The organism is Enterococcus sp. AMC1086 (assembly GCF_058216575.1).
Genome location: NZ_CM177100.1, coordinates 692057 through 749727, shown reverse-complemented (window position 1 = coordinate 749727; position 57671 = coordinate 692057). Strand labels below are relative to the sequence as shown.

Here is a 57671-nt window from a genome sequence, read left to right as displayed (position 1 = left end):
AAGGAGAATCTTGATTAGGTGTTGAAGTAATTTCTAATTTTCCTTTATTCAAAACTAACCATGCCCAGCCTGAACCAAAACGTCCAGTTGCAGCTGTTTTAAATTCTTCCTTTAATTTATCAAAACTGCCAAATGCTGCATCAATGGCTTCTTTGATATCACCTGTCGGTGCGCCGCCTGCATTAGGAGCCATAATTTCCCAGAAGAATGAATGGTTTGCATGTCCGCCACCATTATTGCGTACAGCCGTACGAATATCTTCAGGAATACTATCCATATCAGCGATCAATTCTTCCACTGATTTAGTTCCAAGTTCAGGATGTTTCTCGATTGCTGCATTTAAATTCGTCACATAAGTGTTGTGGTGTTTGTCGTGGTGTAAATGCATTGTTTCTACATCAATATAAGGTTCTAATGCATCATAAGCATAAGGTAAATCTGGTAAAGTGTAAGTCATAAAAAATCCCTCCATTAATTAAGTATAACGTTTCATACATTTATAGCATAACAGATTTTATGACAACCTTCAAAGTAATTGCTTACAAAATTTAGACTAAACTTGTTTTTCCCTTGTATCTCCTTTAGAATGACGTGTATACTCAATTTCAAGTCAGGAGAGAATTTATGAACTCATTTACACTTTTTAAACACTCTTTATTTCAAGTAACTGATCTCCATCAGGCTAAAAAAATGCCATTTTGGAAAGTCATTCTATATGTTGTTTTTCTAAGCACCATCCTTGCCCTTCCAATAACAAAACAAATCTTTTCTATAATGCAAGATATTAGAAGCGACGGGCAAGAAATTGCCGCAAAATTACCAGATTTTAACATTACCGATGGAAAATTAGAAACAGGAGATGGCGCTAAAGGATTTATTTATCAAACAAACTCGATCATCTTCACGTTTGATCCTGATGGAAAACGTTCCCTTAGCGACATAGCTGCTGATTCAGTCGGTACTGCTGTTGGTTTGGGCTTTTTAAAGGATGAATTTGTGGTTGCGTTACCAAGTTCAAGCGCTGCAAACACCTTATTAGGTACCAATCATTTTGAAATTCCTTATTCTAAAGGCACTTTAGATGGTTTGAATAGCAACAACTTAAAAAAAGCTTTAGATGAGGCCAGTATTCCTTTTTGGATTAAATTAGTTGTGTTTATTTTTACTCTATATCCAACCTTTATCAACTTGATCATCAATTTACTTATGATCGCAATCGGTGCAACTCTTTATAGTAAGATTCGTTTGTACAAACTACGTTTTTTAGATTGTCTAAAAATCTCGACCTATTGCGCAACTCTTCCTGTGATCGTCAGTAGTATTCTCCATTTTACTACTCGATCTTTCGATGATAGTTTTTTAATTGTTTTTATTTCATTGTTGCTCTTTTTTTGGGCTACGCGTACTGAAATACGACAAGAACCACCTTTGATTTAAGTTTAAACCTAAAGCACTTGTTTGAGTCTTAAACTTTTCTTACATTCTCTGAGGTATGATTATGTGATAAAATAGAATATGAATTATACTTGTTGAGATACAGTCAACAAAATAATAGTACCGCAATAAGGAGAGAGCTATCATGGGAGAATTGACCCATCGTAAAAATACACGTCAAGTAGCAGTTGGGGATTTAACAATCGGCGGAAGTGATGAATTATTTATTCAAAGTATGTGTACAACAAAAACGCATGATGTTGAAAGTACTGTTGCGCAGATCAAACGCTTGGAAGATGCTGGTTGCCAAATTATTCGTGTAGCTGTTCCAGACGAAGCGGCTGCTGAAGCAATAGGTGCTATCAAAAGTCAAATTTCAATTCCTTTGGTTGCGGATATTCATTTTGACTATCGTTTGGCTTTAAAAGCGATTGAACAAGGTGTCGATAAAATAAGAATCAATCCTGGTAATATAGGACGCAAAGACCGTGTCGAAAAAGTTGTTACCGCGTGTAAAGCGAAAGGGATTCCGATTAGAATCGGTGTTAATGCAGGTTCTTTAGAAAAAAAATTCTTGCAACAATATGGTTATCCTACAGCAGAGGCTATGGTTGCCAGTGCTATGGAACATATTAATATACTCGAAGATTTAGAATTTTACGATATTATTGTTTCATTAAAAGCCAGCGATGTTACTTTGGCCATTGAAGCCTATAATTTAGCTGCTCAAACGTTTGATTACCCATTACATCTTGGGATTACTGAAGCTGGGACAAAATTTTCCGGCGGTATGAAATCTGCTGCAGGACTTGGTGCATTATTGTCTCTGGGTATCGGAAATACTTGTCGTGTCTCCTTATCTGCCGATCCTGTAGAAGAAATCAAAGTCGCTAAAGAAGTCTTGAAAGCTTTTGGTTTATCAAGTAATGCTGCCACATTGATTTCTTGTCCTACTTGTGGACGGATCGAAATTGATTTGATCCCGATCGCAAATGAAATTGAAGAGTATATCGAGAAGATCAAAGCCCCAATCAAAGTTGCTGTTTTAGGGTGTGCAGTTAATGGACCTGGTGAAGCACGGGAAGCTGATATTGGCATTGCAGGTGGAAATGGCAAAGGAATGCTTTTCAAAAAAGGGAAGATTATTCGTACAGTTCCAGAAGAAATCATGGTTGACGAGTTAAAAAAAGAAGTCGATAGCCTTGCTGCGGCCTATTTACGTGGTGAAAAATTATAATTTATAGGACACTCAAAAAAGATTGAAATGCGCAATAGTTCAATCTTTTTTCGTTTGAGATACTTTTTTGTTACAATGAACTAGCAAGGAGGAATCAGCATGGGACAACCACTAATTTATCTTTACGAACAAATGAAAGAAGAACAAGTTGAAACGATCAGGCAAAGTGCTCCTGATTATATGGTTATTGATGCTACAAGAGAATCATCACAAGTAATTGAGGATGATATCGTGATTATGTTAGGTTGGGACAAAAAATTAGGACAGCGCTTATTGAACTCTGAAACAAGCCGCTTAAAATGGGTTCAATCTATTTCTGCTGGTGTTGACACATACGATTTAGACTGCTTTGCTGAAAAAGGAATCTTACTTTCTAACGCTAGCGGTATCCACAGTATTTCAATTTCTGAACACGTTTTGGGTGTTTTACTGGCTGAATTTAGAGGTATTCGCACCAGTATCACTCATCAAGAAAACAAAGAATGGACCCGAGAGGATATTTCCTATAAGCAACTGTCTACACAAAAAATGTTGGTCGTCGGAACTGGACAGATTGGACAACAACTTGCTACCTTTTCGAAAGGTTTAGGTATCCAAACATATGGAGTAAACACTTCTGGTCATGTAACGAATGGCTTTATCGAATGCTATTCTCACAAAAATATGAGTCGCATCGTAAAGGAAATGGATATTGTCGTGAATATCCTTCCTCTAACTGGAGATACTTATCAACTGTATGATGAGCGAATGTTTTTTTCCATGAAGCCTGGAACTGTCTTTGTGAATGTCGGTCGCGGTCCTTCCGTTCAAACAGAAGATTTAATTCATGCGTTAAACGAAGGTCAATTAAGTTTTGCTGCTTTAGATGTGTTTGAAGAGGAGCCTTTACCTAAAGACAGTCCTTTATGGGAAATGGAGAATGTTTTAATCACTCCTCATATTTCTGGTTTGACACCTGGGTTCAAAGCAAAACTATTGGCGATTTTCTTGCAAAACCTTAAACAATTTATGCAAGACAATACGTTATCAAAAAATGAAATAGCCTTGCACCAAGGGTATTAAACTAAAAAAATACTGACTCAAATCATTTAAAAAAGATTCGAGTCAGTATTTTTAATGTTGTTGATCTTTTTCTGTTTCCTTCACGAGGTAAATCGGACGTTTTTTCGTTTCCAAGAAAATCTTTCCGATATATTTGCCAATGATCCCTAGACAAAGCAATTGCATTCCACCGACAAATAAAATAATACAAACCATTGAGGGCCATCCGCTAGTAGGATCTCCTTTAAAGATTGTTCTAAAGAAAATAACAAACATTGCTATGACAGATCCAACACATGAAAAAGCGCCAACATAAGAAGCTAAATTCAGTGGTACTTCAGAAAAATTAACAATTCCATCAATCGAATAACTTAATAAATTCCAAAATGACCATGAAGTAGAGCCTGCTACACGTTCACGATTTTCATAAGAAAGATACTCCGTATTAAAGCCAACCCAACTAAAAATTCCTTTCGAAAAGCGATTATATTCCGTTAATTCTAAAATAGCGTCCACCATTTGACGTGTCATCATACGAAAATCTCTGGCACCATCAACCATCTCAGTTTCTCCGATTTTGTTGACCAATCGATAAAACATTCGAGCAAAGAAACTGCGAATAGGTGGCTCACCTTCACGGTCCCCTCGTCTTGTCCCCACACAATCCAATTCTTTATTTGTCTCTAAGATTTGAATCATTTTAGGTAGTAATTCAGGGGGGTCTTGTAAATCAACATCCATTACCGTAACTAAGTTACCTCTAGCTTCTTTAAGTCCTGCATAAAGTCCAGCTTCTTTTCCAAAGTTTCTAGAAAAAGAAAGATAACGAACTTTATCCGGATGCTCTTTATATAATTTTCTAAGAACATTTAGTGTTTGATCCTTTGAGCCGTCATTAATAAATATGTATTCTATATTATGTTGAATTTGTGAACTTACTTTCTCCACCTCTTCAAAAAACAATGGAATTGATTCCTCTTCGTTGTAACAAGGAACAATAATTGATAGCATAAAATTTCCTCCAAAAAAGTATTCTTTTCTGATTATAGCATAGATATACATAAGAACTGTAATAAAATTATGAATAGTCTTGTTTAGCATAGTCAGATGTTTATATAGGTAAATGTACGGGCCAAAAGAAAGCCCCCTCAATATAAATAACAAACATTTTTTATTAATTAAAAAATAAAACCATAGAAATACTATTAAATAAAGCATTTAAAAATATATTTCAAGCGTTTAAAAGTTTTTAAATAATTCTTACGTTTTTTATTTATGTTTAATTTCTAATTGAAATATAATAGGTAAATAGGTATTATAGATGAGGCAAATGATTTATATCTATATTATACTATTTTTCATAACATTTATAACTTTAATATTAGAAAAATCATAATTAAATACCTAAAGGAGACTAAATATGCTTGAAGACATTCTATTAGATGATGTTGCTCAACGTAAACTCAGCGTTTTTAATCAATTACTGATCACAGCTAATGGTACATATAGCGTTCATTATTTTGAACAATTCACAGATTTTTCTTATGCTCGCTTAAATTCGTTATTTTCTGAAATACACGAGGATCTTATGGAAAAACAGGGTCTTGCGTTATTAACAGATCAAGGAAAAGTACATATTGATTCATCCACGTTACGTGACATTCCATATTCTCAATACTTGTTTCGTAAAAGTTTGCCTTACAAATTTTTACTTGCAACGATATTAGAAAAAAATTATACAATAGAACATTTTTGTAGAGATCACTTTATTAGCCGGGCATCAATCATCCGAAGACTTCAACCGCTGATCAATTATTTAAAAGATTTCGATATTCAGTTAAATTGTTCAAAGCTCCAACTTACTGGAAAAGAAAACCTAATTCGCATCGTTTATTTAAACTTTTTTTGGATCGCATCATATGGAGAAGATCTTTTTTTAGCTTTAGATGAAACGAAAAGAGGCTTTGATTTATTTGATGCAGAAGATCACCAATGGATGACTTATACGGAGCCTAGAGAATGGTATTTACTTACAACAATCTCTCACTTACGTATTCAAAAAAAACATTTTATCATCGAACCACCTTTTAAACAATTAGCTTTTCCAAAAACAAGTATGTCTTTTATTAAAAAATTAGAAAAAGCAAATGTTCCTCAACATTTCATAGAAAGAGAATCTATTTTTCTGTCATTTATGATGTTTTACTGGAGTATTTATTTTTATGCAGATGATCCTAGAATTGTTTATGTAAAAGCGTATATGGAAAGTGACCAGCAACCGTTAGGAAATTTAATTGAACGTCTTGAAGCATTCTACCTGCCTTTATTTTCAGAAAAACAACTATCTGACGATGAAAAAACAGTTCTGAATACGAACCTCTTTACGACTTGCCTCAATCACTTTGTCATAAAAGATTCATTGCCGATTGCTATTAATTTTATGGAATCTTGCATGAAAGATCAAAACCCTTTATACGAACCTCTTTCGAAGAAAATTCGAGTATTCTTAAATGAAATTATTTTAAATACAGAATTTGCGTGGATAAAAAACTGTTTAGAAGATTTAGTTTATATTTATTCGTTTTTATTACTTCCTTTTTATGAACGAAGTAATCCAAAATATCAATTGAATGTAGGTATAATTTTATCGCCAAATGCTATTTTTCTACAATCTCTATTTGATTTTTTAGAACAAATTTCATTCATCAGCGTCTCATTTGTTTCTTCAACCTCTGAGGACAACTATGATTTTTACATAGCGGCATCAAAACTTTTATTACCAGATAAAATCAGACAGACTACTAATTTCCAAATAATTCCATTATCTCCATCATTGGATTATCAAGTGGGACTTATAGATACTTTACATAAAAGATATAAACTAAAATCTGCTTTTTTAACTGTTTGATTCATTTGTTTTTTTCAGTGTCGTTGTCTCTTCATGCTTGAGGAGAGGATACAAAATCAGCAATCGTTTTGTGCCTCTCCTTATAATATCCTATGCACTTGAAACAGTATTCCAACTATTGTTTCAAGTCTTCTTTGTTTTCAGCGAAGTTATATTTTGGTTCGTCTTTTTCATCATCATAATCCACTAATAAGTCATAACCTTTAAAAAACCAATCATCTGTTTCTTCAATAAAATAAGTAACCCCATCAATCGTTTCTTTGACTAAAGGCTGATCCGGTGCTTCTACAGACATCGCAATAGAAAAACCTTCATGAACATCTGTCTTACCATAAATTTTCCCATAAAAGCGAATACCACTATCCGAAGTAACACCCACTTCATCTTTAAACCATTGTTGCGCATGTGGCGTAATCGTTAATTTCATATTGAATTCCTCCTGATTTAAAAGCTGAAAAAGTTCATTTAGCCTCGATAGGAAAAAAATAAAAATATCGGACTTGTAATTTAGAACGTGTATTTTTTATTTATCCAAAGGCTGACTCTTGAAGCTAAATAATATAAAAGCATAACTGGTTGGCCCAGTTCTGATTGAAAAATAGTGGTACGTTCTCTGGACACAGTCCAGTTTTATCTTTTTATGAGGTATTATCCCTCATAACACAACGAACTTCACCAAGTTAAGAACACCCTATATTATAATTTCCATTTTAGCATAGAGTCTGATTTTCAGAGAATAAACTGCCTGAGTTTACCCATTCATCTTTTCATCCAACAAATCGACATCATCTGTTTCTCCAACAACGAGTAAATTATCATTCTCTCTTACTATTTCTTCAGCAGCAGGTGATGCAATCACTTGTGACTTTGAGCGCCGTATGGCAACAACCGTCAACCCAAAACGCTGACGAAAGTTCAGATCACCTAACGTTTTGCCATAAAATTTTGGATTAGAGACACGAACTTCAGCTAATGATACTTCATTTGATAATTCTATATAGTCTAAAATATTTCTAGAAACTAATTTATGTGCTACCCTGATCCCCATATCACGTTCTGGATGAACAACTAGGTCAGCACCAATCTTGTCTAATACTCTGGCATGGTATTCATTTACAGCTTTTGCTAAAACGTTTGGCACCCCCATTTCTTTGACCATTAGAGTGACCAAAATACTTGCTTGAATATCTTCACCAATCGCAACGACAACATGGTCAAAATTACGGATTCCCAAAGAGCGTAGTGTTGCCTCATCTTGAGCGTTCGCTACAACCGCATGGGTTGCAATGTTCATATATTCATTCACTCGGTCCTCATTACTATCGATTGCTAAAACCTCTTGACCAGATTGGATCAACGTCTGACAGATACTGCCTCCAAATCTTCCAAGACCAATAATTGCAAAATTTTGCTTCATGTTTATTTCTCCTACCGTTAAATTTAAATTAAGTATAACAAACAGACCAACAATTGAACAGAAACAGAAGCCGTATTTTATTTCTTAAAAATATGAAAAAAGCGCGCAATGACTATCATCATCTCCAAATGAACATTGAAAAAAAATATTCTTCGAGTGATTTCAAAAAAACGCACAGTGCATAAAATGCATTGCACGTTTTTTAAGAAGTAACTAAAGGTTAAATGATTAGACTCACACTCTCCATTGACTTTCGATTACTACTGACCATACTTTTATTTTGCTAAACCGTGCTGAAACGCGTAGATCGCTGCTTGTGTTCGATCTTCAACATCTAATTTAGCTAAAATATTCGAGACATGTGTTTTGACCGTTTTCAGCGTAATAAATAGCTCATCAGCTATTTCTTGATTACTACGTCCTTTAGCTATCAACATCAAAATTTCATGTTCGCGATTGGTCAAATCTTCATGTAAAACAGGTTCTTGTTTTTTTGTCAAACGCTCGATCATCTTAGTCGTTACTTCTGGTTCTAAAACACGCTCTCCCCTAGAGATAGCACGGATAGCATCTGCAATCTCATGAGCCGTCGAAGTCTTCAACAGATATCCAGCAGCTCCAGCTTCAATCGCGGGATAAACCTTTTCATCATCGATAAAACTAGTGACAATAATGATTCGTGCTTGTGGCCAATCTTTTAAAATTGCCTTTGTCGATTCAATTCCATCCATCACATCCATGACTAGATCCATTAAAATTACATCAGGTCGTAATTCTAACGCTTTTTCATAACCGATCTGTCCATTTTCAGCTTCGCCAACGACTTCAATATCTTCTTGAATCGATAAATAAGAAGATACACCTAATCGTACCATCTCATGGTCATCCACTAACATTACTTTGATCACTTGTTTCTTCCTCCTTTATTACAGGCACCTTGATTTCAACGCTTGTCCCTTGTCCTTTAAAACTAATAATCTTCACGATACCGCCCATTCCAGCAGCACGTTCTCGTATATTTTTCAGTCCATAACTGCCAGCTTTATTATCATTTTCAGCCATATCAAAACCGACACCATCATCAACTAAACGCAACAAAACATTTTTGTCTACTTGATGAAGATATACTTCAAGTTCTTTTGCTTTGGCATGTCGAAGTGTATTGGATAAAAGTTCTTGAACGATTCTAAATAAATGATCTTCAATACTATTGTTCAGATGAACATCCTCAACGTCCCAAGTCAATTCTATCTTGATTTTAGTTTGTAACTCTTTTAATAATTGCTCGATCCCTTTACGTAAACTCTTTCCTTCTAAACTTACAGGACGCAAATGAAGCAATAAGGCGCGCATCTCAGATTGAGAGGCATTGATAATATCTGTGACTGTAACTAATTGTTTTCGGAATATTTCTGGTGTTTCACTGCGTTGTGCTTGCTCATTTAAAGCAGATAGCATCATCATTGCAGCAAACAATTGTTGACTCACAGAATCATGAAGTTCTCTCGCCAATCGATGGCGCTCTTCTTCCAAAATTTCTTCTTTTGTCTCTCCATCCATTAATAACGGACGACTATTTAATAATTGCAATTCCTTTGACATTTCTAATAATTTCGTTCTGATTTTTAAGATATCTTGATCGACTTCGCCAATATATTGATCATTGCTCGCATGTAAGACACTTTTACTAAGGACAGGATTTTCATAGCTTCCTCTTGCCAACAAACGAAGTTTTTCTTCAATTTTACCATATTGTGATTTTTGTACAATAGATACGAGTAAAAAGGTCGATAGACCCACCAATAGCGAAATCAAAAGCATATGGAAAATCAAAGGAATGTAAAATACTTTCCTTTGAAGTAACTCCAACATCCAATTTTTTTGCTTAATAGAATGAAAGTATGAAAATAATGTAAGTAAAACAACAATAAACGTGCTGCACGCAGCATACAAAGAAACCATCTGTCGAGAAATCTTACCCATCATACACGAATCACCTCAAGATCCCCGACTAATGTATTTGTGATGATTTTTAAGCGGCGATTATTTGTATCAAAATCATTGCTATAAACTTTTAATGATTCATTTTTCAGATGGTATTTCTCTTCTTCAAAGTTTACATTTCCATAGAAAGTTGAATGTTCAAGTGTTACGGCAACACCTAAGGGAACTAAAATTCTTGTGCGTCCAAAACCTTTTCGAATAATAATAATGCTGTCATCTTTAGGTAGTAACGTATTTCCTAAATCGACGATCGTATCCCCGGATAAAACATCTATATTGATGTCATCCCACTCATAAACATTATTGCCGATACGTTCATTGGCAAACCAGGGACGCTTGAAACGTCGACCACTTTTCGGTTCAATGTTCGTCGTTTCCACCATAATCATTTGTTTCTTTCTCCAAGGTGCCCGCTGCGTGATATCAACACCCGCGATTTCTACACCTTTTAAACCGATAAATAAAACGCCGAATACTAACATCAACCAAAATGCAGGGCTATTCATTACTCCGATCAAAATCAAAATAACGCCTAAAACTAATTGAAAATTATTAAAATTACTGCGTGAAACCTTTTTTAATGCATAAACAGCACTCAAGATACCTAGTACTAAGACTACTGCTAGTCCTGGGTTATGTATAATTTGCCATAAGGCTAATATAAAAAGTAATGCTTCTACTACGATAAAAAAACGCCATGGGTTATTCATTATAATCCCCCTTTCAATAAGATTAGTATACCTTGATTCCCCTATTAATGTTAGTTGCTAAAGGCTCATTTTTCTATAGGACTTTAGCCCTAATTTTCCTGAAACGAATAGGGATCTGTTCATTAATTAATCAGGTTTAAAGGGCAAGTCAAAACTAATACTAGCTTTGGCCCGCCCTTTGTTCTTATTAATTGTTTTGTTAACCAACTTTTGTGATTCTTACTTGCATATCGCCACCAGGAGTTGCAATAGCAACTTGATCATTCAATTTTTTACCAATCAATGCTTGTGCAATTGGTGAATCATTTGAAATTTTACCAGAAAATGGATCCGCTTCTGCGCTACCTACAATAGTATATTCTTCTTCATCACCATCAGGTAATTCAATAAAGGAAACTGTTTTTCCAATTGAGACTTCATCAGTATCAACACCATTATTATCAATAATTTCCGCAAAACGAATCATATTTTCTAAAGTAGTGATCTTTCCTTCTACAAATGCTTGTTCATCTTTAGCAGACTCGTACTCAGAGTTCTCTGATAAGTCACCGAAGCTTCTTGCGATTTTTATACGTTCAACGATTTCTTTTCGTTTAACTGTTTTTAGTTCTTCAAGTTCTTGTTCTAATTTTTCTTTGCCTTCAAGGGTCATAGGGAATACTTTTTCTACCATGTTAATTTCTCCTTCTTAACTTACTACAATATTTTTATTTTATTTTTGTTGAAAAATTCCGCTTTCAATCCAGAAAAGAGTACCACGCTTTAAGCAAATTGTAAATAATATTCACTTAATTTTTATAAATCTTCTAGAAATTCTAATAGACATCTCCTTTAGCCTTTCTCTTATGCCTGAACTCGAAAATTCTGAGTAAAGCGAAACGAGCCGCCTAAGGAATAGGTTGGCTCGTAATATATTACGCAAAGAAAAAAGTTATTCACTTTTTTCAGTCTCTGTTTTATTTACATATTGTTCTATAAATTCTTGATGTTGCTCATATGTCTCAGCAAAATAAACGTTTCCTGTTGAAATATCCGCAACAAAATAAAGATAATCGTTTGGTATTGGATTTAAAACGGCATTGATTGCTTGCTCACTAGGACTATCTAAAGGACCTGGTCCATAACCAGTATTTTTATAAAGATTATATGGCGAATCTACTTCTAAATCTTTGTACGTAACTAACTCTTTATGTTCACCTAACGCATATAAAATTGAAATATCTGATTGTAATGGCATATTCGCGGCAATCCGATTAAAGAAAACTTGAGCAATTTTCTTACGGTCTTCTTCTTTTACGCCTTCTTTTTCTACCAATGAAGCAAGTGTCAACACTTGTTGGATCGTCATACCTTTAGCATGGACCATTGGGATAAACGGTTCGATCACGCTATTAGATTTCGCTATCATTTGCTCGACAAAATCTTCTAATTTTGCATCTTTGTAGTAGTCATATGTCGCTGGGAATAGATAACCTTCAAAGTGATAACGAACATCTTTTGCTTCAGCGGCACTTTCTAATAATTCTGGATATTTTTCTTTCATCGTATCAAAGTAGGATTGATTTTTCATCAATTCAATAAATTGATCTTTTTTGAAATCAGTATTTTCTTCGATTGCATCTCCGATTTTATCAATATCAAATCCTTCTGGGATCGTTACTTTTCCATCGGCAAGTTGTGTTGGCTCCGCTGTTCCACCTTCTCTTAAAAGCGCACCGATCTCATCTAGTGACATATCTGGCGCCATTTGATAATAGCCTGCCTGAAAATCAGTCAAATTCTTGAACTTTGCGTAATAATTAAAGACCATCCCGCTTTTGATAATTTTATTTTCTTCTAAAATATTTGCAATTCTCTTATTTGATGAATCTTCTGGAATGTGCACTTGAACCAACTTGTTATCTTTTTTGTCAAGCGGCTGTAGTCCTGCATTAACGTACTTATAAAAAGTAAAGCCAAAAATGGCAATCACTAATAACAAAACAGATGCTACGATCAACACGATTCTACTAACAATACGCTCTTCTTTCTTTCTTGTACGCTTGTTAGAATTATCTTCAGAAATCTGAGTACTCTTAGATTCCAATTGTTCATCCGATAGCTCTGGTTGTTTTGCTTGATGCCCTCTACTGCGAGAGCCGACTGATTCCATTTCATCTTGTTTTATCGCGTCTTCTTGGTTATTTAGTTGAGATTGATGTGTTCTATTATATTCTGCTTCATTCTGCTGTGATACGTTCTGAGCATTGTGTTCAGAAGAAGCTGAATCATCATTTCCTATTTCTTCTCCTCGCAAAGAACGCAAGACCTGATCTTTGAATGAAGAATTGGAATGATCTTGATTATTTTGGTTATCTTCTGCCAAAACAAATCCTCCTTACTTTCTATGTATCTTCCTTAACTTTTACCATTATACATGAAAGCTTTTTAAATTTAAACTTTTTTAGAGAATCGTCACTAACTTGTAAGATTTGTTTTCTTGCTAAAATGAAAAAATAAGGGTGCGGACAAAAGTAAACTCCACTTTTGTTTCACACCTTAGATATAAATAAATGTTAGAAACAAAAGCAGCCACCTTCTGAAACAAGCTGAAATTCACAAAAATTCGAAGAACAATTTTCATGAATTCCTACTTATTTTTCGGGGTTAAATACTTCTATCTCAGCTTTTTTCAAATTGAATAGATAGTCATGTTTTCTTAAATGCCTTTTCTTCAATCTTTTTCCTAATTATTCTGCGCTCAGAGCCGCCATTGTAATATAGTTATAAGGTTGGTTAAAATGCGGTAGGAAGAAAATGTCTAATAATTTTAGTTTGTCGATCGTCACTTTTTCTTCGATTGCTAATGAGAACATGTGAATTCCCATAGAGATATCTTCATAAGATGCCATTTGCGCTCCAATAATGCGGCGGGAATCTTCTTCATAAACGATTCTAATTTTTACTTTGTTATTTTCCTTCATAAATCCTGGTTTTTGTAAGTCTTCAAATTCAGTATATTTTACCTTCAAACCTAATTTTTCTGATTCTTGAACAGTCAAACCTGTAGAAACCATGTGATAACCAAATATTGAAATTCCGTTTGAGCCTTGGACACCGATTGATTCTAACGCTGTTCCGCCAACGTTATGAGCCGCTACAATTCCTGAGCGAACAGCATTTGTTGCTAAAGCAATATAAGTTGTTTGTTGCACTGCATTTGAGAAAATCGTTGAACAATCCCCGACTGCATAGACATTGGGGTCACTCGTTTGTTGATGGAGATCTACAAGGTAGGCACCATTTGTAAATAATTCTAAATGGTCTTTACCCAAATCATTATTTGGTTTAAAACCAATTGCATTGATGACAAGGTCAACCGCATATTCTCCTTTTTCTGTTATGATTGCTTCAACTTTTTCGGTTCCTTTATATTCTTTAGCCAACTCATTGTAATGGAGCTCAATACCGTTATCGGTCAAAACTTTATCCATATCATCTGTAAACCATTTGTCATAATAATTCGGTAAACATCTTGCTTCTGCATCGAATAACAGAACATTTTTACCGCGGCGTTTAGCTGCCTCAGCGATTTCAACACCAATATAACCAGCTCCGATCACGGCAACTGTTCTTACTTCTTCATCAGCCATTGCAGCATCTACTATTTGACCATCTTGGAAAAGTTTTAAGAATTCAACATTTTTCAAGTCTCTACCTGGAATAGTTGGATTAATCGGTGCTGATCCTGTAGCTAGAATCAATTTGTCATAGTTTTCTGTGAATGATTCACCATTTTGTTTTTTACAATAAACAATTTTCTGATCAAAATCAATTCGTTCGACAGTTGTTTCCATAAAAATTTTAGCCCCTTTTGCTTCAAAGGCTTCTTTGTTCGTATAAAATAGATTTTCGTATGATTCGATCTGGCGACCCACCCATAGCGCTGTTCCACATCCTAAATAGCTAAGGTTTGTATTTCGGTCGATCATCACGACTTCTTGATCTGGATAAGTATCTAATAATGTGTTTGCTGCTGCAATCCCTGCATGGTTGGCACCTACAATAACAGTTTTTGTTTTGTTCATAATAATCTCCTTCTTGTGATGTATTGAACTTAATTATACCCGAAGAAAAGGCTTTCTTTTATCAATTTGTTGCTATTTCATTGAAATATTTGAGAATTTCACATTTTCATATTGAAGTACTCTGATGATCCTGACTTTCATAAAAAGTAATTCTAGATATAAATGTCAATTTAAAACACGATCATTTATAATTTTATCATTTGACTCACACTAATCAAACGATCGAAATAGTAAAAAAACGAGCCTCCCAAATCGAAGCTCGTTCTTTATTTGCTTTTAGTAATTATTTCTTTTAGCTCTTCAGTAGTCACAGCAATATAATCTGCACCAGCAGTTTCCAGTTCAACTCGATCACCAAATCCATATAAGACGCCTATACTAGCCAACTTATTTTCCTTTGCTCCTACTATATCATGGCTACGGTCACCAACCATTATTGTTTTTTCTAATTGAGTGAGTTGGGCTTCTTTCAATGCGTAATGAATAACATCTCCTTTTTTTGACCGTATACCATCCAAACTAGCACCATATATCCCAGTAAAATATTGGTCCAGATCAAAATGAGCTAGGATTTGTTTAGCATAAATTTCTGGTTTAGACGTTGCAACATAAAGAGTACAACCCTTTTGTTTTAAGTCAGTTAGTACTGTTGGAATTCCTTCATAGATATGATTTTCATACATTCCTTTAGCTTGGTAATAGTCACGATAATACCCGACTGCCTGATCAGCCGACGTATCATCTAATTGACATATATTTATAAATGAATCTTTTAAGGGAGGACCGATAAAGGACTCTAGCTCATGTTTATCTGGCTTTTTTACGTGCATTTTATTTAACACGTAGAGTACAGAATGGATGATTCCATCCCCCGAATCTGTAATTGTTCCATCTAAATCGAATACTATTGTTTTATACTGCATTTAAAGAGATAACCCTGCCTTTCTGTATGATCGAGTAGAATTTTAGTTTATCTTTCGTGAACATCTCCTGTATTGATCACAGGCTGAGTCCCTTTGTCCGTAATGATCGATACTAAAAGATTATTGATCAATTGAACTTTACGATCATCCGTAAAATTGATTTCCTGACCGTCCTCGATTTGTTCCAATGCCATTTGTGTCATAGATACTGCACCTTCGACAATAATTTGTCTTGCTGATAGAATCGCTTTGGCTTGTTGGCGTTGCAGCATCGCACTTGCAATTTCTGTTGCATAAGCTAAGTGATTCAAACGAGTTTCAATGACCTCCACTCCAGCAACAGCTAAGCGCTCTTGCAATTCTTTTGCCATTTCTTCTGATACCTCAGTTGTATTCCCACGTAGCGTTACATCGTCGTCATTAAATGTATCATAAGGATATTGCGTCGCAATATGGCGAATAGCTGTTTCGCTTTGGATCTCTATAAAATCTTGATAGCGGTCCACATCAAACAAGGCTTTGGCCGTATCGACAACTTTAAAAACAACAACTGCAGAAATTTCCACTGGGTTTCCATCTGAATCATTGACTTTTAATAGCGAACTATTGAAATTACGCACTTTTAATGAAACGTTGATTTTTTGTGTTAAAGGTGTTGTCACAAATAAGCCGTTATCTTTGATTGTACCTAAATATTGTCCAAAAAATAAAATGGCTTTGGCTTGATTTGGACTAACAATCGTTAGTGAACTCAAAAATAAAGCTGATATTCCCCATAAAACCAAGCCAATAGCAATCATAACAAAGCGCTCGTCAGTTAAACCACCATACATAAAATAACCGCCAATAATAATTAAAATAACTAGCACTACTAATGCGATATAGCCATTGATATGAAATGTTTTTTTCTCCTCCATAGCGTTCTCCTACTTTCTTTTTCCATTTACTATTCTTATAGTACTCCTCTTTATTCTTTGCATCAATAGTTAGGAGAAGACAAAAAAGTTGCTTAATGATTAGTTTAGATGTAAACTTACTTTTAGTAAGGAACGGATAATAATTATTAATTTGGAGGGTTTACATTATGGATACACAAATTAGAGGAATTCATCACGTTACAGCTATCACATCAAGTGCAGAGAAAATTTATCGCTTTTTTACTGATACACTAGGCTTGCGCCTAATCAAAAAAACGGTGAATCAAGATGACATCGAAACCTATCATCTATACTTCACTGATGATCTTGGTTCAGCCGGGACTGATATGACTTTTTTCGATTTCCCGGGTATTCCACAAGGTAGTAAAGGAACAAATACTATTTCCCGCACATCATTTCGCGTTAAAAACGATGCTTCTTTGACTTATTGGATTGATCGTTTTAATGAAAATCAAATCGATCATGGAGAAATTCAAGAACGTTTTGGTAAAAAATATATCGAATTTGAAGATTTCGATAAGCAACAATATCAATTGATTTCTGATGAAAAAAATCAAGGTGTAGCTAGTGGAACGCCTTGGAAAAAGACAGATGTTCCAGCTGAACATGCTTTAATAGGGTTAGGACCCGTTTTCGTGACTGTAGCAGATTTTGAACATATGCAACGAGTTTTAGTTGACGTACTGGGATTTAAGTTAGTAGATGCCGAGGGAAGTTTCCATCTATTTGAAGTAGGTGAAGGCGGAAATGGTGGCAGTATCATTGTTGAACATCGAGATGACCTTCCAGACGCACAAGAAGGCTTTGGAAATATTCATCACTTGGCTCTTCGTGTGGCAGATCAAGATGCTTTACGTTTTTGGATTAGTAAAATCAATCAACTTCAATTTCCTAACTCTGGTTTTGTTGAACGTTTTTATTTTGAATCTGAGTATTTCAGAGCGGCTCCTCATATTCTATTTGAATTAGCCACTGATGGTCCTGGCTTTTTAGAAGATGAGACCTATGAAGCAGCAGGAGAAAAATTATCCTTGCCCCCATTTTTAGAAGGTAAAAGAAAAGAAATCGAAGAATTTGTTCGTCCTTTTGATACGTCTGATGCAAATAAACCGCGTTAATAGCGAAGAAATGGAGAAGCCTTATGTTGCATTATCCAACTAAAGATTTATCATCAAAACAAGCCTATAAATTTCTATCGGGCAGCATCATCCCACGTCCAATCGCTTGGGTGACAACGCTAAGTAAAGAGTGCAAAACGGTGAATGCAGCACCGTTCAGTTTTTTTAACGCAGCAGCATCTGAAATCCCATTAGTAACCTTGTCGATTCTTAGGCGGGATGGTGAAATAAAAGATACTGCTAGAAATATTCTAGATACTCAGGAATTGGTGATCCACTTAGTCAATGACCAAGTTGTTCAATCAATGAATCAAACAGCGGCTTCTTTAGCCCATGACCAAAGTGAAATCATCCTCAATAAAATAGATACAACGTCTAGTAAATCAGTGAAGGTCCCTGGGATCACAGCTGCACCTATTCGTATGGAAGCTAGATTGCATCAATATGTTCCCGTCAAAAATCATGATGATCAGATCATTACAGATCTATTTATCGTTGAAATAACTGATTTTTATTTTGATGAAAATCTATTTGATCAAGAAAAAGAATATGTCTTATCAGAAGTATTTAAGCCCATTGCACGTTTAGCAGGGAATACGTACGCTCATATTGATGGACTGTTTGATTTAATTAGACCAGATTAGGAAAAAAGCTAGGACATAAAAAAAGGAAAGACAACCTCACTCGGTGTCTTTCCTTTTTATTATTAATCGTAGTCGCCATCTTCAGCAAATTGGCTGTTATATAGTTTTTCATAAAAACCGCCTTGCTTTAATAACTCATTATGTGTCCCTTTTTCAATGATTTCACCTTGGTTCATGACAAGGATCAGATCCGCTTCACGAATAGTTGACAAGCGGTGCGCGATCACAAAGCTTGTGCGTCCTTGCATGACCCGTTCCATTGCTTTTTGAATCAAGGCTTCTAAACGAGTATCGACTGAACTTGTCGCTTCATCTAGAATTAAAATTCTCGGATCAGAAATCACCGCTCTGGCTATCGTTAATAATTGTTTTTGACCTAGAGAAACGTTGTCCCCTTCAGAATTGATTTCCATCTCATAACCATCAGGCATCGTGCGGATGAAATGATCAACATTGGCTGTCTTGGCCGCGTCAACTACTTCATAATCGGTTGCATCTAATTTACCAAAACGGATATTGTCTGCAATCGTTCCTTCATATAACCAAGCATCTTGCAGAACCATCCCAAATACTGAACGGACATCACTACGATCCATTTTCTTTGTTTCGATACCATCGATCTTGATTGCTCCTTCATTCACATCGTAAAAACGCATCAATAGATTGATTAATGTCGTTTTACCTGCTCCAGTAGGCCCAACGATTGCAACTGTCTGGCCAGCTTCCACTTCAAAGTTCAAGTTTTTGATCAATGGTTTGGCAGGATCGTAACTAAAGCTGACATTATCAAACTGAACCGATCCATGAACTTTTGCTGGTAAAGGAATATCATGTTCGTTTAACTCTTCTTCTGGTTCATCTAAAATTTCAAATACACGCGTTGTTGCAGCTGAAGCACTTTGTATCGCCGCAGATAATTGCGTAATATTTCCCATTGGTTGGCTGACCTGCCAAATATACTGGATGAACGCTTGGAGTTGTCCCACAACGATTACGCCTGTAATAACGTAATAACTACCTAAAACAGCCATGCCGATATAGGCACTATAAGCTGTCATCTGTACAAGCGGGAGCATCAATCCAGAGATAAAGGCAGCTTTGAACCCAAAATTATTTAAGTTATGATTGACTTTTTTAAAGCCTTCCAATGTTTCTTTTTCTCGTCCATATAGTTTCAACACACTAAAGCCGGTCATATTTTCTTGAACATAACCATTTAACGTTCCAAGTGCATTTTGCATCCCTTGAAAGTATTTTTGAGAGATACCAACAATTGTTTTAGATATCAATAATGATAATGGGATCATCACAACAGAAATCAGCGCCATCAGCCAGTTAATATAAAACATCATCGCAACTGCCATTACGATCCCGAGGATAGCCGAAACAATATTAATAAAACTTTGCTGCATTGCATTACTAACCGCATCTACATCGTTTGTTACACGAGACAAGATATTTCCTTGTTGATTTTTATCAAAATAAGAAACAGGTAAACGATTGATTTTCTCATCAATATCGCGACGTAAATCACGCATAGCATGTTGTACGACTGTGGCCATCAAAAAACCAGATAGAAATTGTGCCGCGCAATACCCTAGACCCACAATCAATATCCAAATCAAACACTGAATGATATACGAATAATTCAGCCCGTCACCTGCTGCAACATTATTGCTGATCTCCGTAATAGGCAAACCTGAAACATAAGGCAATGCTGCATTAAATGCAACTGTCAAAATTGTGAAAATAATGACTAGAATAAATGTTCCTTTATACGGTTTGATGTATCTACCTAAACGTCTAATGGAAGAAAGTGCTTTTTTCATGCTAATTCCTCCTCTGACAGTTGAGATGCAGCAATATCATAGTAGATAGGGCAATTCTCAAGTAATTCACGATGGGTACCGATGCCAACGACATCTCCTTCGTTTAAGACAACAATCTTGTCTGCATTCATAATTGTTCCTACTCGTTGAGCGACTATCAAAACAGTTGACTCTGTTGTTTCTTTTTTCAAACGAGCTCTTAAATTCGCGTCCGTTTGGTAATCCAATGCTGAGAAGCTATCATCAAATATATATACTTCAGGACGTCGGATCACTGCTCTAGCAATTGCTAAACGTTGTTTTTGACCACCAGAGAAATTGGTTCCGCCTTCTGAAAGAAGTTCATCGTATCCGTCAGGTTTTTGCGAAATAAATTCTGTCGCTTGTGCAATATCAGCTGCTAATTCCATCTCTTCGATGGTTGCATCCTCTTTACCATAACGCATATTTTCCGCGATCGTCCCAGTAAATAGCAACGCTTTTTGCGGAATATAACCAATCTTGTTGCGTAACGTACTTAATTTATAATCACGTACATCTATGCCATCAAGTAAAACTTCTCCTTCTGAAACATCGTAAAAGCGCGGGATCAATTGGATCAACGTCGATTTTCCACTCCCAGTACTACCGATGAATGCAACAGTTTCACCCGGTGAAGCGGTAAAACTAACATTACGAATTACTGGACTTTCTGAATGTCCAGGGTACGCAAAGGTGACATTTTTAAATTCTAGATAGCCTTTTGTCTTAGTCTCTGTGATTCCCGCTTCATTTTCACGAATTACAGGCTCCATATCAAAAGCTTCTTGAATTCGACGAGCTGAAACGGCCGCACGAGGATACATCATGAAGACACTTGCAAATAACATAAATGAGAATAATGCATGGAAAATATATTCGATAAACGCGATCAAATCTCCGACTAATAAGCTGCCTTGTTCGATCTGTAAGGCACCATTCCAAATAATCAACACCATCACGATATTGAATAAAAAGAAAAAGCCTGGCTGCGCTGCTGCCATCAAACGAAAAAGGCTCTTAGAGCTTTTCGTATAGTCTTCATTTACTTTGCTAAAACGGCTTTCTTCAAATTTTTCATTCACAAAAGCACGAATCACTCGCAAACCAGAAAGATTTTCTCTTAAAATCCCGTTGATTCCATCTAAGTTTTTTTGTTGCTTATTAGATAAAGGTTCAGATATTTTAGCAATCAATATCACAGCTGCCAAAAGAAATGGCAATGCGCCTAAAACGAACCAACCTAATGACGGACTTGTCCGCATGACCATATATAAACTGACAAAAAACATCATCGGCGTCATGAAACCTATCCGTAAAATATTTCCCATAAACAACATAATTTGATAAGCATCATTCGTTGTTCTTGTAATCAGTGAAGAGACACCTATTGTTTCATATTCACGATGGGAAAAAGTCTGTACTTTTTCAAATAAATCATCACGAATATCACGTACAATATTTGTTGTCATTCGGGAACCAAAATATCCTAACATGATATTCATTACCACACCGACGACCGTGATCCCGATCATCAATAGACCTTGCTGTTTTACATAATCATAATCATTATTTTTGATCCCAACGTCAATCATTCGTGCTAAAATCGTTGGTAAACCTAGTTCTATCAATATAAATCCAAATACACAGATGAAATCTAAAAATAATAATTTCTTGTATCTCATCGTGTAACGCCACATTAATTTCAACCAATCATCTCCTATTCCAATTTTTGACTCAGTACTCCCACTATAGCATAAAACTAATAGCTAGGTAAATTATATTTAAAGGAAAATATCACACTTTTATCATGAATAATAAACGGGGCCTTTTTTACTATGGTATAATAGTGATTACTTTAATTTTCGTACTAAAATTCAGCTGGAAAGTGATGGATCGAATCAATGAAAAAACTACTTTATATTTCTTTAGGTTGTCTCACATTTGGATTGGGAACGATTGGGATTTTCTTGCCGATTTTACCCACAACGATTTTTTATATTTTAACCGCTTTTTTCTGGATGCGTAGCTCTGAATATTTATATACAAAATTTATTGAATCGGCCTATTACCAAAAATATATCCAAAAATCTATTATAGAAAGAAAAATCACCCCTCTTGGCCGAGTTAAGTTATTTTCGATGTTGTTCGTAATCTTTGCGCTTCCATGTATCCTGGTCCGTAACCCGTTCATGACAGCTACATTAGCAATCGTCTTTTTGCTGCACTTCGTTGGTCTAAATTTGTATTTTAATAAAAAGAACCTTACATCTTTAAAGGAAGCAAATGAAGAATAAGGTTTTGTTTAAACTCGCAAGTCTGTTTCTATACTTATCCATTATTTTGTGATAAAATACCATTAATTGTTATACAACACAGTGGACGGTTGAAAGAAAGTACGGATTCCATAAAACAAGTAAAATGAAGCAAAGTCGAGGCTTCATTTCATCATCAACAGATGTTTTTGATGCCAATTGTTTTTAAGGTGGACAACCACCTCGTTTTGTTGTGTTCAAAAATTACAGTAAGAAAATATAAAAATAAATAATTAACTGCTTTGGCAGATAAAGGAGAAAAAACTATGATTTATAAAGTTTATTATCAAGAAACGAAAACAAGAAATCCCAAAAGGGAAGATACAAAATCTATTTATGTTGAGGAGCAAAGCGATGTTATCGTGCGTCAGCAAGTTGAAGAAAATACCCCGTACAACATCGAATACATTCAAGAACTTGATGAAAATCATCTTGCTTACGAACAAGAGCACGCGGAATTCTCTTTAACGGAGTTTTAATATGAAAGTAAATATAAAAAACAATGAGACCGGCGTTTTTGCGATAGGTGGTTTGGGCGAAATCGGGAAGAACACTTATGGGGTTCAATTTCAAGATGAAATAATCATTATTGATGCTGGTATTAAGTTTCCAGAAGATGATTTACTTGGGATCGATTATGTTATTCCAGATTACAGCTACATCGTCCAAAATCTGCACAAAGTCAAAGCCTTGATCATCACGCACGGTCATGAAGATCATATCGGTGGTGTCCCTTATTTATTACGTCAGGCAAATATACCGATTTATGCTGGACCATTAGCTTTAGCTTTGATTACCAATAAATTGGATGAACATGGTTTATTACGAGACGCTGACCTTCATGAAATCAATGAAGATACTGTGATCCGCTTCCGCAAAACAGCGATCAGCTTCTTTAGAACAACACATAGTATACCAGACGCTTTAGGTGTCGTTGTTAAGACACCCTCAGGAAATATCGTTGCAACAGGCGATTTCAAGTTCGACTTTACGCCTGTTGGTGAACCAGCTAACTTGCACCGCATGGCAAAATTAGGAGAAGAAGGGGTCTTGTGTCTACTTTCAGACAGTACCAATGCTGAGATTCCAACTTTTACTAAATCAGAAAAGACCATTGGCTCTTCTATTTTAAAGATTTTTGAAAAAATTGAAGGCAGAATTATCTTTGCCAGTTTTGCTTCAAATATTTTTCGTCTCCAACAGGCTGCTGATGCAGCCGTCGCAACAGGACGTAAAATCGCAGTGTTTGGCCGTAGCATGGAGAATGCTATTGTAAATGGTGAACATTTAGGTTATATCAATGTCCCAAAAGGAACATTTGTTGATGCTAGTGAATTGAATCAACTTCCTGCTGGGGAAACAATGATTTTATGTACAGGTTCTCAAGGTGAACCTATGGCTGCTTTAAGTCGTATTGCCAACGGAACGCACCGCCAGATTTCAGTTCAACCTGGTGATACAGTGATTTTTTCAAGCTCACCAATTCCAGGAAACACAACAAGTGTCAATCGTCTGATTAATCTACTTTCAGAAGCTGGTGCTGAAGTTATCCATGGCAAGATTAATAATATCCATACTTCAGGTCATGGTGGCCAAGAAGAACAAAAATTAATGTTGAGCTTAATGAAGCCTAAATATTTTGTGCCTGTTCATGGTGAATTTAGAATGTTAAAAATCCATGCATCGCTAGCACAAGATGTCGGTGTACCTGCGTCCAATTGTTTCATCATGGAAAATGGTGATGTGTTAGCTTTAACTGCTGATGATGCACGTTTAGCTGGACACTTTAATGCCAATGATGTTTATGTAGATGGTAACGGCGTAGGAGATATCGGTAATGTTGTCTTGCGTGACCGCCGAATTCTTTCTGAAGAAGGTTTAGTTTTGGCTGTTGCTACCGTAGACATTAAAAATAAGGAAATTTTAGCTGGTCCAGATATTCTATCTCGCGGATTTGTTTATATGAGAGAATCCGGTGAAATGATCCATGAAGGACAGCGTTTATTGTTCAATGCAATCCGTGAAGCATTACGTGATGAAAATTGTACGGAAGCGAAAATATGTGATGCAATTTCAGCTGCATTACAACCATTCCTATTTGAAAAAACAGAACGTCATCCAATGATTTTACCAATGATCATGACTTCGTGAGTTTTAAAAAAAACAACTGACTTCTTTAAACAGTCAGTTGTTTTTTTGATTTCTATACTTCATTATTCACAACTAAAACATTGGCTTTCGTATGATTAACAACGTAGGAAGTTGTTGATCCGACCATCAATCTTTCAAATCCATTTAGACCTGTTCGACCAATTACAATCAAGTCAATAGAATCTTTTGACTCTGTAAAATCAGCAATCAATGTTTTGGGGTAACCATACATGACGTATGTGAAAACTTGTAATACTCCTTGTTCAAGGACTTTTGACTCTCGTTCTTTCATCTCTTCTTCTTCTCTGGCGCGAAGATCTTCCATCAGCGTTCCCATTGACATCGTCAGCTCACCAAAATAATTGCCCATTTCTTCAATCACAGATAAAATGTGTAACGTTGCACCATTTCGTTTAGCAATTTTTATCGCTTCTTGAAATGCTTTTTCTGACTGATCTGAACCATCAACAGCTACTAAAATATTTTTATAGAATTCTCCCATGCTAAAAACCTCCTTCTTATTCCTTTTATTATACTACTTGAAAGGGATTTCAACAAAAATACTGCTGAATAAGAAATTTCTACTTTACACTTCGAACTAGCCATGTTATAGTAATCATGGAATTTCGTTATCAGATATCGTCGCCTTTCATAAGATATAAGAGAGGAGAATCAATATGACATTTGGTAATAAAGTATTAAAATACCGTGTAGCACTTGATACAAAGAGAAATTTGTTTATGGCTATCGATGCAAATAACCAAGCAAATATCGCTTATGGTATCACGATTACACAAGCAGTAAAAGAATTGAAAAAATCTATTTAAGGAGTTATCAACCTAAATGAACGATTCAAGTTCTAATACGATTTAAAGGCGTCCAGTGAATGTTACATCACTTGGATGCCTTTTTTGTTTCCTTAACTTTTAATCGTATGTTGTATCTGTGTTTCTATGTGAGCCATTATTTTGAATACTTGAGATCATAAACCGAATATAGCTAACGATCCTAACATACCCTTGTAGCCTTTTTATTAGTATATGCTCTAGTTAAAAATTTCTAAGTTTTTCTCAACGAGTACAGTCATTAGGCTCAAAAAAACACCTAGCAAATTTGCTAGGTGTTTTGGAATGGATGAATTAGTTTTTTACAACATTAACTGCTTGAGGTCCACGATCTGAATCTTCAACGTCGAAGCTTACTGATTGACCTTCTTCGATCGTTTTGAATCCTTCACCTTGAATCGCTGAGAAATGTACGAATACATCGCTACCGTCTTCACGAGAGATAAATCCAAATCCTTTTTCTGCGTTAAACCATTTTACTGTTCCTTGTTCCATTCTTTTGTTCCTCCTCGTGCTTAAGCACTAAATATTGTAACATTGCCCGTGTACGATAGAGGGTTTTAAAATTAAAACTTCTATATTGTCCCAAACAAGATTACACTAACATTGTACATGTGAACCCTTATTTTTGCAAGAAATCTAGTTAGTCTGAAGCAAAAAAATTCTCTTCTCTCATACTGATGTATACTTGTTCACCTATGATGATATGATCCAATACTTCGATTCCCATCATTTTTCCGCATTCCTGCATTCTTTTCGTAAATAGAATATCACTTTCTGATGGCGTCGGATTGCCGGATGGATGATTATGGGCAAGGATCAAGCTCGCGGCAGAACACTTAACAGCACTGCGGAAGACTTCTCTTGGATGAGCAACAGATTGATTCAGCGATCCTTTAAAAACTGTCTCTTGCTTGATCACTTCATTTTTAGTATTTAAATATAAACAGATTAAATGTTCTTGTTGAAAATCCTGTAATTCATAGATCAAATGTTGGGCAATTTGATAACTGGAAGAAACTTTTCCTAACTTGAGTTGAGTACTTTGTTGGATTCGATAACCAAATTCAATTGCTGCCCTTAACTCAATAGCCTTGATTCGACCAATTCCTTTAATCTCCATCATTTCAATTAATGTAGCATTTTTTAATTCATGTAAATGATTGAAATAATTTAAAAACTTTGAAGCTACCTCCATCACATTTGTATTTTTTGAACCAGTTCTTAATAAAATTGCTAATAGTTCTTGATTTGATAATGCTTTTTCCCCGACAACTTCTAACCGCTCACGAGGTAAGCAATCTTCTGGCATTTCTCTTATAAATAACTTTTCTTCTTTAATCAAAAAATCACTCCTTTATGCACTTCTATTAAAAGATACGCAAAGGAGTGATAATTCTATTTTTTAAAATATGCTGGCACTTGGATTAAACTTTCAAAGATTTCTAACGTTTTTTCTTTGACTTCATCTGTTGGCGCCAATAAATCTGGCACCATGATCACTGGGATTCCAGCCGCATCTGCTGCTGTTACACCATGAAACGAATCTTCAAAGATCAAGGTATGCTCAGCCTTGGTCCCAAGGTTATCTAAGGCTTTTCGGAAAATTTCCGGGTCTGGTTTTGCTCGAGTCACATCTTCTGCTGAAACAATTCCTGAAAAGCGTTCCTTGATCCCTGCTCCCTCCAATAATAATTCAATTGCTGGTCTGACATTGCTTGAAGCAACAAGCCTTGGTATTTCTTGTTGATCAAGAAAATCAAGTAACTCCAGAACACCTTCTTTTAAAGGGACTTCACCTGATTCAAAGACTTGATAGGTATCGTCATAAGAGCGCTGAATAAACTCATCCACTCTTTCTTTCCCAAAATCCTGATAGATTCGATGATAATTTTCTTGCACCTCTTCATCTGACACACCGACATATTCTAAATAGATTTCTTTACTATATGGAAAACCCATCTTATCTGCTATTTTTTGCGTTGATTGATAATAAATAAGCTCCGTATCAAATAATAAACCGTCCATATCAAAAATTACACCATCGATTTTTTTCATGATTTCCTCCTAATTTAAAAGCGAAGCGGGCTCGTTCAGTCTCAACAAGAAAATAGAAAAAATAAATGTGGTGTTCTTTACCACAATTATTTTTTGTCTTTTTTCTAAAAGACTAACCCTCATCGCCAGATCCTAGATTCAGCAATAATTCACGTACTTGCGAAACAAAATAAAGTGAGCCTGTTACTAACATTAAATCATCCGCAGACATTTTTTCTAATATCTCACCTAAGCCAAATTGCCACAATGAAACGATCTCGGTTTTCTCATCTTCAAAATGTTCCATTTTGTTCAATTCGATTGCTCTTGGATAATCAAAGGTAGTCAAATATAAATGAACATTTGGTACTTTCCTTAATAGCGCAATCATCTGATCAATATTTTTTGATGCTAATGCTGAAAATAAAATATGGATCTCTCGATCGGGAAATTCTTTTTTTAAATTTTCGGCCAGACGACGCACAGCATGATCATTATGTGCCCCATCTAAAATGATCAATGGTTCATCACTGATTTTTTCCATTCGAGCAGGCCATTTTGCTTTAGCTAAACCTTGATAAATATCTCTGTCAGTATAATTGATTTGTAATGTTTCACAATAAAGGTAGAATAACTGAATAGCAACGGCCGCATTTTCTACTTGATGACGACCTAATAGTGAAACTTTGACCTTAGGCAACTTGCCCGCCTCACCATAAAAATCAAAGATTTCACCCCAATTTTTATCTGGATGCCGATATTCTGTTTTATAGTCTTTCTCATAACGATAGACTCTACTATGTTTTTTGCCAGCGACTTCATTGATCACAACAAATGCATCTTCCTCAATGTTCCCAGTCACAACAGGAATTCCCTCTTTAATGATTCCAGCTTTTTGAAAGGCAATTTCTTCAAGCGTATCACCCAAAATTTCAGTATGGTCTTTTCCAATCGTTGTGATTGCAGTCAGCATTGGTTTTACTACATTGGTACTATCTAGTAAGCCGCCAAGACCAACTTCAATAATGGCAATATCAACTTGCTCCTCTAAAAAATAATCAAGCGCCATAACAGTCAATGTTTCAAATTCGGTAATACCTGCACTCTCAGACTCTTGGTCCATCTCTTTGATCAATTCTTGGTATTTTTCCACATATCGAATGATATGATCGTCTGAAATTCCATGTCCATTAATTGCAATTCGTTCATTAAAGTGCTCAATGTACGGAGAAGTAAACGTTCCTACCTTGAGTCCTAATTCTTCTAACATACAACGTAAATAAGTTACAGTAGACCCTTTCCCATTTGTACCTGCTATGTGGATCGTTGGGACTTTTTCTTCAGGGTTGTCGACTTTTTTTAATAATGTTTCCACTCGGTCAAGACCAGGTCTAGAACCAAATAGTAGCCGACTATGGATCCAATCGATTGCTTCTTCTATCACTAATGACATCTTATCAACTCCTCCTTACCTATTATATCGAAAGCTGAGGTGCTTTTCACTAAATAACCTCATTAATTCCGGAAATGATTGATTTCACAATAAAAGAAAAAGAATTTTGATAAAAAATAAGAATCCACTTATAAATGAAATACAGATTTTTTTGCATCAACACCTAGTCCCATGATAGACTAGAGTCTTAGAAAGAAAGCTATTAAAGTCTTTTTTAGGACTATTTAGTTTTCAATAATACTATTGTTGCAGGTAGTTCGTTTGATTTTGTATGATTGATTGAACCTTTATCCTAAAACAGGTACAAATCATTAGAATAGAGGAGCAGTATAAAATATGTCAAAAATAAAAAAAAGTTTATTAGTCAGTGGAAGTTTCTTCCTTCCTTTCCTATTATTAAGCATACTTTGGTCGATTTTAGGATTAGCCCCTTTAGGAAATAATAATCTCCTGGTAAGTGATTTAGGCACACAATATATGCCATTTTTAAGTGCTTTTAAACAGTTTTTCCAAGGGGATACTTATTCATTGTATTCCTTTTCTGACGCGCTTGGCGGAACTATTTTGCCCTTGAGTGCCTATTATTTATTAAGCCCTTTTAATGCGTTAGTCTTGGCTTTTCCTTATGAACAGCTGCCAATTGTTATATTGTTGATCATTACGTTAAAAATTTCGCTAATGGGCAGTTCGATGTTTTATTATCTTCAAAAAACATATCCGCAATCAACCTTTTCCACGTTGCTTTTTTCAACGTCTTATAGCTTATGTGGCTTTGTTACCGTCTATTGTTTGAATTTCATGTGGCTGGATGCGCTGATTTTACTGCCTTTAATTGTCTTGGGAATTCAACGTTTATGGGATCACAAAAAGTATATACTTTATTCAGCAGCCTTATTTTTATCTATCGTAACGAATTATTATATGGGGTATATGCTTTGCATTTTTGCGGTATGCTACAGTCTTTATTGGTATTATCAAAAGACCGAATCTGCTGAAAAAAAATCGATTTGGCTGTTTATCAAGGAAGGACGTTTGTTTTTTGTTACTTCTTTTTTAACGGGAATTAGTACGAGTTTTATTTTGATTCCAGCTGTAGAAGGAATGTTAGCTACCAAAAAAACGAATTTTGAGTGGCAAACATTTTTACCAACACCTAAATTTGGATTAAATTTTCTTTCACAGCTCGGCATTGGTAGTGTTAATTTTGAATGGCGTTTGGACCATTTACCAACGATTTTTTCTGGTATTTTGATGGTCTTACTATTCATCGCTTATTTTCAGCTATCTGCTATTTCTAAGAAGGAAAAACGAGGGGCAGCTTTTTTGGTTGGATTTATTTTCCTTAGCTTCTGGTTAGAATTAGTGAATACGATTTGGCATATGTTTCAAAATCCCGCGGGGTTTCCGTATAGAAATACATTTATCTTTAGCTTTTTGATGATAAAGTTTGCATATGAAGCTTTTCTTAAATTGAAGCATGGCGCAAGATTACGGCTTATTGTTCCCCTTATTTTTTCTGGGTTATTAACTATCGGCTATATTTCTTTAAAATTTTCAAAGGAAAAAGTATTTCTTTTATCTGATCATTATTTTATCATCAGTCTTGTTAGCATTTGGTTGATTTTTGGTTTAATTGTGTTGATTCAAAAAACACATGGTTCAAAAAGAAAAACCGTTTGTACCGTTTTGTTTTTGCTGGTCTGTTCTGAATTAGTCTTTAATTTTTGGATTAGCCTTAAAGATATTCCATTTGGAAACCAAGAAAAGTTTGCGCAAACCTATAAAATTCAAGAGGGACTTATTACTGATTTACAAAAGGAGCAACCTAATTTATTCCGAATAAAACAAACGATTGATTCCAATGCTGCAGGTTATAGCGAAAAAAATAATGGGTACAATAATCCAATTTTATATGGCTACGCTGGTGTTTCAAGTTATACTTCTACATTGGATGCTAAAACACAAGATACGCTGACGGCTTTAGGGTTATACCAGAAAAATGACCGTAGGATCGCCTATGTAGATGAATCTAAAGTTATCAATTTACTTTTGAATGTGAACTACCAACTGACGCCAGAAGTAAAATCATATCAAGAAAATCATTCCAGCGATCCATCCACAAATATCTATGAAAATTCTGAAGCAATTGGGATGGGCTTTTTAGTTCTACAAGATTTTGCTAACTTAACATTAGCGAAAAATCAACCTTTAAAAAATCAAGAAATGATTTTACAACAGATTCAAAAAAATGAACAAGATTATTTTCAAGACACACAAAACATAACCTGGTCTGCCCAAGGTGATAATCAGTATACTCTTACAACAAAAACAACAGCGGATGGTGAACTTTATCTTTACGCACCAGAAATTAATTGGAAAAAGATTACCTCCTTTAAAGTAAATGGAGAAAAAATCCAGCCTGCTGTCTATATTGCAACAAATCAAGTATTTAATCTTGGCTACTTTAAAAAAGATGACGTCGTTCAATTACAACTTGAATCTGAAAAAGAGCTTGAGGAAAGAGTAATCGAATTAAAAACCCTGCAACAAGAAACTTTTGATACATTAATCACCAAACAACAGGCTCAAGCGTTCCAACTTGAAGAAGAAGTCTCTGGAACATTGACCGGAGAAATCACTGTAACAGATCCAGACCGTTCATTACTTTACTTAGCCGTTCCTTATGATAAGAACTGGTTAATCACGGTTGATGGTAAAAAAGTTAAAGCTCAATCGATTTTAGGGAATTTCACAGGAATCGAATTAACTTCTGGAAAACATCAAATTACTATGCACTATCGACAACAAAATTTCCTTGTGGGCGTTTTTATTAGCGTTTTTGTTCTTTTCAGCGTATTATTTTATCAACTATTAAAAAGAGTTAAGAAAAAAATTATTAAGTGATTATGAGGGGAAACGACAGCCATGGGGAAAAAAATTCTACATCGGATCATTTACTTCCTACCTATTATAGGAATTATTTGTTTTACTGGTATAGTGGTATACGGCTATTATAAAGGGATTTTCCATTCGGTTCATTCTTTACAGAACTTTATGAAACAATTTGGTGAGTATGCAGTGTTGATTTTTATCTTTTTACAGATGATACAAGTCATTGTACCAATTCTTCCTGGAGGTATTTCCACAGTTGTTGGTATGTTAATGTTTGGCAGCCTTCCTGGTTTACTCTATAGTTATATTGGATTGATGATTGGTGATATCATTGTTTATTGGTTAGCGCGGTACTACGGAAAGCCTTTTGCTCAGCTTATTCTTTCGAAAAAAAAATACCTATCATTTGAAAAGATGTTAGACCGTCCTGAAAAAGGTATTAAAAAATTGATGATCGTTACGCTGTTGATACCTTTTGCACCAGATGATTTATCGTGCTTAGTTGCAGGCTTAGCTGATTTACCGTTTAAGGAATATATGAAGATTTTACTACTCTTTAAATTTTGGTCCGTTGCGACATACGGGTATATACTGTTATTCTTTTTTAACCATTTCTTGATTGGTCAGTAAAGAAAAAAACAATCCACTTTATCAATAATTATCTCTTTCAATAGACTATAATAAAAACCTAATTTAGTTTGATTTATTCTATTTAAAAAAAGAGTGAGACGATCATCAGATTATTTCTGATGATCGTCTTACTCTTTTTATCATTAATTTACTGTACGAAGTTGTGCAATTCGTTCTTTCACAACCACTTGTTTCTCTAAATAATCTTTTTCTTTCGCTTTTTCAGCTGCCACAACGTCATCCGGCGCATTTGAAACGAAACGTTCATTCGCTAATTTTCCTTGAACACGTTTGACTTCTTGTGTCCATTTATCTAATTCTTTTTCTAAACGGGCAATTTCTTCTTCCACATTGATCAAACCAGCTAATGGCAAGTACAGCTCAGCTCCAGTTAGAACGGCTGACATCGCTAATTCTGGCGCAGTAATATCACTTGCGATCGTCAACTCGTCTGGATTACAGAAACGCTCGATGTAATTTGTGTTTTCAATCAAGAATTTATCAACTGCTTCATCACTTGTTTTGATTAATAATGTGATTGGTTTGGACAGTGGTGTATTCACTTCTGCACGAATATTACGCACCGCACGAATCACTTCTTTTAAAACCTCCATACCACGAGCAGCTGTTTCATCCGAAAATTCTTCGTGAGCTACAGGATACTCTGCAACAACTAGAGAGATACCTTCATGCGGAATATTTTCCCAGATTTCTTCTGTCACAAATGGCATGATCGGGTGCAATAGACGTAAAATTTGGTCTAGTGTATGCACCAAAATACTGCGTGTTGTTTGTTTTGCAGATTCATCTTCTCCGTAAAGGATCTCTTTACTCATTTCGATATACCAATCACAAAAATCATCCCAGATAAAGTTATACAACTGGCGGCCTGCTTCACCAAATTCAAAGCGGTCAAATAAGTCAGTAACACGAGCAACTGTTTCATTTAGACGCGTTAAGATCCAGCGATCTGCGACGGTCTTCTCTCCACTAAAGTCAATATCTTCATAAGACATTCCTTCAACATTCATGATCACAAAACGGCTGGCATTCCAGATTTTATTGATAAAGTTCCAAGATGCATCCATTTTTTCATAACTAAAACGCATATCTTGCCCTGGTGATGAACCATTTGACATAAACCAGCGTAACGCATCGGCCCCATATTTATCGATGACTTCCATTGGATCGATCCCGTTGCCTAGCGATTTACTCATTTTACGTCCATCTTCTGCTCTGATCAATCCATGCATCAAAACATTTTTAAACGGCGCTTGTCCGGTAAATTCTAAACTTTGGAACATCATACGGCTAACCCAGAAAAAGATAATATCGTAACCTGTTACTAATGTACTTGTTGGGAAATAACGCTGATAATCAGCTGCTTCTTCATCTGGCCAGCCCATTGTTGAAAATGGCCATAATGCTGAACTGAACCATGTATCCAATACGTCTGAATCTTGTGTCCAATTTTCTGCGTCAGCTGGTGCTTCCATGCCAACATACATTTCGCCAGTTTCTTTATGATACCATGCAGGAATTTGGTGCCCCCACCATAATTGACGTGAGATGACCCAATCGTGGACATTTTCCATCCAACGTAAGAATGTTTGGTTAAAGCGCGGTGGATAAAATTCTACTGCATCGTCTGTTTCTTGATTTTTGATGGCTTTTTCAGCGAGTGGTGCCATTTTTACGAACCACTGTGTAGACAAACGAGGTTCAACAACAACGCCTGTGCGTTCTGAATGACCAACACTATGATTCATTGTTTCGATTTTAATCAGGTGACCCATTTCTTTTAAATCAGATACGATTAGTTTACGTGCAGCGAAACGATCCATGCCAGCATATTTTCCTGCTAAATCATTCATAGATCCATCTTCATTCATCACGTTTACACGAGGTAAATCGTGACGATTACCAACTTCAAAGTCATTTGGATCATGAGCTGGCGTGATTTTTACTACACCTGTTCCAAATTCCATATCTACATATTCATCGGCAATGATCGGGATTTCTTTGTCCATCAATGGTAATGTAACAGTTTTTCCAATCAATGCTTGGTAACGTTCATCATCTGGATGAACCGCGATTGCTGTATCTCCTAACATTGTTTCAGGACGAGTCGTTGCGATTTCCACAACGCCAGTTCCATCAGTTAGTGGATAACTCATATGGTAAAATGCCCCTTCAATATCTTTGTGGATAACTTCGATATCAGAAAGGGCTGTTTTTGCTTTTGGATCCCAGTTAATGATGTATTCGCCACGATAAATCAGGTCTTTTTCGTATAAAGAAACGAAGACTTTGCGAACAGCTTCAGACAACCCTTCGTCTAAAGTAAAACGTTCACGACTATAATCTAAAGATAGCCCCATTTTCGCCCATTGTTCGCGGATATGAGAGGCATATTCTTCTTTCCAATCCCAGACTTGTTCGACAAACTTTTCACGGCCTAAATCGTACCGGGAAATATCCTGTTCTGCTAATTTTTCTTCTACTTTTGCTTGTGTTGCGATACCTGCGTGATCCATTCCTGGAAGCCATAATGTGTCAAAGCCTTGCATTCTTTTTTGGCGGATGATCATATCTTGTAGCGTCGTATCCCAAGCATGGCCTAAATGGAGTTTACCCGTAACGTTTGGTGGCGGGATAACGATTGAATACGGTTTGGCTTCTTTATTGCCGTTTGGTTTGAATAGATCTTGGTCTAGCCATTTTTGATAGCGACCTTGCTCTACTTTTGTGGGTTGATATTTGGTCGGTAGATTTTTTTCTTCTGACATGTAGATTCCTTCTTTCTATACTGGATTGGCATTGGTTCATAATCTGTGATGAACATACAAAAAGCCCTAAAATACTCTCGTATTTTAGGGCGTATATAAGTTATACGCGGTACCACCTAAATTGTGTCTGGCTCTCCAAACACCGCTCATTCGTGAGGTAACGATCACTACTCGAATCATTCTACTCCATTCAAATCATTGACTCCCAAGCTACCTTCTTACTGGTTATGTGAAAATCTTCCACCAAGTGATTTTCTCTCTAGAACGATACCAGTAGTACTCCTCTTGATCATGGTCTTTGGTTTATTTTACATTGAAGTTGAATAGAAGTCAATTTCAAAAAAATTAGCGAGCTGTTTTTGCCTGTTCTAAAGCCGCAGCATAGTCTGGTTCTTCCGAAATTTCTGTAGAGATTGCTTCATACACAATCTTGCCTTCCTTGTTGATCACAAAAATACTACGAGCTAGACGTCCCATCGCAGGAATGAATAAGCCATACGCTTGTCCAAATGTTCCTTCTGTATCATGTAGAATTTCCATATCAACACCCTCAGCTGCACACCAATTTTCTTGTTCTTCTTTTGTGTTATTCGAAATCGTAATGAATTTTACGCCTTCAACTTTCCCAGCTTCTTGATTAAAACGCTTCGTTTGCAGTGAACAGATTCGAGTATCGATATCAGGTACAACACTGATCAAGACTGGCGTACCAGTAAAATCTGATAACTTTATTACTTCATCACTTAAGTTTTTTAATGAAAAATCTGGCGCTTTTACGCCTACTTCAGGTTGTACACCGATAATTTCTACTTCTTCGCCTTTTTTTGTTACTTTCATTTCTTATTCCTCCTCTAATTTAAACGTGTAGTAGACTCACGCAGCTAGATAACACGCAACAGGTTCCCAGCTCATAAAACACTACAATTTAACCTCTTCTCTCTATTTAGTATAGAGGAAGGAGGAGCAGATGACAAAATTCTTGCTTTCTATATTTTTTTATTCGAAAAAGTTTCATCAAAATAAATCAACGTTTGTAGCTCTGTTGTTAAATCAATGTATTGAACATTCACATTTTTGGGTACCGTTACCCTATCTGGGGCAAAATTCAGGATCGCTGTAATACCAGCATCAACGATTTTATTGATTGCTTCTTGCGCAAATTGACTAGGTACAGTGGAAATCGCAACCGTTACACCGGTCTTTTCGACTTCTTCTGCCAAGCTTTCCATCGGCTGGATCATGATATCATCAACCGATAAGCCTACAAGTGCTTGTTCCGTATCAAATGCGCAAACAATATTCAAATTCTCATTTCTCCGAAAATTATTTTTAACCAACGCCTTGCCTAAATTACCACAACCGATTAATGCAATCCGCTTTTCTTCTTGCGTGTTTAAAATTTGGCTGAAAACGTCGATCAAATAAGACACATCATATCCATAACCGCTACGTCCTAATTCACCTAAATGGGAAAAATCTCGACGAATCGTTGCCGGTGGGACTTGAACAACGTCACTAAATTCTCTGGATTTAATCCGTGTAACACCTGAATCTCCTAGCATTTTTAAATAACGTAAGTACAGTGGCAGTCGCTTAGCTGTAGCTTTAGGCATTGTTTTTTCTTTATGTAATTCTTTCATTTTCCAACCTCCTTGTTACTTATTTCACATACATATAGTTTAGCATGCTCAAGGATCATGAGCAACTTGTTTGTGAAAAATGTAGCAGGTATTAGAAAAAACTCATCAAAATACGGTTGTGACAGAAGCATTTAACTCTCTTATTTCCGAAGGAATTGCTTCTGCTCTCACTATTTATTCAGATTACTTAAGGCTAGGATATGACTCGTAGAGTTATATCCTAGCCTTATTTCTACCTTTATAGTAAATCAGAAAATTCTTCTTTTAGTTCGCTTCGTTCAGTTATTTCACTAACTTTTAAACCAGCCATCGATCGTTCTATTAATCCTTCTATGTCAAGTCTTGCTTCATACGCTTGTGCTTTATCTAATTTTGGTCTTGTTTTTGGTTGTGGTGGCGCAAAAATTGTGCAACAATCTTCAAAAGGTTGGATTGCTAACTCAAAGGTATCGATTTTTTCAGCGATTTCGATGATTTCTCCTTTATCCATTGATACGACTGGACGAATGATTGGTGTCGTCGTTACTTCGTTGATTGCTACCATGCTTTGCAATGTCTGAGATGCAACTTGTCCTAAAGATTCTCCATTGATGATCACTAAACCTTTTCTTGCAACGCGTATTGCATCAGTCAAACGCAACATCATACGACGTGTAACCGTCATTAGATAGCCCTCAGGTACCACTCGTTTGATCTCTTCTTGAATTTCAGTGAACGGTACCTCGATAAATTGGATGCTACCAGCGTATGGCGCGATTTTAGCTGCTAAATCTTTCGCTTTTTGAAGAGCTTGTTCGCTTGTATAGGGCGGGCTAGCAAAATGCACAGCTTCCACTTCCACACCACGTTTCATTGACAAGTAACCTGCTACGGGTGAATCGATTCCGCCAGATAGCATCAACATTCCACGGCCACTAACACCAACCGGTAATCCACCAGCACCACGTATCGTTTCATAGGAAAGGTAAGCCCCTTCTTTTCGAATTTCAATCCGAATATTGATATCAGGTTTTTTCATTTGTACACCGATTTCTGGAAAGACCTCCATAACAGCTCCACCTAGTTCTCGGTTTAATTCGTTTGAATCTAATTCAAATGAGTGATCAGAACGTTTTGCTGTAATTTTAAAGGTTTGTCCTGACTGATAGACAGCTTTAATAATCGTTTGTACCATTTCGCGAATATCGGGCATATTTTTTTCTACTCGAATACTGGGTGAAAAATTTTGAATGCCAAATACTTTTTCTAATTTTGGTATGATACGTGTGCTATTTTCTCCGTTCAGCAATAAATGCATCCGATCTCGGTCAGCATGGACCTTTACTGCTGGAAATTCACCAAGAGTCCTTTTGACATTATAAGCTAACTGAGACGTAAATAATTTTCTGTTTTTTCCTTTAGTTGAAAGTTCGCCGTAACGGACCATTATTTCAGTATATTTCAAAAATTTTCAATCCTTTTCTGTGAAGCTTGATTTTCTTGTAACACTATTAAGATCACTTACTTTATTACGATTACTTGACTCACTATAACATAGCGTTTGTTAAATTAAAATAGTTCATTTAAATAGACTTTCGACTAATAAATGGTGCACTAATTAACCATTTAAGACCAGAAATTTTTTATATAGTTGATTAAAAATGATCATAAACTGTTCCGCCTCAGCAATCGTATTGCTTTCATCCAAACTAACACGAATAGCTGATGTGGCTAAAGAGTCAGGTACTTTCATCGCATGTAATGTACTACTGGCCATTTTTTTGCGGCTAGAGCAAGCGCTAGTCGTTGAGGTATATATTTGTTTTTCTTCTAATGCATGTACAAGTACTTCTCCTCTAATTCCTTTTAAAGCAAAACATAAAATATGAGGTGCAAAGTCTTCTGTCTCTTTTGAAAAAACAGTCACATTTTTATATTCTTGCAACGCTTCGATCAAATAGCGGCGAATAGTTGCAGTATGTTCTGGTTTTTCAGCCTTTTTATCTTTATATAAACGTAAAGCTTTAGCCATAGAAACAATTCCCGCAACATTTTGAGTGCCACTTCGTTGCTCTTTTTCTTGACCACCACCATTTAGTAACGGTGCGAGTTTACGCCCATGTTTCCAATAAATGAACCCTACACCTCTTGGTCCATGAAACTTATGAGCAGAAAACGTAGCGAAATCCACTCGAGGGGTTAGCCATTCTTCCTGTCTGACTTTACTGATTGCTTGGACCCCATCCACATGAAAATGAATCGTTGGATAATCTACTAAACAGTCACTGATCGCTTGAATTGGCTGAATCGAGCCTATTTCATTATTCACTGCCATGATTGAAACAAGTATGGTATCTTTGCGAATTAATTTAGCCAATTCGTCCACTATAACAAATCCACGTTCATCAACAGGAGCGATTGAGAGTTCGAATCCATTTTCTGAAAGTTGCCTTGCTGTTTCAGAAACTGCTGGATGTTCAATATTTGAAATAATAATATGACGGCCAAAAGATTTTTTTTCTAAAGCCGTTCCTTTTAAAACCCAATTATCCCCTTCCGTTCCACCACTCGTAAAGTAAATCTCATTTGGCTTCATTTGAATCAAATCAGCTATTTGTTTACGTGCTTGTTCGATTAGACGATTCGCTTGATTGCCTAAGTCATGTAAGCTAGAGGGATTTCCAATGATCCGTTGACTAACTTTTATATAAGTATCTAAAGCTTGAGGATAAATCGGAGTTGTCGCACTGTTATCGAAATATATCATTTAATAAACCTTCTTCTTTTGAAATTCTTTCCTATTATATACTTTCTATTTTTGTAGTTCAACCACACAGACAGAATAAATCAAAATAAAAGAGTGAGACGCTTGTCTCACCCTTAATTCTTTATATCACATTACTATTTTTGAAGTAGAAATCTTCGATTCTTCTAAACGCACCTGGTTCCACACGTTCAAGCGCAGTACCAATTTCATCTAGAGCATCTTGATATCTGTATTCTTTTGAAAATAGTTCTAAACTTCTTTCCATCGCTACGCGAATTGCTTCATGCGTATGACGGTAACGGTTCGCATATTGCATCATTTGTTCTGTCAATGCTGCGGAGTTGACTAAATCATTCGTTTTCTTATCTAATAATTCTAAATCTTCGTTACAAAGATCAGACAATTTTTTGATTTCTTCCATATTGATACGGATTCGATTCAATGCCTTGCTTAATTCTTCAATACGATCTGTTGCTACAAAGAAGAATTCTAAATAATCAGCTGGTAATCCAGGTAAACGTTGTTTTTCAACATGGCGTTTGATATTACGTAGTCTGAAATCATATTGATCAACTTTTTCTTGAGCAGCTTTTTCGCCTTTACGTAATTCTTTTAGGGAGTCATCGATCTCAACTTGCTGATTTTCGATATCATCTAATATCTTATAGCAATCTTTGAAGAATGCTTGAACTTCAGAATAAGGAATCGTATGTTCTTTCATTTTTGGTTCGAAATCTTCATAACGACGAATTATTTCTTCGATCTCTGTTTGGAAACCTCTTGAACGTCCTAATTCGTTATGGTTCAGTGTGTAACTTTGAGAAGTGTGATCCAACTCAATCATCAATTGACGATTATTCTTTAATGCATGTGCAATATAATCACCAACAACTTTATGATTCGTCATCACATATTTCTTAGCATTGATCTCACGTTCCATGATTTCATATAAAGCATCGATTGCATTCGCTGTATCACGATTGGCTACTTCTACTGCATCTACTTCGGTCTTCTCTAAATCGACTGTTGAATTTTTCACGCGCTTTTGAACACGTCTTAATTCATCTTCAAAATTCTTTTCAGGGAAAACGTAATGATCTTTAAGCAGACGTTTATATCCTTCTTCGATCTCTTTTAATTGATCTGGGAATGTCCGGTTCAGCTCATCATAAAGTGGCGGAATACGTTTCATCACATCGTCTAATTCATACGTGTGACGTTCAGCATTTTCTAAGACTTCACGTGCTTCGATTGGATCTCCAGAAGTATTCAGAGTGACAAACTGAGTAAATTCGATTTCGATATTTTTGATTTGTTTTTGTAATTCAGGATATGCAGAACCAAATTCTGATTTTTCATTATGAAGTAATTTACTGATTTCTTCATAAACGTCTAAAGCTTTTTGCACTTCAAGCGAATTACGTTCTTCACTCTCACGTAATTCTTTCAGCCCATTACGGATAATTTCAACTTCTGACTCCATCTCAGTCATGGTCTGATCTGCTTCAGCAACTGCTTTTTTCGCTTTCATAAAACGGAAGGTTTCATTTAAATTTTCGACTTCAAAAATCTGACTTTCCAGCTCTGCAAAAGAACGAGTAGAAATCTCAGTCCAACGTTGATTCCATTCTCTAAATGTGTTCTGACTTTGACCGACCATATGCATCTTTTTGACATCATCGACCTCTTCAATCACTGGCAAGTCGAACAGCGTTTCTTTCCTCTTTTCCAGATCATCGAGTTTCATTTGATTTTTCTTTCTCATAAAATAACCAACTAAATACAAAACTGCTGCGATGATTATTATAGCTAAAACTACGATAATGATCAGATTATTCTTCATTCATGGTTCCTCCGTTTATTTATCCATATATGATTATACAATCGCCAATAAATAACAAATCCACTTCTATCTGCAATTGTACTAGTCTCTTATCTACAAAAAATCCTTAAAAACACCTACAGAAAATTATACCACAATCCACTCTATCAAGCACTAATTAATTGTAATTTCTTAATAAATGTTTTGACTTTGTCCTATTGTGGCACTTCTGTCTTGATCCCTGACAAGTTTAAACGCTAACTTGTACTTCTTGCAGCTTTTTGCATATATCGCTCAATGTATTCAATTGTACATCGGCCAGTTGTTGTTCCATACCAAACCGAGTATCTTTGATAGCCCAGACAGTCATACCAGCATCATGCGCCGAGCGTATGCCTTTTTCAGAATCTTCAAGTGCGAGACAATTTTCAGGTGCAATTCCTAATTCACTGGCAGTATATTCATAAATCTCAGGTGCAGGTTTACTTTTTTTAAATTGAGTTCCGCTGACTACTACATCAAAGTAACTAGCCAATTGTCCTGCTTTTAGTACCTCTTGAATCGCATCCATCATTGATGAAGAGGCCAAACCGATCTTATACCCTTTTCTTTTAAGAAATTGCAAGACTCGTTTAGCATCTGGATCGATCATACTACCATAATTGATTGGATGGTCTAATTTATATTGCAAATATTTTTCATTTAGGAACGATTCATCATAACTTGTATCATTCACTTCAAGTATCATTGCCCACAGGCTTCGCATGTCTGCACCTACAAATTCAGGAATCGGTATTTGTTCGATGGATAGATCATATTCTTTTAGAAATGCTTTTCTCCGTTGATAATAGAACGCTTCACTATCAACCAACACACCATCCATATCAAAAACAATTCCTTCATATCGTTGTATCATTTTGGAGCTCCTTTTTCTACTATTCTTATCCAGCTCTACCAGTCTAACAAAAGTTTCAAAAAAAATGAAGAAATTTGTTGAGAAAGAATGTAAAAGATTAAATATTTGTCTATTTTGCGGTTGCTTTTCAAATGATATTTCGGTATTCTTTTACTATTATAATGAAAAATCTATTAAAATTAGGAGTGAAAAAAGTGAAAGTCACAAAATTTGGGGGAAGCTCACTTGCTTCTGCAACACAATTAGAGAAAGTGCTACAAATCGTAAAAGAAGACGTTTCACGAAAGTTCATCGTTGTTTCAGCTCCTGGTAAACGTTCTTCTGAAGACATCAAAGTGACCGATATGCTTATTGCTTATTATCATGCGTATATAAATAATGAAGATACTACTGAAATTATCGGAAAAATCGTTGCCCGCTATGAGGCAATTTTAGATGAGCTAAATCTCAATAAAGATGTTTTAACAGATATCCAACATGCGATTCAGCAGTTGGCGACATTGAACAAAGAAGACAATCCACATCTTTTTGACACTTTTTTAGCGAGCGGTGAAGACAACAATGCCAAGCTTGTTGCTGCATTTTTTCAGCAACGAGGCTTGAATGCTCGGTACAAAAATCCTTTAGACCTTGGTATCATCGTTTCAGACGAACCTTTAAATGCTCGGATTTTAGCTTCTTCATTGAGTAAGATCAATCAATTTAGTTCAACAGAAGAAATTTTAGTGATTCCTGGTTTTTTTGGTTTTACAGAAGTAGGCGATATCTGTACATTTTCTAGAGGAGGATCAGATATCACAGGTTCAATCGTTGCTGCTGGTGTAAAAGCTACTATTTATGAAAACTTTACTGATGTCAACGGTATTTTCGTAGCTCATCCTGGGATCATCCGCGATCCAAAAACAATCAAAGAATTGACGTATCGAGAAATGCGGGAATTAGCGTATGCCGGTTTTGCTGTGTTGCATGATGAAGCTCTGATGCCTGCTTATCGTGCCAATATCCCTGTTGTTATAAAAAATACTAATAATCCTGAACATCCTGGAACATTGATCACAACTTCTAGAACGGTCAAACATGACCCAGTTGTGGGGATTGCCAGTGATCAAGGGTTTGCCAGTATTTACATTAGTAAGTATTTGATGAATAGAGAGTTAGGTTTTGGTCGTCGTTTACTGCAAATTCTTGAAGATTTAGGCCTTAGTTATGAGCATATGCCTTCTGGAATCGACGATATTTCAATTATTTTAAGAGAAGGTCAATTAACGATTGAAATCGAAGAAGAATTAATGACACGGTTAGAACAAGAACTTGAACCTGATGAATTGCGGATTACTCATGGCTTGTCGATGCTGATGGTCGTAGGTGAAGGCATGCGCCAGAGAATCGGGGTCATGGCTGACAGTACAGCCGCTTTAGCTTTTAATAAGATCAACTTAGAGATGATCAACCAAGGATCTTCTGAAGTCAGCATTATGTTTGGAATTCGTGAAGATCAAGAGAAAAAAGCGATTCAGGCATTATATCAAACTTTTTTTGAAGAATAATTATAGGAAAAATAAATAAGAGGATGGGACAGCCGTCTCTAAATCCACCATTTATACGGATTTCATGTGAGTAAGATATGGCTCAAAGAATTATGTTCTACTCACTTCAAAAAATAAAAATGTGGACCTTGGGACATAAGTCTTAAGACAAATAAAACAGAAGACCGAAAATCATAAAAATGATTTTTAGTCTTCTGTTTTTTAGTTTCTTGGGAGAATTATTCTTGTTTGATAGCTTACTTAGCCTATATTTTCTCAAATTTACAGCCATTAGCGCAAGCCCAATTTCATTGTGTGCCTGTTGTTTCCCTCGAACAGAGAACCGAGTGAACCCTAAACAAGCCTTCAAATGTCCGAAAGCAGGTTCGACGTCAATTTTTCGTTGACGATAGAGTTTACCTGTTTCTTCTTCTGAAAGCAGCTGTTGAATTCTTGCTTTAAAGTATTCCCAATTCATGTTCTTTTGAATCTCACGATTCTTGTCACTCTTCGCTTTTGTACACTGGCTTCGAAGAGGACAATTCGAGCAGTCTTCACATTCATACCGTTTTAAATAACGTTTAAAGCCATATTTATCTGTACGAATAGAATAGTTTCGAAAATTCATTTTTCGTCCGTTTGGACAAAGAAACGTATCCTCTAATTCTTGGTACGGCCAGTTTGCTGGAAGGAACGGATTTTGTTTAAACTTTTTCTTCTGTTCTTTATGGTACATGGCATAAGTGATGAGTGGTGTTCGCTCGTGATCCTCTAAAACCGCTTGATAGTTTTCTTCTCCTCCATAGCCGGCATCTGCGACAATATAGTTTGGCAGATCAAAGAAACACTCTTTTAAAGTGGTTAAAAAAGGGCGCAATGTTCGTGTATCTGTTGGATTTGAGAAAAGATCATAGCCTAAAATATACTGACTGTTCGTGGCGATTTGAAGATTATAACCTGCTTTCAACTGACCATTTTTCATATGATCATCTTTCATGCGCATAAAAGTGGCATCTGGATCTGTTCTAGAATAGCTGTTTCGTTGTCCTAAAATCTGTCTATGTTTTTGATAAGCGAGTTTTCGCTCTTTAAAGTCTTTGAAAAGTTTCCTTAATTTTTTTGGAACTTTTCGTTTAGAACGAATTGATTTGCGCGTAATTCCATCCTTTGCTTGTTCGATTTTATCTGTAAACTTTTCTACAACATGCGCGAGATTTTCTTCAATCTTGCCTAATTCAGTGACAGATAATTCTTTTTCGGACTCGCGCTCAATTTCAGGAATAATTGTATTTTTCAATAGTTCATCATAAAGAAAGGTTGATTTTTCGGTGAGTTTTTTGTCAAAGTTATCAATGGATTTTCTCCAAACAAAGGTATATTTATTTGCGTTGGCTTCAATCTTTGTGCCATCGATAAAAATAGCTTCTTCATCGATTAATTGTTCCTTGACTAATTGACTACGGAATTGGACGAAGCACTCCCGAAGGAGTGCGTTCACTAAGGGATTCACACGGAAACGATTGATCGTTCGATAGCTAGGCTGATAACTTTGAGTGAGCCACATCATCCGGATACTATCTTTCGTTAGAGCTTCAATCTTTCGACCAGAAAACACGGATTGTGTATAGGCACATAAAATCATCTTCATCATCATTTTTGGATGATAAGAAGAAGGGCCCATTTGATGATGAAAAGGAAGAAAACGTGCCTCGGGGATACTTTCCACTAATTGATCAATAACAAATGCGATATCATTTTTTTCTAACTGAAAACTAAAATCTAGAGGAAGAATGACTTGATTTGTGGTATAATTTTTAAACATAAGAACACCTCACTAATTTATTTGAGTAGTTACTTTTATTTTAGCAAAGGTGTTCTTATTTTTGTACAAAAAAATAATCCAGATGCCAATTAAGTTGATTGGTATCTGGATTTTTCGTTAGGACTTATGTCCCAAGCTCCACATTCTTTCGTAAATCACCTAATAAAGTGACCTGTTACAACGTTCATTTGGCTTTTAGAAACTTTCAAAAAGTTGTTTATTTATGTTCTCTTTCGTTTCTTTTTTCTTCTTTGCTTTCTTTCTTTTCAGCAACTTTTTCTTTATTCTTATCAATAGTTGCTTCAAAAATTTCCTTATTTTTTTGTTCTTCAAATGAATTACGGTTTTCTATTGATCCTTCACGTTTCGTTGACATCTGGTTTTGCTCCTTTTAGTTTATTTTTTTATATATTCTTGATGATACCTCTCTAATAGTTCTAGGATTTGTTCTCCGATGACTTTATAGCTTTTTGTTGGCAAATTTGCACTAGATACTCTTACTTCACTTGGTTTGGTTCCAAAACCGATACCATCCATCAATACTACGCTATTTTTTTCTGCCAAGTTAAGTAAAAAATCGATCTCTTCGAATTGGTCCTTCAAATAATCTTTAAAAGAATTTCCATAAAGATGTTCAGCTAGCTCATAAATATCAATCAGAGAATAATATTTTGCATTCAAATGGCTAGAATCCTTGGGATAATTCAGGGTATCATGAAGCAAATCATATCTTTGACTGATCAGCTTTTTTGATTCATCGATGTACGTATCCTTTTCTTTAATACAAATTAAATGCGTTAAGCTAAACAGGACTTCCATCACCTGTTGCGGCGTTGACAAACCTGAGGTATGATACAACCCAATCGAACGACTATCTGCAACAAGTCGGTCAATAAACTTCATCTTTTTGGACTCTAAAACAACTGAAGCGTATCGTTTCTCTACTGCTGGCTTCCAAACTTTTGGTAACCGTTGAATCAACTGATCAAAGATTGTTTCTTCGTTTAATGCGATCATCCCTAAGCGCCAACCTGTCGCACCAAATAATTTAGAATAAGAGTAGACCAGCAAAGTATTGTGTGGCACAGTAGCATAAATAGATTGAAAATCTTCTACAAAAGAGCCATATACATCATCAGTAATAATCATTAAATCTGGATGATCAGCTACTACTTCTTTCATTTTTTCCCGTTCTTTTTCGCCTAATGCCTTTGATCCAGGATTACTTGGATTAACGATGAAAAAAGCTTTAATATCAGGGTTCTTTAGTTTATCTAATTCTGTAAGAGAGACTTCCCAATGGTTTGCTTCTGTAGCACTCAAATCGATCTCCACCATTTCATAATCATTTAATTCAGGAATTTGAAGATAGGGAGTAAAAATCGGACTACTGATAGCTATTTTATCACCAGGATGAATCAATTGATTTTCTTTTAGCGAATGAAAAATATATACCATCGCTGCCGTACCACCCTCTGTTGGAAATACTTGTGTTTCTCTAGATAGAGGCTGATTATTAAATAAAATTTCTTCTAAATAATGGGCTAAGATTGTTTCACTATTTGATAACACACGATTTGGTGTTGGATAATTATTTCCAATTGCACCGTTTACTAGTTCTGCCACTACATCATTCATGCTGAGTTCTAAGTTTTGATCAAGGTAGTGTAGACCGCTACGAAAGAACACAACTTGTTCTTCACCTTTCGTATTTAAAAAAGTTAAAAATCGATCATAGATTCCTTCGGTTTCTATACTACCAGCCATATCTCCATGCATTAGCGTCCGCTGAGATTCTAAAAAACCAAATTCTACTAGCTGACAAAATGCAAGTCGAGCTTGTGTGTTGATCCAATTAGGATTTCCTTTACCGGCATTCAGAAAGAAACTATTTTTTTCATCTTTTTGTGCTAATGCAAGCAACTGCTCATTGACTTCAAAAGCGCCTAGTTTTTCTATTCTTTGCTCTTCTTTTTTATCCATAGTTCCCCTCCTAAATCACTCACTGCGCTAGTTTAGTTTATTTTTCTTTGATTTTAGTAAAGTAAATAATTACTCCTAACACAAAGACTAGAACCATTACCAAGACGACGTGTAGATTAAAGTTAGTTAATAAATACATAGAGATTCCTAATGCTAAAACCGGCACGGTATAGCCACCTTTTAAACTAAAACCATTCGTCGGAAATTGGTTATTTTTTTTGAATTTTATTACTGCAAGAATTGATGGTACGTATTGGATAAATGACACTAAAACAATACATGAAACCAAGAAAATGTAGCTGAATTGTGTCATAGCAATACTAATAATAGACGTCATGATCACCGCAACAAAAGGATCACCATATTTATTTTTTTTGCCAATAGATGGAGGTAATAAATTATGTTCCTCAGCTAAAGAAGACGCAAGTGCAGATGTACTAAAAGATACAGCAAACGCAACACCAAAAATTGAAATCAACATCCCCATGATGATCATTGCATACGCCCATTCTCCTACACCTATTTTCATTGCTTCAGCAATCGGTATGTCATAGTTTACAATGTTCTTTCCTAAAATTCCAATAACAACAGTTTGAACCAGTGTATACAATACAGTGACACTGATCATGACGTAAATCAACGCTTTCGGAATATTCTTTTCAGGATTTTTCATCTGTGCAGCTGCAACAGGGATAAAAGAAAATCCGCTAAACATATAGAAAACAACACTGAATGCAGAGCCAAAATGACTCACAAAACTGTGTGTATCTGTTACTGTGCTAGGAACAATTGGAGAAAAGTTTGTACTTTTAATAAAAAAGGCACCTAGAACAATAAAAAATAGGATAATGAATACTTTGAACGCAGAAGAAATACTATTGATCAACTTCACAAGAGACGTCCCAAACATATTGATCACTGCCAAGATAATAATTAAACTTGCAGGGAAAAGAATTTTCACTGTTTCACTACCCATAATTGGAAAAATATTTTTCAACGTTCTTAGTAAAGCAATTGCTTCTGCTGATAATGTTAGACAACCTAGAAACCAAGAAAACAAACCAATTTGGAATCCTGTGAATTTACCAAATGCATTATATGAATAAAGCCAAGCCGCACCAGAACCAGAAAAACGACTGGATACATTCGTAGTCATTGTTTGATTTGCTGTAGCCATTTTTTCAACTCCTCCAATAGTTTGGATTGGACGTTTTTGCATTCATTTTATCTTACAAGTATTGAATGCTAGCGCCAACCTCTCACTTAGTTTGATTGATTCATTCCTTTTGTATTCGCTGGATTATTTTTCCAGCTTTCTTTTCTATTTTTATAAATAATCAAGGGTACTGTAAAGAAAATTGCTGTGAAAACAATGACAAATACAAAGTTTAGCAATGAGTTGTTCATAAACGTAATGGTCAAGGTAAAGACAATTGTTGCTAAAAGAAGAACGGAAATGACGTAAGCTAATCCATCACCTTTGATTGTATAAATCAACTTCATTGGTTTCCAAAACGATAAAAACAGATTAGAGGATAACATTGCTTATTGTTTTACTTTTAGCAGTAAAGCCTATCTTTTAAATAGTCCCCTACTGAAATTGTCAAAAATGGGAAAAATAAAGTTATTTAGCGCAATATATGCATTATTGTCTGCTCCTTTGGACACAAACCTTGTTTCTCTTTTACGGTTTTAATTTTTACTTATTAATTTCAAAAATAACTTAGAAATAGCGTCGTATATGATGACATTTTTCAATTCTCATAAAAAGATTAAAAAGAATAGAATTTAAACCTTTTATCATGTAATAGAAGACAAAAATACTGTTAATCCGTATGAAAAAATTTTATATAATAAAAATATCCTAGCCTTGAGGAATCCGAATAAACGGTGGGAACAAAAGCAACACCTTCTTACATAAAAGAGGTTAAATGCTTCTGTCTCAATCTCTTGTCTTTTTCAATTAATTATTTTGCTTTTTTACTCTAATTAGAAAGAATGATAGACTGACAAAAAGTAGCACGTACCCTAACAGTCTTATCATTGATTTCTGGTAACCAGTCCTTGGAAGTTTTGTTGCATTTTTTTTAATTCTATTATTGGTGCTTGAGGTAGATGTTCGTGATGTTTCTAGACTGGGCTTTTCTTGTTTAGTGCTGCTGGAATCTACTGGTGGTATCGTATCTTTCACTTCTGATGTGCTGGAGTAAGACGTGGTATCGGTTGTCGATTCTTCACCGTTTTTGGTACTACTGTCGGACGTTGTAAGACTTTCAGTTGTGCTGGAATTAGTTGATGTTGTTTCAGAAGTTGATTCTTGTGGATTCGGTTCTGATTGATCTCCTGAACCACTTCCACCACCACCAAGTCCTGGTGTTTCAGCCTCAATAACGATTGGATTTCCTTCACCATCCGCTTCTAATATCGCTTTATTTCTATACGGGATATTCGGATTGGCCAGTTTATTCGATTTATACGTCAAACTAACAGCATTATTCAGTGTTCCTAAATCAACAATGAAACCACTATTTGTAGAGCTGATCTTTGCTGGATCAATAGTCGACTGCGGGTAAAAATATTGGGTTTGCTTGTCATATGTTCCAATTTCAGCCTGAAGTAAAAATCCATCCGTAAATTCCTGATCATCTCCGAGAATATCCGTCAATAGAGCATTGGTAATATATTTTGAGTCAGGGTTAATAATAATATTCCAAATAGCTGAAGTATTATCTGAACTATTCCATCCAACTTTGTTCATTACCCACGCTTCGTTTTCTATCATTGCTGTTCCACGAGCATAAAAGAGGATCTCTCCTTGACGATCTACATTGTGCAATTCATAAAATGGACCAAAAATGGCTGTCACAGTATTTGATTGCGAATCCCCACTAATTGTCATGATCAATGAACCATCCGCTGCAGTGATATCATAAGAAAAATCGCTAGCAATCAACGTGTTTTCTGGAACTCTTAAGTTCATCGTGTCACCAGAAGTAATTGAGATCGTATCTGGAATAGTATAGTTGTATCCTAACGAAATATTCTGATGATAACTGATCGTAGTTTCCTCATCAATAACTGTGTCGCCTCTTGTTATGACCGGTTCAGAAACATACAAATCTCCAAAATCCATATTAGCATATGAATAGGATGGCCATAAAATACTAATAATTAGGCAGAAAATGATGGATAGAACAACTTTTTTTTTTCATTAATTCGTCTCCTTTTCTATAATGTTTTGTTATTTGTTATTCGAGCTATACTTCTTGCAACAACCGACGAATGATCCTCTTTGCTGCTTTTCCGTCTCCGTATGTACGTGTACATTTAGCAGCCCGCATAGATTCATATTCGTCAGCATTATTTAAAAGAGCAACAACATTTTTATACAGTTTTCGTTCATCTGTGCCGATAAGTTTTAATCCCCCTGCTAGAACTGCTTCTTGCCGTTCCGTCACTTCTCTGATCACCAAAACTGGAACTTTGTAATACGGTGCTTCTTCTTGAATTCCGCCAGAGTCTGTAATAACCAAAAAACTATTCATCATTTCTTGCTGAAACGCCAAATAATTTAAAGGATTCGTTAAATCAATATTGGGTTGATTAGATAAGAGTGAACACACTATATTTTTTATTTTAGGATTTAGATGTACAGGATATTTTATGATAATATCTGGATATTCTTTAGCAATTGCCACAAGGGCTTTACAGATTTTCACTAACTGCTCCTCACCTAATTCTCGTCGATGCAAAGTAACAAGTATTTGGCGCTGTTCTGTCCCAATCGTTCGTTTTAAATCAAGATAATGCAACGTATCAATACCTGTATTTCCTGTAACTTCAATCACGGAGTCAATGCCTTCTTTTTCTAAATTCTCTCTGTTACTCTGTGTTGGAACAAAATAGTAATCTGCTACACGATCGACCAATTGTCGATTCATTTCTTCTGGAAAGGGTGCATTTTTATTACTAGTTCTAAGTCCTGCCTCAACGTGCGCTATCTTTTTTTGCTGATAAAATGCCATCAAGCTGGCGATAAAAGCAGTCGTTGTATCGCCATGAACAATCACTACATCAGGATTTTCCATCTTCAATACAGGTTCTAAAGCACTCATCAAATTGATCGTCAACTCTGTTAATGTTTGTTGTTGCTTCATAATCTCTAGATCGTAGTTCGTTTGAATGTTCCATTCCTTTAAAAGGATGTCGACCATCTCTTTTTGTTGTCCAGTATTTACGATTGTTAATTTGATTTGTTTCGCATGATTCTGACACTCTTTGATTAATGGAAATATTTTTATTAATTCAGGTCTGGTACCAAAAACGATCATATAATGTTTCATCTTTTCCCTCCTCTTTACTTCAACTAGAAAAAACCATACGATTTTACCGAAAATAATGCTGATTACAATGACCATAAGTGGTATTGTTGAAAATAATCGAGTATCAAGAAAATGGTTGATTTCATTCATTGTAGACATTCTCTTCTCTTTTCGTTTTTATCCAGGTCTTTTTTCCTGCCAGCTGTCTGACAAACGCTACTAGAATACTTGGAATAGTCAAAAAAATATACAGATACATCAATAGTCCACCTAAATAGCTTCTAATTTTAGGTGAATTTTCGATCGTTTCAATCCCTGTTGTCTCTTTGATATATCTTTTAGAAAAAGTTAGACCTGGATAAACCGTAATAATCGCCATTAACAGTAACGTTATTACTGATTTTAGCGTTACCTCTTCTAATAATGAGTAAACCAACAGTCTTATCGAGATTAAAAGAATCATACTATTGATCAAATTATAGTAAGGTTGCAACAAAAAATAGAACATCTCTAGTTTGCCGATTTTCGATAGTGAATTTGTTTTCAGCAATTTAAGCATATAGGAATGGCATTGAATACTACCTTGAATCCAGCGGCTTCGCTGTTTGATATACCGTTTATAATTTGTCACTCCTTGCTGATAGATGATGAGTTGATCTGTATAAACAATTTGTTCATTATTCAGCAATAAACGGATCGTCAAATCATAATCTTCAAGTAAACAGTCACTCCAAGGAGTATCCTCAAATTTTTTCAGTACAGACAGTCGAGTAAATTGACCATTCCCACCGAGTCCAACTGTTTTTGACTTCATTCTAAGCTTCTGAATATTTCCAATAACTTCATAAAATTCAATATCTTGTAGCAATGTCAACCAGTTTCCTTTTTTATAATTATTGATGATTCGAACACGCGCTTGTATGCCATGAATGTCAGAATGAGTGAAAATTCGATCTGCGATAGTAAATGCATCTGCACATAAGAATCCGTCAGCATCCAAAACCGTAACAATGACCCGATCAGACTCAATTTGTTGATAATCTTCAAGAATTTTTCTATACGCAACATTCAATGAATGCCCTTTGCCTTTTTGAGCATTCGGTTTTTTTTTCTTAATTAGCTTAATTCTAAAATCAGAAAAGTCATTTATGACCTTTAGCGTATCGTCAGAAGAATCATCGTCAACAATATAAATTGCTAGATTTTCCATGGGAAAACGCAATAATGAACGAAGCGTTTCTTTAATAACTTGTTCTTCATTAAAACAAGGAATAATTACTGCATAGTACACGGTATATTCTGGTCTAAAAATGGTTTCAATATAAACTTCTTTTGCACTTTTGATCAGTGTGATATAGACGTAATAAATACTAATTGAAAACATCGAAATAAAATAAACAACGCTCATTTAGCACCACCTTTCTTTTTAACACTGCAGGAGAACGACATGTGTTTTTTTTCACAAATGATATACCCTTAAAATAATCATTTAATAACAATTATCCTACTTCGTAATCTTATACCAATATTATGTTTTTTTAAATCTACTATATGTATGTTATCATATAAAAAATGTAATTTTTATCATTTTATTCATCAATATTCAAAAATAATGAGAAAAACACATAAATATTTTTTATATTCTACTAAAAAAATAGTGTTTACCAAAACTAAAAATCAGTTTTGGTAAACACTATTTTTGAGTATGAAACTGAAGGTAGATACAGCATAGGATCTATGTCAATCTCATTTTCTGTCCTTTAATGCTTTACGTTGGCGCTCCAGTTCAACCTTAATTTTGGGTTCTGGTGCAAAATCAGTTTCCCAATTATCTGGTTTCAATACTTTATGTGTCACAGGATGATAACGAGGTTTTCCATCTGGAAATATTTTCCCCATGTTCGCTTCATGGACAATAGAAAAAATTTCTGTCGGGTCAACACCTAATAATGAAAATGACCCATAGGTGAAATAGAGCAGATCAATCAGTGCATCCACTTGTTCTACTAGAGGATCTGTTACTTTATTTTGCTTACTAAGTACCTTTGCTTCTGCTTGGTCGACAGATATTTTTAATTGATTTACTAATTCCTTGAATACTGCAGGATCATTATTGGCTGACCCGTATAAAAATTCAACTAGTTCTTCCACTTTAAAACCTGCTCTATCCGACGCTTGTCTGGCAGAAAAGGGGGTTGGTATTTTGGGTTTTCTGTTATCAAATTTCTCATGAAATGCTTCAGTTTTTTCAAATGGATTATCGATCTTCATTGGGTTTCTCCTAAACTTAAAAATTGAAAGAGCTTGTTGAAAAATAGCATTTAATAACGTGGTGGATTCGTTCAGTCTCGAATGGAAAAAAGGTTTGTGATATTTTCTTGATGTTTATTTCCTTTTTTTCAATGAGCTAGCCCATCAACTAAATAACATCATAATGCACTAAAGCATTATAAATCCCGTCTTCATCATTTGTGCTGGTCACATACTTCGCAACGTTTTTGACCTCATCTTCTGCATTGCCCATTGCAACACCAAAACCGATACCACTAAGCATTTCTAAATCATTCCAGCTATCTCCAAATGCCATTACTTCATCTAATGTAAAACCAAAATATTCAGCACATTTCTGAATGCCTACAAGCTTTGAACCACCTTTTGGAAGAATATCAAGTGTGTAGGGATTGGATCTTGTCAGTTGGCAATCGGGTAATTGTTCGTTTAAAATGTCCAGGTCATGATAACGTTGCGGCTTTCTATGAATTGAAAAACGACTGATCAGATTGTTTGCAAACTTTACCGGAAAATACTTAGGTAGAAAACGAACTATTTTTTTCGCCCATTTCTTTTGACCGAAACGCATCAGTGAACTACCTTCTATATTATTTCTTGATCCAAACATGATTTGTCGATGATAAGAATCTGAAAATGACACAATTCTCTTTAATACTTCATCCGTAAAGTGTTCAGCTCGAATTGTTTTTTCTTTTGTATAAACGAATTGACCATTGTACGTAACAAAAATATCGAAATTCAATTCATCTATTTGCCGGCTTAAGTGAACTGGTCCTCTACCTGTTGCTACTGCGCATAGGATTCCTTGTGCTTGTGCCTTTATGATTGCTTGTTTTATCGATGCCAATATTTTTGTATTTTTGTTCATCAATGTACCATCGATATCAAAGAAAATAGCTTTAATCATGGCATTCCTTTCTTTAACAACTCTTTGTGCTATTTAAAATAAGCCCATTTGTTTTGGGTTTAAATTCTTATACTCCAGTTTCAAAGCAGCTTTCATTTCTAATAAATTGCCTGCCGCGTCCCCGCCAGAATTGTTATTGAAGATTACACCTACTTCTTTCGTCTCCCGAGCGACTTTTTCTACAGCTTCGCTTAGATCAGCAATTTCATCTGCATTATATCGGTATAACGTACGTTTTTTACGCCAATCTTTATCATTTGCCATCCAACCTGCAGCATTACGTCCGTGAAAACGGAATAAACTAAACTGATCATTTGTGACATAGGGAAAAAAAGGAACTGGGTTTGTGGGGATTTGCGGTTCATCAACAGCCACTAATGAAAATTCATTATTTTTCATAAATGATAGGGTCTGTTTAATGTATTTCGCTGTGTACCATGAACCATTTCGTAATTCTATCGCAATCGGAAATCCTGAAAACCAATGACGAATCTTTTCTAAATACTGAACATTTTCTTTCGTACAACTGAACGTTCCAGAGAATTGAATCAAAAAGGCAAAAAGTTTGCCACTTTCGATCATTGGAGCCATACTTGTCAGAAATGCTTCCACCATCTCTTCTTCATTTTGATAATACTCTTGCCATTCGCCTTGACAACTAATGCCGCTGTATACTTTCATCACAAAACGAAAGTTCTCAGATACAGATTTTGTCCATTCTCTTACAGAGTCTTGCTTTGGAATACCGTAATATGCTGTATCCATCTCGACTAGCGGTAAATAGCCAGCGTATTCATATAATGTAGAACGTTTTTTTCCGGTTAATCTATCATGTTCACTAAAAGAAGTCAATCCTAAACGAATCATCTTCTCCCCCCTTTCTATTCCCATTAAAAAAAGTCTTATTTTCGCATAATCAACATAATTATTCTCTTATTTATTTTATACTAAAAAAGACCAAGACTAAACAAAAATTTGTCTCAGCCTTCAAGATAACTCGTTCCTAGAATGTTAGTGGCTTTTTTTCCATTTCATGTTTGCTTCGCAATAAACTTGACCCTCAATTCGGATTTCATGGCGTGTCGTTTTTTCTTGCGCTGCATCAAGTATTTCATAATGACTTTCCACAACTTGACCATATTCTACTTCCTTATCAAATTTTACGTTGATAAATGTTGGCTCATGCGTACTCAAAAAATCATAGCCTAAGACATCGAGCAACCAATTAAAATAAATCGCATTATTTACATGTTGATTTCCGTCGATGTCAAAATAACGTACACGATATGGAAGAAACTCTCCGTCTTCCACTTTTTCGATTTTTTCACCACGGTATATTTTTTTGATTTTCTCACTTTCAAATGGATCGATAATTTCAGGTAATACACTACTCATTTTGCGGTTTTCTTTATCCATCAAGACAAAAGTAGACTTGATCAAGACACATTCATTTCCTTTTTCATCATGAATCCAAAAGTTTCGATAACAAAAGTATTTATTATACGCCATTGCTTGCGTTGTCACAGCGAGTTTTTCTCCCACTTTAGGTAAACGTGTAATATGGATTTCATAATTAGTAATGACCCAACCAAGGCCAAACGAAGCAACAAAATCAGAACCTCTCTCTAAGACGTCACTTTGTTCTTCAGATGTTTTGATCACAACGGCTAACATTGACGGAATCGTCATCTTTCTGGTAATATCGCCATCATAGTAGGCTACTTCATATGGGGTCGTAAATTTTTTTGCCACTGGATCTCCTCCTTTTTAAGCTACTATAGCTAGATAAATTATACCATAGTATGCTAAAACCGATGATAAAAAAAACGAATCTATAAAATCTGATTCAACTTGCATACCATCTATTATAATTATCAAGAAAATATATTTAGAAAAAATTAAAAAATTATATCATAAATATATTTTTAAGATATAACAAAAAACTTTTTAGAACAGAAATGAAAAATCCATCTGCTCTAAAAAGCTTTTACATATTGCCTTTTTGTTAGAAAAAACTTTCAATAACTAACTTTTTCAAACTATACGTGGCCTGTATTTCCATAGCCAAGCAATTCATTCAATAAATCAGAAACCGTTTCCATGTCTATCCCTCCAAAAATAATAGTTGATTCTAAATGGATAATACCATACTATTATATAAAAATAGAATCATAACACTTAAACATAGAGGGGAAAAATATGAGAATCAAAGGTGATATCATCCGCACAGTGAGAAAACAAAAAAAATTATCACAAGTAACGTTGGCCGCTGGAATTTGTACACAAGGAACCGTT

52 protein-coding genes and 1 other annotated feature (2 of these 53 running past the window's edge) are annotated in these 57671 nt (G+C 35.5%); of the genes, 14 read left to right on the top strand and 38 right to left on the bottom strand.

What is annotated here, in order from left to right:
• Positions 1–457: the 5' portion of a superoxide dismutase gene (locus tag AC4BC4_RS03550; RefSeq protein WP_438757168.1), read on the bottom strand. It extends 152 nt beyond the left edge of the window; the window shows 457 of its 609 coding nt (coding positions 1–457); the start codon lies at positions 455–457; its stop codon lies off the left edge, out of view.
• A gap of 167 nt (positions 458–624) precedes the next feature.
• On the opposite strand from AC4BC4_RS03550, the gene AC4BC4_RS03545 reads away from it, so the two are divergent.
• The 3 genes from AC4BC4_RS03545 to AC4BC4_RS03535 all read left to right on the top strand — a co-directional run bounded on the left by AC4BC4_RS03545 (position 625) and on the right by AC4BC4_RS03535 (position 3733).
• The gene (locus AC4BC4_RS03545; RefSeq protein ID WP_490476800.1) at positions 625–1437 is read left to right on the top strand and encodes a DUF1189 domain-containing protein; all 813 of its coding nucleotides are present in this window, start codon (positions 625–627) and stop codon (positions 1435–1437) included.
• Between the two features lie 142 nt (positions 1438–1579).
• Positions 1580–2671, top strand: coding sequence for a flavodoxin-dependent (E)-4-hydroxy-3-methylbut-2-enyl-diphosphate synthase (gene ispG, locus AC4BC4_RS03540; RefSeq protein ID WP_438757170.1), 1092 nt, complete (start codon positions 1580–1582; stop codon positions 2669–2671).
• Positions 2672–2770: 99 nt separating this feature from the next.
• A complete protein-coding gene (locus AC4BC4_RS03535; protein ID WP_490476799.1) occupies positions 2771–3733 on the top strand; it encodes a phosphoglycerate dehydrogenase in 963 nt (320 codons plus the stop codon).
• A gap of 51 nt (positions 3734–3784) precedes the next feature.
• Here the strand turns inward: AC4BC4_RS03535 and AC4BC4_RS03530 are convergent, their stop codons facing one another.
• A complete protein-coding gene (locus AC4BC4_RS03530) occupies positions 3785–4723 on the bottom strand; it encodes a glycosyltransferase family 2 protein (protein ID WP_438757172.1) in 939 nt (312 codons plus the stop codon).
• A 409-nt stretch (positions 4724–5132) separates the two neighbouring features.
• Here AC4BC4_RS03530 and AC4BC4_RS03525 point away from each other — a divergent pair, with 409 nt between their 5' ends.
• Positions 5133–6620: a helix-turn-helix domain-containing protein gene (locus AC4BC4_RS03525; protein ID WP_490476798.1), complete on the top strand. Its 1488-nt coding sequence runs from the start codon at positions 5133–5135 to the stop codon at positions 6618–6620.
• Between the two features lie 115 nt (positions 6621–6735).
• Here AC4BC4_RS03525 and AC4BC4_RS03520 read toward each other — a convergent pair whose 3' ends face one another.
• The 10 genes from AC4BC4_RS03520 to AC4BC4_RS03475 form a co-directional block, all read right to left on the bottom strand.
• Positions 6736–7047 carry a HesB/YadR/YfhF family protein gene (locus AC4BC4_RS03520; RefSeq protein WP_438757174.1) on the bottom strand — a complete coding sequence of 104 codons (312 nt, stop codon included), beginning with the start codon at positions 7045–7047 and terminating at the stop codon, positions 6736–6738.
• Between the two features lie 324 nt (positions 7048–7371).
• A complete protein-coding gene (locus tag AC4BC4_RS03515; protein ID WP_490476797.1) occupies positions 7372–8037 on the bottom strand; it encodes a potassium channel family protein in 666 nt (221 codons plus the stop codon).
• A gap of 275 nt (positions 8038–8312) precedes the next feature.
• Positions 8313–8945 carry a response regulator gene (locus AC4BC4_RS03510; protein WP_438757176.1) on the bottom strand — a complete coding sequence of 211 codons (633 nt, stop codon included), beginning with the start codon at positions 8943–8945 and terminating at the stop codon, positions 8313–8315.
• Entirely contained in the window at positions 8920–10023 is a 1104-nt protein-coding gene (locus tag AC4BC4_RS03505; protein ID WP_490476796.1) for a sensor histidine kinase, read from the bottom strand. Before AC4BC4_RS03505 ends, AC4BC4_RS03510 begins: the two co-directional genes overlap by 26 nt.
• Complete coding sequence (liaF, locus tag AC4BC4_RS03500; protein WP_438757178.1) at positions 10020–10751, bottom strand: cell wall-active antibiotics response protein LiaF; 732 nt, start codon at positions 10749–10751, stop codon at positions 10020–10022. The genes AC4BC4_RS03505 and liaF overlap by 4 nt, the downstream gene beginning before the upstream one ends.
• A gap of 199 nt (positions 10752–10950) precedes the next feature.
• Positions 10951–11424 (bottom strand): transcription elongation factor GreA, encoded by a 474-nt coding sequence (gene greA / locus AC4BC4_RS03495; protein ID WP_069645635.1) that lies wholly within the window; start codon positions 11422–11424, stop codon positions 10951–10953.
• 258 nt (positions 11425–11682) lie between these two features.
• Positions 11683–12903: an endolytic transglycosylase MltG gene (mltG, locus tag AC4BC4_RS03490; RefSeq protein ID WP_438758828.1), complete on the bottom strand. Its 1221-nt coding sequence runs from the start codon at positions 12901–12903 to the stop codon at positions 11683–11685.
• A 577-nt stretch (positions 12904–13480) separates the two neighbouring features.
• Positions 13481–14818, bottom strand: coding sequence for a H2O-forming NADH oxidase (nox, locus tag AC4BC4_RS03485; protein WP_490476795.1), 1338 nt, complete (start codon positions 14816–14818; stop codon positions 13481–13483).
• Positions 14819–15084: 266 nt separating this feature from the next.
• Positions 15085–15741 (bottom strand): HAD family hydrolase, encoded by a 657-nt coding sequence (locus AC4BC4_RS03480; RefSeq protein WP_490476794.1) that lies wholly within the window; start codon positions 15739–15741, stop codon positions 15085–15087.
• A 47-nt stretch (positions 15742–15788) separates the two neighbouring features.
• Positions 15789–16658 (bottom strand): SPFH domain-containing protein, encoded by an 870-nt coding sequence (locus tag AC4BC4_RS03475; RefSeq protein ID WP_438757181.1) that lies wholly within the window; start codon positions 16656–16658, stop codon positions 15789–15791.
• 167 nt (positions 16659–16825) lie between these two features.
• On the opposite strand from AC4BC4_RS03475, the gene AC4BC4_RS03470 reads away from it, so the two are divergent.
• Both AC4BC4_RS03470 and AC4BC4_RS03465 read left to right on the top strand, forming a co-directional pair.
• Positions 16826–17797, top strand: coding sequence for a ring-cleaving dioxygenase (locus tag AC4BC4_RS03470; RefSeq protein ID WP_490476793.1), 972 nt, complete (start codon positions 16826–16828; stop codon positions 17795–17797).
• Between the two features lie 23 nt (positions 17798–17820).
• On the top strand, positions 17821–18441 hold the full coding sequence (locus AC4BC4_RS03465) for a flavin reductase family protein (protein ID WP_490476792.1): 621 nt from the start codon (positions 17821–17823) through the stop codon (positions 18439–18441).
• A gap of 62 nt (positions 18442–18503) precedes the next feature.
• Here the strand turns inward: AC4BC4_RS03465 and efrB are convergent, their stop codons facing one another.
• Positions 18504–20270, bottom strand: coding sequence for a multidrug efflux ABC transporter subunit EfrB (gene efrB, locus AC4BC4_RS03460; protein WP_490476791.1), 1767 nt, complete (start codon positions 20268–20270; stop codon positions 18504–18506).
• Complete coding sequence (locus AC4BC4_RS03455; protein WP_438757185.1) at positions 20267–21997, bottom strand: ABC transporter ATP-binding protein; 1731 nt, start codon at positions 21995–21997, stop codon at positions 20267–20269. Before AC4BC4_RS03455 ends, efrB begins: the two co-directional genes overlap by 4 nt.
• Positions 21998–22192: 195 nt before the next feature.
• Between AC4BC4_RS03455 and AC4BC4_RS03450 the strand changes: the two genes are divergently transcribed.
• The 3 genes from AC4BC4_RS03450 (at position 22193) to rnjA (ending at position 24754) form a co-directional block, all read left to right on the top strand.
• Positions 22193–22585, top strand: a complete 393-nt coding sequence (locus AC4BC4_RS03450; RefSeq protein WP_490476790.1) for a YbaN family protein — start codon at positions 22193–22195, stop codon at positions 22583–22585.
• A 284-nt stretch (positions 22586–22869) separates the two neighbouring features.
• Positions 22870–23082, top strand: coding sequence for a DNA-directed RNA polymerase subunit epsilon (locus tag AC4BC4_RS03445; RefSeq protein ID WP_490476789.1), 213 nt, complete (start codon positions 22870–22872; stop codon positions 23080–23082).
• Position 23083: 1 nt separating this feature from the next.
• Positions 23084–24754, top strand: coding sequence for a ribonuclease J1 (gene rnjA / locus AC4BC4_RS03440; protein ID WP_490476788.1), 1671 nt, complete (start codon positions 23084–23086; stop codon positions 24752–24754).
• Positions 24755–24806: 52 nt separating this feature from the next.
• Here rnjA and AC4BC4_RS03435 read toward each other — a convergent pair whose 3' ends face one another.
• Entirely contained in the window at positions 24807–25256 is a 450-nt protein-coding gene (locus AC4BC4_RS03435) for a universal stress protein (RefSeq protein ID WP_490476787.1), read from the bottom strand.
• A gap of 175 nt (positions 25257–25431) precedes the next feature.
• Here AC4BC4_RS03435 and AC4BC4_RS03430 point away from each other — a divergent pair, with 175 nt between their 5' ends.
• Positions 25432–25581, top strand: coding sequence for a hypothetical protein (locus AC4BC4_RS03430; protein WP_010760373.1), 150 nt, complete (start codon positions 25432–25434; stop codon positions 25579–25581).
• Positions 25582–25893: 312 nt separating this feature from the next.
• Here the strand turns inward: AC4BC4_RS03430 and AC4BC4_RS03425 are convergent, their stop codons facing one another.
• From AC4BC4_RS03425 to AC4BC4_RS03410, 4 genes are all read right to left on the bottom strand, one after another.
• Positions 25894–26094, bottom strand: coding sequence for a cold-shock protein (locus tag AC4BC4_RS03425; protein WP_010760372.1), 201 nt, complete (start codon positions 26092–26094; stop codon positions 25894–25896).
• Positions 26095–26242: 148 nt separating this feature from the next.
• A complete protein-coding gene (gene radC, locus AC4BC4_RS03420) occupies positions 26243–26911 on the bottom strand; it encodes a RadC family protein (RefSeq protein WP_438758829.1) in 669 nt (222 codons plus the stop codon).
• Positions 26912–26997: 86 nt separating this feature from the next.
• Positions 26998–27657 carry an HAD family hydrolase gene (locus tag AC4BC4_RS03415; protein ID WP_438757190.1) on the bottom strand — a complete coding sequence of 220 codons (660 nt, stop codon included), beginning with the start codon at positions 27655–27657 and terminating at the stop codon, positions 26998–27000.
• A 112-nt stretch (positions 27658–27769) separates the two neighbouring features.
• Complete coding sequence (locus AC4BC4_RS03410) at positions 27770–29089, bottom strand: bifunctional folylpolyglutamate synthase/dihydrofolate synthase (protein WP_438757191.1); 1320 nt, start codon at positions 29087–29089, stop codon at positions 27770–27772.
• A gap of 336 nt (positions 29090–29425) precedes the next feature.
• Here AC4BC4_RS03410 and AC4BC4_RS03405 point away from each other — a divergent pair, with 336 nt between their 5' ends.
• Together AC4BC4_RS03405 and AC4BC4_RS03400 are read left to right on the top strand one after the other, a co-directional pair.
• Complete coding sequence (locus tag AC4BC4_RS03405) at positions 29426–31993, top strand: YfhO family protein (RefSeq protein WP_490476786.1); 2568 nt, start codon at positions 29426–29428, stop codon at positions 31991–31993.
• Positions 31994–32014: 21 nt separating this feature from the next.
• A complete protein-coding gene (locus tag AC4BC4_RS03400; RefSeq protein WP_438757193.1) occupies positions 32015–32611 on the top strand; it encodes a TVP38/TMEM64 family protein in 597 nt (198 codons plus the stop codon).
• A gap of 143 nt (positions 32612–32754) precedes the next feature.
• Here AC4BC4_RS03400 and AC4BC4_RS03395 read toward each other — a convergent pair whose 3' ends face one another.
• From AC4BC4_RS03395 to AC4BC4_RS03365, 7 genes are all read right to left on the bottom strand, one after another.
• Positions 32755–35400 (bottom strand): valine--tRNA ligase, encoded by a 2646-nt coding sequence (locus AC4BC4_RS03395; RefSeq protein WP_490476785.1) that lies wholly within the window; start codon positions 35398–35400, stop codon positions 32755–32757.
• An 82-nt stretch (positions 35401–35482) separates the two neighbouring features.
• Positions 35483–35702, bottom strand: a binding site (T-box leader).
• A gap of 43 nt (positions 35703–35745) precedes the next feature.
• On the bottom strand, positions 35746–36237 hold the full coding sequence (tpx, locus tag AC4BC4_RS03390; RefSeq protein ID WP_490476784.1) for a thiol peroxidase: 492 nt from the start codon (positions 36235–36237) through the stop codon (positions 35746–35748).
• 149 nt (positions 36238–36386) lie between these two features.
• Positions 36387–37040 carry a redox-sensing transcriptional repressor Rex gene (locus AC4BC4_RS03385; RefSeq protein WP_438757196.1) on the bottom strand — a complete coding sequence of 218 codons (654 nt, stop codon included), beginning with the start codon at positions 37038–37040 and terminating at the stop codon, positions 36387–36389.
• 238 nt (positions 37041–37278) lie between these two features.
• Complete coding sequence (thiI, locus tag AC4BC4_RS03380; protein ID WP_490476783.1) at positions 37279–38484, bottom strand: tRNA uracil 4-sulfurtransferase ThiI; 1206 nt, start codon at positions 38482–38484, stop codon at positions 37279–37281.
• A gap of 153 nt (positions 38485–38637) precedes the next feature.
• Positions 38638–39786 carry a cysteine desulfurase family protein gene (locus tag AC4BC4_RS03375; protein WP_490476782.1) on the bottom strand — a complete coding sequence of 383 codons (1149 nt, stop codon included), beginning with the start codon at positions 39784–39786 and terminating at the stop codon, positions 38638–38640.
• A gap of 121 nt (positions 39787–39907) precedes the next feature.
• Positions 39908–41629, bottom strand: coding sequence for a septation ring formation regulator EzrA (ezrA, locus tag AC4BC4_RS03370; RefSeq protein ID WP_438757199.1), 1722 nt, complete (start codon positions 41627–41629; stop codon positions 39908–39910).
• A 229-nt stretch (positions 41630–41858) separates the two neighbouring features.
• Entirely contained in the window at positions 41859–42524 is a 666-nt protein-coding gene (locus AC4BC4_RS03365) for an HAD family hydrolase (RefSeq protein WP_490476781.1), read from the bottom strand.
• Between the two features lie 194 nt (positions 42525–42718).
• Here AC4BC4_RS03365 and AC4BC4_RS03360 point away from each other — a divergent pair, with 194 nt between their 5' ends.
• On the top strand, positions 42719–44071 hold the full coding sequence (locus AC4BC4_RS03360; RefSeq protein ID WP_438757201.1) for an aspartate kinase: 1353 nt from the start codon (positions 42719–42721) through the stop codon (positions 44069–44071).
• Between the two features lie 142 nt (positions 44072–44213).
• On the opposite strand, the gene AC4BC4_RS03355 is transcribed toward AC4BC4_RS03360, so the two are convergent.
• From AC4BC4_RS03355 to AC4BC4_RS03300, 12 genes are all read right to left on the bottom strand, one after another.
• A complete protein-coding gene (locus tag AC4BC4_RS03355) occupies positions 44214–45872 on the bottom strand; it encodes an IS1182 family transposase (protein ID WP_490475503.1) in 1659 nt (552 codons plus the stop codon).
• Positions 45873–46089: 217 nt separating this feature from the next.
• Positions 46090–46248, bottom strand: coding sequence for a hypothetical protein (locus AC4BC4_RS03350; RefSeq protein ID WP_438757202.1), 159 nt, complete (start codon positions 46246–46248; stop codon positions 46090–46092).
• A gap of 20 nt (positions 46249–46268) precedes the next feature.
• Positions 46269–47855, bottom strand: coding sequence for a bifunctional aspartate transaminase/aspartate 4-decarboxylase (locus tag AC4BC4_RS03345; protein WP_490476780.1), 1587 nt, complete (start codon positions 47853–47855; stop codon positions 46269–46271).
• A gap of 37 nt (positions 47856–47892) precedes the next feature.
• On the bottom strand, positions 47893–49032 hold the full coding sequence (locus AC4BC4_RS03340) for an APC family permease (RefSeq protein WP_490476779.1): 1140 nt from the start codon (positions 49030–49032) through the stop codon (positions 47893–47895).
• Between the two features lie 86 nt (positions 49033–49118).
• Complete coding sequence (locus AC4BC4_RS03335) at positions 49119–49358, bottom strand: hypothetical protein (protein WP_490476778.1); 240 nt, start codon at positions 49356–49358, stop codon at positions 49119–49121.
• A gap of 460 nt (positions 49359–49818) precedes the next feature.
• A complete protein-coding gene (locus tag AC4BC4_RS03330) occupies positions 49819–50988 on the bottom strand; it encodes a collagen binding domain-containing protein (protein ID WP_490476777.1) in 1170 nt (389 codons plus the stop codon).
• Between the two features lie 124 nt (positions 50989–51112).
• Complete coding sequence (gene wecB, locus AC4BC4_RS03325) at positions 51113–52198, bottom strand: non-hydrolyzing UDP-N-acetylglucosamine 2-epimerase (protein ID WP_490476776.1); 1086 nt, start codon at positions 52196–52198, stop codon at positions 51113–51115.
• Positions 52199–52319: 121 nt separating this feature from the next.
• A complete protein-coding gene (locus AC4BC4_RS03320) occupies positions 52320–53585 on the bottom strand; it encodes a glycosyltransferase (protein WP_490476775.1) in 1266 nt (421 codons plus the stop codon).
• A gap of 338 nt (positions 53586–53923) precedes the next feature.
• The gene (locus AC4BC4_RS03315) at positions 53924–54448 is read right to left on the bottom strand and encodes a pyrophosphohydrolase domain-containing protein (protein ID WP_490476774.1); all 525 of its coding nucleotides are present in this window, start codon (positions 54446–54448) and stop codon (positions 53924–53926) included.
• A 148-nt stretch (positions 54449–54596) separates the two neighbouring features.
• Positions 54597–55376: a Cof-type HAD-IIB family hydrolase gene (locus AC4BC4_RS03310; protein ID WP_490476773.1), complete on the bottom strand. Its 780-nt coding sequence runs from the start codon at positions 55374–55376 to the stop codon at positions 54597–54599.
• A 33-nt stretch (positions 55377–55409) separates the two neighbouring features.
• Complete coding sequence (locus tag AC4BC4_RS03305) at positions 55410–56243, bottom strand: DUF72 domain-containing protein (RefSeq protein ID WP_490476772.1); 834 nt, start codon at positions 56241–56243, stop codon at positions 55410–55412.
• A gap of 144 nt (positions 56244–56387) precedes the next feature.
• A complete protein-coding gene (locus AC4BC4_RS03300) occupies positions 56388–57128 on the bottom strand; it encodes an acyl-ACP thioesterase domain-containing protein (protein ID WP_490476771.1) in 741 nt (246 codons plus the stop codon).
• 447 nt (positions 57129–57575) lie between these two features.
• Between AC4BC4_RS03300 and AC4BC4_RS03295 the strand changes: the two genes are divergently transcribed.
• Positions 57576–57671, top strand: partial view of a helix-turn-helix domain-containing protein gene (locus tag AC4BC4_RS03295; RefSeq protein ID WP_490476770.1) — the 5' portion only. 759 nt of this gene lie beyond the right edge of the window; the window shows 96 of its 855 coding nt (coding positions 1–96); the start codon lies at positions 57576–57578; its stop codon lies off the right edge, out of view.

Bases quoted from the DNA above. Each gene is read 5' to 3' on its own strand.
- tpx (WP_490476784.1), bottom strand. From the start codon at position 36,237: ATGAAAGTAACAAAAAAAGGCGAAGAAGTAGAAATTATCGGTGTACAA.
- AC4BC4_RS03385 (WP_438757196.1), bottom strand. From the start codon at position 37,040: ATGAAAGAATTACATAAAGAAAAAACAATGCCTAAAGCTACAGCTAAG.
- AC4BC4_RS03305 (WP_490476772.1), bottom strand. From the start codon at position 56,243: ATGATTCGTTTAGGATTGACTTCTTTTAGTGAACATGATAGATTAACC.
- AC4BC4_RS03410 (WP_438757191.1), bottom strand. From the start codon at position 29,089: ATGTCATTAGTGATAGAAGAAGCAATCGATTGGATCCATAGTCGGCTA.
- AC4BC4_RS03465 (WP_490476792.1), top strand. From the start codon at position 17,821: ATGTTGCATTATCCAACTAAAGATTTATCATCAAAACAAGCCTATAAA.
- AC4BC4_RS03535 (WP_490476799.1), top strand. From the start codon at position 2,771: ATGGGACAACCACTAATTTATCTTTACGAACAAATGAAAGAAGAACAA.
- ispG (WP_438757170.1), top strand. From the start codon at position 1,580: ATGGGAGAATTGACCCATCGTAAAAATACACGTCAAGTAGCAGTTGGG.
- AC4BC4_RS03395 (WP_490476785.1), bottom strand. From the start codon at position 35,400: ATGTCAGAAGAAAAAAATCTACCGACCAAATATCAACCCACAAAAGTA.
- radC (WP_438758829.1), bottom strand. From the start codon at position 26,911: ATGCCAGAAGATTGCTTACCTCGTGAGCGGTTAGAAGTTGTCGGGGAA.
- AC4BC4_RS03480 (WP_490476794.1), bottom strand. From the start codon at position 15,741: ATGCAGTATAAAACAATAGTATTCGATTTAGATGGAACAATTACAGAT.
- AC4BC4_RS03530 (WP_438757172.1), bottom strand. From the start codon at position 4,723: ATGCTATCAATTATTGTTCCTTGTTACAACGAAGAGGAATCAATTCCA.
- AC4BC4_RS03405 (WP_490476786.1), top strand. From the start codon at position 29,426: ATGTCAAAAATAAAAAAAAGTTTATTAGTCAGTGGAAGTTTCTTCCTT.
- AC4BC4_RS03335 (WP_490476778.1), bottom strand. From the start codon at position 49,358: ATGAAGTTGATTTATACAATCAAAGGTGATGGATTAGCTTACGTCATT.
- AC4BC4_RS03345 (WP_490476780.1), bottom strand. From the start codon at position 47,855: ATGGATAAAAAAGAAGAGCAAAGAATAGAAAAACTAGGCGCTTTTGAA.
- AC4BC4_RS03315 (WP_490476774.1), bottom strand. From the start codon at position 54,448: ATGAAGATCGATAATCCATTTGAAAAAACTGAAGCATTTCATGAGAAA.
- AC4BC4_RS03525 (WP_490476798.1), top strand. From the start codon at position 5,133: ATGCTTGAAGACATTCTATTAGATGATGTTGCTCAACGTAAACTCAGC.
- AC4BC4_RS03505 (WP_490476796.1), bottom strand. From the start codon at position 10,023: ATGATGGGTAAGATTTCTCGACAGATGGTTTCTTTGTATGCTGCGTGC.
- greA (WP_069645635.1), bottom strand. From the start codon at position 11,424: ATGGTAGAAAAAGTATTCCCTATGACCCTTGAAGGCAAAGAAAAATTA.
- AC4BC4_RS03310 (WP_490476773.1), bottom strand. From the start codon at position 55,376: ATGATTAAAGCTATTTTCTTTGATATCGATGGTACATTGATGAACAAA.
- liaF (WP_438757178.1), bottom strand. From the start codon at position 10,751: ATGAATAACCCATGGCGTTTTTTTATCGTAGTAGAAGCATTACTTTTT.
- AC4BC4_RS03365 (WP_490476781.1), bottom strand. From the start codon at position 42,524: ATGATACAACGATATGAAGGAATTGTTTTTGATATGGATGGTGTGTTG.
- AC4BC4_RS03350 (WP_438757202.1), bottom strand. From the start codon at position 46,248: ATGTCAACGAAACGTGAAGGATCAATAGAAAACCGTAATTCATTTGAA.
- AC4BC4_RS03415 (WP_438757190.1), bottom strand. From the start codon at position 27,657: ATGAAAAAAATCGATGGTGTAATTTTTGATATGGACGGTTTATTATTT.
- AC4BC4_RS03375 (WP_490476782.1), bottom strand. From the start codon at position 39,786: ATGATATATTTCGATAACAGTGCGACAACTCCGATTTATCCTCAAGCT.
- AC4BC4_RS03470 (WP_490476793.1), top strand. From the start codon at position 16,826: ATGGATACACAAATTAGAGGAATTCATCACGTTACAGCTATCACATCA.
- mltG (WP_438758828.1), bottom strand. From the start codon at position 12,903: ATGGAATCAGTCGGCTCTCGCAGTAGAGGGCATCAAGCAAAACAACCA.
- efrB (WP_490476791.1), bottom strand. From the start codon at position 20,270: ATGAAAAAAGCACTTTCTTCCATTAGACGTTTAGGTAGATACATCAAA.
- AC4BC4_RS03445 (WP_490476789.1), top strand. From the start codon at position 22,870: ATGATTTATAAAGTTTATTATCAAGAAACGAAAACAAGAAATCCCAAA.
- nox (WP_490476795.1), bottom strand. From the start codon at position 14,818: ATGAACAAAACAAAAACTGTTATTGTAGGTGCCAACCATGCAGGGATT.
- AC4BC4_RS03330 (WP_490476777.1), bottom strand. From the start codon at position 50,988: ATGGATTTTGGAGATTTGTATGTTTCTGAACCGGTCATAACAAGAGGC.
- AC4BC4_RS03520 (WP_438757174.1), bottom strand. From the start codon at position 7,047: ATGAAATTAACGATTACGCCACATGCGCAACAATGGTTTAAAGATGAA.
- AC4BC4_RS03355 (WP_490475503.1), bottom strand. From the start codon at position 45,872: ATGTTTAAAAATTATACCACAAATCAAGTCATTCTTCCTCTAGATTTT.
- wecB (WP_490476776.1), bottom strand. From the start codon at position 52,198: ATGAAACATTATATGATCGTTTTTGGTACCAGACCTGAATTAATAAAA.
- AC4BC4_RS03435 (WP_490476787.1), bottom strand. From the start codon at position 25,256: ATGGGAGAATTCTATAAAAATATTTTAGTAGCTGTTGATGGTTCAGAT.
- AC4BC4_RS03450 (WP_490476790.1), top strand. From the start codon at position 22,193: ATGAAAAAACTACTTTATATTTCTTTAGGTTGTCTCACATTTGGATTG.
- AC4BC4_RS03430 (WP_010760373.1), top strand. From the start codon at position 25,432: ATGACATTTGGTAATAAAGTATTAAAATACCGTGTAGCACTTGATACA.
- AC4BC4_RS03545 (WP_490476800.1), top strand. From the start codon at position 625: ATGAACTCATTTACACTTTTTAAACACTCTTTATTTCAAGTAACTGAT.
- AC4BC4_RS03340 (WP_490476779.1), bottom strand. From the start codon at position 49,032: ATGGCTACAGCAAATCAAACAATGACTACGAATGTATCCAGTCGTTTT.
- ezrA (WP_438757199.1), bottom strand. From the start codon at position 41,629: ATGAAGAATAATCTGATCATTATCGTAGTTTTAGCTATAATAATCATC.
- AC4BC4_RS03320 (WP_490476775.1), bottom strand. From the start codon at position 53,585: ATGAGCGTTGTTTATTTTATTTCGATGTTTTCAATTAGTATTTATTAC.
- AC4BC4_RS03400 (WP_438757193.1), top strand. From the start codon at position 32,015: ATGGGGAAAAAAATTCTACATCGGATCATTTACTTCCTACCTATTATA.
- rnjA (WP_490476788.1), top strand. From the start codon at position 23,084: ATGAAAGTAAATATAAAAAACAATGAGACCGGCGTTTTTGCGATAGGT.
- AC4BC4_RS03515 (WP_490476797.1), bottom strand. From the start codon at position 8,037: ATGAAGCAAAATTTTGCAATTATTGGTCTTGGAAGATTTGGAGGCAGT.
- AC4BC4_RS03425 (WP_010760372.1), bottom strand. From the start codon at position 26,094: ATGGAACAAGGAACAGTAAAATGGTTTAACGCAGAAAAAGGATTTGGA.
- AC4BC4_RS03475 (WP_438757181.1), bottom strand. From the start codon at position 16,658: ATGGAGGAGAAAAAAACATTTCATATCAATGGCTATATCGCATTAGTA.